Origin of the sequence: Pseudomonas sp. ICMP 8385 (genome assembly GCF_002699915.1) — a bacterium.
Taxonomy (GTDB): domain Bacteria; phylum Pseudomonadota; class Gammaproteobacteria; order Pseudomonadales; family Pseudomonadaceae; genus Aquipseudomonas; species Aquipseudomonas gessardii.
Map to the genome: position 1 here is coordinate 1 of NZ_LKBY01000109.1, position 56506 is coordinate 56506.

Here is a 56506-nt window from a genome sequence, read left to right on the forward strand (position 1 = left end):
AGTTCAAACATCTTTGGGTTTTTAAGAAACCCTAAACTTGGCTCAGCAATCGTTGGTTACATCTTTGATTTCTCGCGGAGTAACTTGTGACGCTGATAATCTTGTTGACTATCAGTCTGACTCCACAAGCACCCACACGAATTGCTTGATTCAGTTGTTAAAGAGCGGTTGGTTAAGATCTTTCGTCTCAACCGAGGCGCGCATTCTACAGCAGCCTCATTTGCTGTCAAGTGATTATTTTCAGAAGCTTTCGAGGTTTTCCTCAACAACTTCAACCACTTGCGCTTCCGATCTCTCGTTAGCGGGAGGCGAATTCTACAGCGTTACACGCTGCTGTCAACACCTCTTTTTCTCCGCTTTCGACCGAGAGGATCGAAACGCTAATAGAGCCAAACAACATTGCTCTACCAACTCCTTCTGGGCTTCGATGAACTGAAGCAACTCGCTGTCGAATTCTGTGTAACTCTTTGTTTACCAAGGAGTTTTCCGTTTCGACTGCGCCGGAAGTGGGGCGAATTATAGACTTCCAGGATCTGCCGTCAACCCTTAATTTTGCTTTTCTATCAATTACTTACGATCGATTAAAAAACAACCAGCTCTTCTATATAAAAACCCCTTCTATATAGAAGAAACACCTCAAATGACCCCCGCCTCCTTTAAAGCGGCTACATGGCCCGCCCCCAGCCCCAGCACCTGGCTAAGAACCTGGGCCGTATGCTCGCCCAGGAGAGGAGGCGCACTGCGATACTCCACCGGCGTCTTGGACAACCGCATAGGGCTCCCCACCTGAGGCACCTTACCCGCCAGCGGGTGAGGCAACTCTATCGCCAGACCACGCGCCTGCACCTGAGGATCGGCAAACACCTGCGCCAGGTCATTGATCGGCCCACAGGGCACACCCACCTGCTCCAGCTGGGCCACCCACTCAGCAGTGGTCTTGAACACCGTGGCCTGGCGAATCAATGGAATAAGCACCGCCCGATTGGCCACCCGCAGCTTATTAGTGGCAAACCGCGGATCATCGGCCCACTGCGGCTGCCCAGCGACCTGGGCAAACTTGCGAAACTGACTGTCATTGCCCACGGTCAGGATGAAATCGCCGTCAGCCGTAGGAAAGTCCTGATAGGGCACGATATTCGGATGCGCATTACCCAACCGCTTGGGGGATACCCCAGTCGTCAGGTAATTCATCGCCTGATTGGCCAGACAGGCCACCTGGACATCCAGCAACGCCATATCGATATGCTGGCCACCACCATCATGATCGCGGTGCGCCATAGCCGCCAGAATCGCCACCGTGGAGTAAAGCCCGGTCAAAATATCGGTCAGCGCTACACCCACCTTGACCGGACCTTCACCCTCATCCCCCTCGGGGCGCCCCGTCAGGCTCATCAACCCGCCCAATCCCTGGATCATGAAGTCATAGCCAGCCCGCGCCGCATACGGCCCCGTCTGGCCAAACCCGGTGATAGAGCAATAAATCAGCTCTGGGTTGATCTCCCTGAGCGATTCATAGTCCAGGCCATACGCGGCCAAGCCGCCGACCTTGAAGTTCTCGATCAAGATATCCGACTTCGCCGCCAGGTCGCGGACCAGCTTCTGCCCCTCCGGCCGGGTGAAGTCGATAGTCACCGACTCTTTATTACGATTGGCCGATAAGTAGTAGGACGCTTCACTGGTGTTCTGACCATAAGCATCCTTAAGGAAGGGCGGCCCCCAGGCGCGAGTATCGTCGCCACTGCAAGGCCGCTCGACCTTGATCACCTCAGCGCCGAGGTCGGCAAGAATCTGTCCGGCCCAGGGCCCCGCCAGCACCCGTGACAAATCCAGTACCCGCAGATGCGATAGCGCGCCCATGGTCACACTCCTATTAATAGAACGCCTGGATACCGGTCTGAGCGCGCCCAAGGATGAGCGCATGGACGTCATGCGTGCCTTCGTAGGTATTCACCACTTCCAGGTTGACCAGGTGCCGGGCAATCCCGAACTCGTCGGAGATACCATTGCCACCGAGCATGTCGCGGGCCATGCGCGCGATATCCAGGGACTTGCCGCAGGAATTGCGCTTCATGATCGACGTGATCTCCACCGCCGCCGTCCCTTCATCTTTCATCCGGCCCAGGCGCAGGCAACCTTGTAGGGCGAGGGTGATTTCGGTCTGCATATCGGCGAGCTTTTTCTGGATCAACTGTGTGGCAGCCAGTGGGCGCCCGAACTGCTGGCGATCGAGGGTGTACTGGCGCGCCGTGTGCCAGCAGAACTCCGCGGCCCCCAAGGCGCCCCAGGAGATACCGTAGCGGGCCGAGTTCAGGCAGGTGAACGGGCCTTTCAAGCCGCGCACATCGGGGAAGATGTTCTCTTCGGGAACGAACACGTTATCCATGACGATTTCGCCGGTAATCGAAGCACGCAAGCCGACCTTGCCGTGAATCGCCGGTGCACTCAGGCCTTTCCAGCCCTTCTCCAGGACAAAACCACGGATGTCGCCCGCATCGTCCTTGCCCCAGACCACAAACACATCGGCAATCGGGCTGTTGGTGATCCACATTTTGCTGCCGGTCAGGCTATAGCCGCCATCCACCTTGCGCGCACGGGTAATCATCGCGCCCGGGTCCGAACCGTGGTTGGGCTCGGTCAGACCGAAACAACCAATCCACTCACCCGAGGCCAGCTTGGGCAGGTACTTCTGTTTTTGCGCTTCGGTGCCGAACTCATTGATCGGCACCATCACCAGGGAAGACTGCACGCTCATCATCGAGCGGTAGCCGGAGTCGACACGCTCCACTTCACGGGCAATCAAGCCGTAGCTGACATAGTTCAAGCCACTGCCACCGTACTGCTCAGGGATCATGGCGCCCAGCAGGCCGGTCTCGCCCATTTCACGGAAAATCGCAGGATCGGTCTTTTCATGACGGAAGGCTTCAAGCACACGCGGCGCCAACTTGTCCTGGGCAAATTGCTCGGCACTGTCGCGCACCATGCGCTCTTCTTCAGTGAGCTGTTGATCCAGCAGCAGTGGATCGATCCAGTTGAAGCTTGCCTTACCGCCCATGAGTGAGTCCTCGCGAAGTAAATCAAAAGTCGTGCATGCAGCCTAGGCCGGGTCAGCGAAGAGGGCAAACGAGGTTTTTGCATAGCCTTGTGCTAATTTCTCACTCCGTGATGATCAAGAAGGGCAAAACCGCCTTTTATTAGTGAGGGTACGGTACATGCGTAGGAAAATCCCCAGCACCACGGCCCTGGTCAGTTTTGAAGCTGCCGCCCGCCACGAGAGCTTTACCAAGGCCGCGCAAGAACTTTCTATCACCCAGGGCGCGATCTGCCGACAGATCGCCAGCCTTGAGGAGTTTTTAAGTGTCGAGCTGTTTCGGCGCTCGCGACGCGGGGTAAAGCTCACGGAGGCCGGGCTTTCCTATAGCCGGCGGGTCGCGATGCAATTGGATGCCGTGGAACGCGACACCCTGTCAGTGATGGGCCAGCAGGGCGCCAATGTGATCGAACTGGCGGTAGTGCCCACATTCGGTACGCAGTGGCTGATCCCGCGCCTCAAGGACTTCCAGCAGCAACACCCCGAAGTCACGGTGAACCTGACCAACCGTACCCGCCCGTTCCTGTTTGCCGATACCGAGTTCGATGCCGCGGTGTATTTCGGCGATGCCGACTGGTCCGGCACCGAATCCCACCGGCTGATGGGCGAAAACCCGGTCCCCGTCTGCAGCCCGCGCCTGCTGGGGAACCATACGCACTTCAGCGCAGGGCAAATCGCCGAGCTGCCACTGCTGCAGCAAACCACGCGGCCCTACGCCTGGCGCCAATGGTTCGACGCCCAACAGCTGAATATCCCCCGGGACATGACAGGCCCGCGCTACGAGCTATTCTCCATGTTGTCCCAAGCGGCCATGCATGACATGGGGATTGCGCTGATCCCACCGTTCCTTATTCAGCGGGAACTGGGCGAGAAACAGCTGGTGATTGCCAACCAGCAGGCGCTGACCAGCAGCAAGGCCTATTACCTGATGATTCCCGAGCGAAAGGTCGAATCTGCTTCACTGCACGCCTTTCGAGACTGGTTGATTGATCAGGCACAGCGCTACAGCCAATGATTCCTGGCGGGCCGGCGAATTACTGACCCTGTAGTCAAATAATTAATAACACTACAGATATAAATATATGTCGCCTTTAGACAGACTGTACCGATCAACTGAAAAATGGCCTGAAAGCCAATGACTGCAAGCTCTACAGCGCTTATTAACGACCAATGACCGGCGACTCATGTCGAAATTTACGCAAATCGTATTTTCCCGCTAGAAGCCTTTAAACACCTGTATTTAAAGAGGTTATTCCAGCGTATTGCGACAATCAGTCACAGGGTGACTTGTAGTTAATTTTTCGTCACCCGTCATAATCCCTTGAAGGCCGTAAAGTTCGCCTGCAAAATGCCGCGCCCTGCTGTCATTTCAGCGGGGTCGTGCTGATCGGCCGCCCCAGTTGCGCCACTCGCGGTGCACTGGCCTTTTTACAAAAATCAAAAGCAAAAAGATCATGCAGGAGATTTGACGTGCACATTGGTGTTCCTCTCGAAACCCAGACCGGTGAAACGCGGGTTGCTGCAACCCCGGAAACCATCAAGAAGCTGATCGGCCAGGGCCATAAGGTCACTGTACAAAGCGGTGCTGGCATCAAAGCCAGCGTCGTCGACAGTGCCTATGAAACGGCAGGCGCAACCATTGGCAGTGCCGGCGACGCGTTTGGCGCTGAGCTGATTCTCAAGGTGGTCGCCCCCAGCGACAGCGAACTGACGCTGATTAAAAGCGGCACCGTGTTGGTGGGCATGCTCAATCCGTTCAGTAACGAAACCATCACCCGGCTGGCCGAACATGGCATCACGGCCTTCGCCCTGGAGGCCGCGCCGCGCACCTCCCGTGCGCAGAGCCTGGATGTGCTGTCGTCCCAAGCCAACATTGCCGGCTACAAGGCGGTGTTGCTGGCGGCTCATCACTACCCGCGCTTCATGCCAATGCTGATGACGGCCGCAGGTACCGTGAAAGCCGCTCGCGTGCTGATCCTCGGTGCTGGCGTGGCCGGCCTGCAGGCCATTGCCACGGCGAAACGCCTGGGTGCGGTCATCGAAGCGTCCGACGTACGCCCGGCCGTGAAGGAGCAGATCGAATCCCTCGGCGCCAAGTTTGTCGACGTGCCCTACGAGACCGATGAAGAGCGCGAATGCGCCGTCGGTGTCGGCGGCTATGCACGCCCGATGCCCACCAGTTGGATGCAGCGCCAGGCCCTGGCCGTGCATGAGCGCGCCAAGCAAGCCGATATCGTCATCACCACCGCCCTGATCCCGGGCCGCAAGGCCCCGACGTTGCTGAGCGCCGAAACCGTCGCCCAGATGAAGCCAGGCTCCGTGGTGATCGACCTGGCCGCCGCCCAGGGGGGCAACTGCCCTCTGACCGTCGCCGACCAGGTGGTGGTAGAAAACGGCGTGACCATTTGCGGCCCGACCAACCTTGCCGGCGCGGTCGCTGCCGATGCTTCGGCCCTGTATGCGCGCAACCTGCTGGACTTCCTGAAGCTGGTCTTCACCAAGGAAGGGCAGTTTGAAATCAACCTCGAAGACGACATCGTCGCCGCGTGCCTGATGTGCCGCGACGGCCAAGTCATCCGCAAAAACGCCTAAGCAGGGATTCAGACGATGGAAGAGCTTATCTCCCCCGGTATCTACAACCTGATCATCTTCGTGCTGGCGATTTATGTCGGTTACCACGTGGTCTGGAACGTCACCCCCGCGCTGCATACGCCGCTGATGGCCGTGACCAACGCGATCTCGGCGATTGTGATCGTTGGCGCCATGCTCGCGGCCGCACTCACCGTCACGCCGCTGGGCAAGACCATGGGCACCCTGGCCGTGGCCCTGGCCGCCGTGAACGTGTTCGGCGGTTTCCTGGTTACCCGTAGGATGCTTGAGATGTTCAAGAAGAAAGCGCCCAAGGCTAAAGAAGAGGTGCAGAAGTAATGAGCATGAACCTCGTGACGACGCTCTACCTGATCGCGTCGATCTGCTTCATCCAGGCCCTCAAAGGCCTGTCGCACCCAACCACGTCCCGACGCGGCAACCTGTTCGGCATGCTCGGCATGGCGCTGGCGGTGCTCACCACCGTGGGCCTCATCTATAAGCTGGGCGCGGAGCTGGCCACTGCCGGCATCGGCTACGTGATTGTCGGCCTGCTGATCGGCGGCACCGCCGGCTCGATCATGGCCAAGCGCGTAGAAATGACCAAGATGCCGGAGCTGGTCGCCTTCATGCACAGCATGATCGGCCTGGCGGCGGTGTTTATCGCCATCGCGGCGGTGGTCGAGCCGCAATCCCTGGGGATCGTCAAGCAACTGGGTGACGCGATTCCTGCGGGTAACCGCCTGGAGCTGTTCCTCGGTGCAGCCATTGGTGCCATTACCTTCTCCGGTTCGGTCATCGCCTTCGGCAAGCTGTCGGGCAAGTACAAGTTCCGCCTGTTCCAGGGCGCACCGGTACAGTTTGGCGGCCAGCACAAGTTGAACCTGGTGCTGGGCCTGGCCACCCTGGGCCTGGGCCTGGTGTTTATGTTCACCGGCAACCTCAGTGCCTTCGCCCTGATGCTGGCCCTGGCCTTCGTGCTGGGCGTGCTGATCATCATCCCGATTGGCGGCGCCGACATGCCGGTGGTCGTCTCGATGCTCAACAGCTATTCCGGCTGGGCGGCGGCGGGTATCGGCTTCTCGCTGAACAACTCGATGCTGATCATTGCCGGCTCCCTGGTAGGTTCGAGCGGTGCGATCCTCTCGTACATCATGTGCAAGGCGATGAATCGCTCGTTCTTTAATGTGCTGCTCGGCGGCTTCGGCAATACCCCGGATGCCGCAGGGCCGGCTGGCTCCAAAGAAGCGCGCCCGGTGAAATCCGGCTCGGCCGACGATGCCACCTTCCTGCTGACCAACGCCGACACCGTGATCATCGTGCCGGGCTATGGCCTGGCGGTCGCGCGGGCACAGCATGCACTCAAGGAGCTGACCGAGAAGCTGACCCATCGCGGCGTTACCGTGAAGTATGCGATCCACCCGGTCGCCGGGCGCATGCCTGGCCACATGAACGTGCTACTGGCCGAGGCCGAAGTGCCTTACGACCAGGTGTTCGAGATGGAAGACATCAACTCCGAGTTCGGCCAGGCCGACGTGGTGCTGGTGCTCGGCGCCAACGACGTGGTCAACCCGGCCGCCAAGAACGATCCAAAGTCGCCGATTGCCGGCATGCCGATTCTCGAAGCCTTCAAGGCCAAGACGATCATCGTCAACAAGCGCTCGATGGCCAGTGGTTATGCCGGCCTGGATAACGAACTGTTCTACCTGGACAAGACCATGATGGTCTTCGGCGATGCCAAGAAGGTCATCGAAGACATGGTCAAGGCCGTCGAATAAACACTGCTCCAGCGCAATACCCAAAACCCCGGCCTCCCGTAGGCTGGGGTTTTTTATTAGCGGGAAAAACCCGACCAAAGGCTCTAAATCGCGACCTGGCATTCGACCATGGTAGCGGGACGAACGCCTTTGAAATCACTAGACTGCCCACCTTGCCTCCGTTGCCCGAGATAACAATCCATGTACCGTGATCGTATCCGCTTGCCTTCGCTGTTGAACAAGGTCATGAGCGCCGCCGATGCTGCCGCCCTGATCGAGGACGGCATGACCGTCGGCATGAGCGGCTTTACCCGCGCCGGTGAAGCCAAGGCCGTGCCCCACGCCCTGGCCGAACGTGCCAAGACCTCGCCCCTGAAAATCACCCTGATGACCGGCGCCAGCCTGGGCAACGACCTGGACAAGCAACTGACCGAAGCCGGCGTGCTGTCGCGCCGCATGCCATTCCAGGTCGATAGCACCCTGCGCAAGGCGATCAATGCTGGCGAAGTGATGTTTATCGACCAGCACCTGTCGGAAACCGTCGAACAGTTGCGTAACAACCAGCTCAAGCTGCCGGATATCGCGGTCATCGAAGCCGTGGCCATCACCGAGCAAGGCCATATCGTGCCCACCACCTCCGTGGGCAACTCGGCCAGCTTCGCGATTTTTGCCAAGCAAGTGATCATCGAGATCAACCTGGCCCACAACCCGAACCTCGAAGGCCTGCACGACATCTATATCCCGACCTACCGCCCGACCCGCACCCCGATCCCGCTGGTCAAGGTGGATGATCGTATCGGCAGCACCGCGATCCCAATCCCGCCGGAAAAAATCGTCGCCATCGTCATCACCAACCAGGCCGACTCCGCTTCCACGGTCACGCCGCCCGACAGCGACACCCAGTGGATCGCCAATCACCTGATCAACTTCCTCAAGCAGGAAGTCGATGCAGGGCGCATGACCAACAAGCTCGGCCCGCTGCAAGCCGGTATCGGTAACATTGCCAACGCGGTGATGTGCGGCCTGATCGAGTCGCCGTTTGAAGACCTGACCATGTACTCCGAAGTCCTCCAGGACTCGACCTTCGACCTGATCGACGCCGGCAAGCTAAGCTTTGCCTCCGGCAGCTCGATCACCTTGTCAGAGCGGCGCAATGCCGATGTGTTCGGCAACCTGGCGCACTACAAGGACAAACTGGTGCTGCGTCCGCAGGAAATCTCCAACCACCCGGAAGTCGTGCGGCGCCTGGGCATCATCGGCATCAATACCGCGCTGGAGTTCGACATCTACGGCAACGTCAACTCCACCCACATCTGCGGCACGCGGATGATGAACGGCATTGGCGGCTCGGGGGATTTCGCCCGCAACGCGCACCTGGCGATCTTTGTCACCAAGTCCATTGCCAAGGGCGGGGCGATTTCCAGCGTGGTGCCGATGGTCAGCCATGTCGACCATACCGAGCATGACGTCGACATCCTCGTGACCGAGATCGGCCTGGCCGACCTGCGTGGCCTGGCGCCACGGGAGCGCGCCCGGGTGATCATCGACAACTGCGTACACCCGGACTATCGCGACGCGCTCAATAACTACTTCACCGCCGCCTGCGCCATCGGCGGGCACACGCCGCACATCCTGCGTGAAGCCCTGAGCTGGCACATCAACCTGGAAGAAACCGGGCACATGCTTAAAGGCTGACAGATACAGATCCGGGCGGATGCAAACACAGCTGCATGCGCCTGAATCTGAACACAGCACAATCACAAAAAACTGTACTACTGTACCGGTCATTTCCTACCGTAAACCCCTACAAATGCTTGCGCAAATGCCTGAAACGCACCAAATAAGTGCTTACAGGTACAGTTGCCCCGTTTTAGTACAGTACAGCCGCTATAAACAGTTAACTGGCCCCTCACAATACAGGTGAACTGTATCTAGAGAGTCTTGCGTCGGAGGAGGATCATTGGCATCAGTTAAACCACTACCTAATCCCGCCACAAGCGGAAGGATGTCATCATGGAACGTACACTCAGTTCCGAACTGTTCTACGAAGATAAAGCTGTCAACACCCAGGCTTCCCTGCCTCTGCGCGTTATCGCCAACCTGATGTTGTGGCAGCGCCGCATCTCCAGCCGCCATCAACTGGCTCGTCTGGACTCGCGTCTGCTGGCCGATGCCGGGATCAGCGAAGCTCAACGCTACGAAGAGCTGAGCAAGCCGTTCTGGCGCTGATTTAGCGCCCGCTGGCCCTGACCTGCCGGGTCCACCGCCAGCACCCCGAATTGTTGTAGCAGAACCCGCCCCGGGTAATCGGAGGCGGGTTTTGTGGTTTTTGGGAGGTCGGAAATCAGCGCCAATCTATCGATAGGTACAATTATAAAAATATGAAAATTGACCAGTACAATTTTAGATCGGTTGATTTTTCCCCGCCAAATAGTCTTTTCAAACAACGACTTCCCATTGCGCACTACCCGAACAGATAGGCGCCAGCTACTATCTCGTCATTAGTTCGTCTCATATACAGGAGTCACCCCATGTCCCGTCTTCGTTTGCTGAGCGCTGCCGCCCTGCTTGCCGTCGCTGCCAATGCCAGCGCTACCAGCCTGATCGTGACCACCGACTCGATTGTTGGCGCGCTCAAAGCCACGTCCGATGCCAGCTCCGATGCCACATCGTCCCTGCGCGACAACAAAGTCGTACGCGCCGCCCGTGACGATGCCGCCAGCTTCGTCGCCAGCGAAGGCGCCATCCGCGGCGTGAAGCTGGAAAGCGCCCTGGCGCAGATCCGCCAACAGGCACCACAACTCAATAGCGCCACTGATGTGCAGCTGGCCCAGGCGATCCTGGCCATCTGAGTCGACCCTGCCTAGGGGTGCCCGCGCTGGCTCTCGCCCGGGCATTGCGCTAGCCTTGGCGCTCGTTTTCAGTTGTCGAGTCCCATGGCTTTTTCATACCGTTTGTTGATTGCTCCCACAGTGCTTGCCATCGGCGGGGCCAGTCCGGCCCAGGCCTTTGACCTGTCCACGCAAGGCCTCGTCGCCAGCGCTTATGCCACCAGCAAAGTGACCTCGGCGCCGTTCGATCGTAAAGTGCTACTGGCCGCCCAGGATGACGCTGCCACGTTTATTGCCACTGACGGCCAATGGCGGGGCGCCCGGCTGGAAAGCGCACTGGATTACCTGCGTCGCACCCAGCCAAAACTTAAGTCCGGTGACCTTGAACTGGCCCAGGCAATTCTCGTCCAATAATCATCTTTACCTTTTGGAGTCTTTCCATGCGTCGCCCGTTGATCGCAGCTGCTCTCGGCCTGTTCCTGCTGGCCGATATCGCCCAGGCACAAACCCTCGTGGCCACCAGTAACATCATTGTTCGTGCCTTCGGCCGCACCATTGATTTCACCTCGGACACCACCACCTCCATCCGCGACTCGAAAGTCGTGCGCGCAGCCCACGATGACGCTGCCAGCTTTGTCGCCAGCCATGGCGAGATCCGCGGCGTGCAACTGGAAGCGGCCTTCGACACCCTGCGCACCCGCGTGCCAGAAGCCCGCGACGCCAGCGACCAGGTTCTCGCCGAAGCCATCCTCGCATTGTGAGGCGCTTCACCGCCTGGCTATTGGCTGCGACGCTGCTGCTGGCTGGCAGCGCCGCCCAGGCCAGCCTGCAACTACGGCTCAAGACCGACGGCTTGAGCCCAGCCCAACAGCAGGCCAGCCAGGCATTGCTCGATGAAGCCATGCAGGCGCTGCCGCCGCGCTTCATCGAGCAGTTGGACCGGCGCATCGACGTCGGCTGGACCGACGACATGCCCGCCAATGCCTATGGCCAGGCGTCGCTGGTGTCCGAACTGGACCTCAACCGCAGGCTACTGGCCAGCCTTACCGACGGCACCGCCGCCACCCAGCAGACCCAGCGCCCCCACGGCACTGTGCGCCGGGAGCTGCTGGCCACCGTTCTGCATGAACTGACCCACATCTACGACCGTGCGCGCCTGTGGCCCAAGGACCAGCGCGGGTTGATCCAGCGCTGTAGCCGCCAGAACAACATCACCGGTCTGGTGGGCCTGCCCGATCAATGCCGTGGCCAGAATGACCGGCGCTTCACCCTCAGCGACGACCCGCGCTTGCTCGACCTGGCCGGCTGGCCGCAATACGTCGGCCGCCGTGGCGAGCGCGAGCAACACAACCGGCAAGTGGCCCGCAGCCCGGACCTGTACGAGATCACCAACCCCAAGGAGTTCGTCGCGGTCAACATGGAGTACTTCCTTCTCGACCCGAGCTACGCCTGCCGCCGTCCTGCGCTGTATCGCTACTACCAGCAACACTTCGACTGGGCCCCGCCGGCCAAGGACGCTTGCGCCAACACCTTCGCCTTCCTCAATGCCGGTAACGATTTTGCCAAGACTCCCTTGGGCCAGGTCGATCCCGAGCGTGTGTACGCCATCGACTACCTGCTGGCCGAAGCCAACCAGAACCTGGTAAGCCGCTGGGGTCACAGTATGCTGCGCCTGGTGATCTGTGCCCCGGGCCGGCCCCGTGGCCCGGATTGCCGCCTGGACCTGGACCAGCACCTGGTGTTGTCCTACCGCGCGTTCGTCGGCGACGTACAGCTATCGAGCTGGGACGGGCTGGTAGGCAAGTACCCATCACGCCTGTTCGTATTGCCCCTGGCCCAGGTGATCGACGAATACACCAAGACCGAACTGCGCGGCCTGGCATCGGTGCCCTTGATCCTCTCGCGCCAGGAAATCAACGACACCGTCGAGCACGCCGCCGAAATGCACTGGAGCTACGACGGCAATTACTACTTCCTTTCCAACAACTGCGCGGTCGAAGGCCTGAAACTGCTGCGCAGTGGCAGCGCCAACCCGCAACTGACCACCCTGGACAACATCACCCCCAACGGTTTGCTCGAAGTGCTCAAGGCCCGCGGGCTGGCCGACACCAGTGTGCTGGATGACCGCCGCGAAGCCTTGCGCCTGGGCTATCACTTCGACTCCTTCCGCGAGCGCTACCAGGCGATGTTCGAGGTGCTGAAGAAACATTTGCCGATCCCCCAGACCCAGGTCGAAGACTGGCTGAGCTTGAGCGCCGAGCAACGCAGGCAGTGGTTCGACCAGGCTGACCTGCGCACCAGCGCCGCCTTGCTGCTGCTGGAACAGGCCAGCTTTCGCAAACAGCTGATGCTCGCCCAGGACGAGGTCAAGCAGCGCTACCTCGGTGCCCGCGAGCTGAAGAACGGCGGCATGGCCAAGGCCGATGCGACGTTGCAGCAGATCCTCGCCAACAGCGGTTTCCTCAGTCGCCCGGCGGAACTGCTCGGCAGCGGCGGCTATGGATTGCCCCAACCCAAGGAGTGGCAGCGCCTGGAGTCAGAAAGCGCATCGCGCCAGAAACAGCTGCAATCGTTGACCGGCGACCTGGATAAAGAGGTGAGGGCGCTGCTGGAGCCTTCGCGGGCGGCGGAAATTGCCGCCTGCGAGGCCAATCTCAAACAAGTTGGCGAACACCTGCGGGCCTTGCACAAGGCGGCTGGTGGGTTGCAACTGCCTTAAGATCAACAGCATCGCGGGCAAGTCGAGTCGTCGCACCGCCGCTCCCACACTTGAAATGCGATCAAATGTGGGAGCCGGGCTGCCCGCGATAGCGCCCTCACGCCTAACCACTTGTTTCAGACATCAAAAACAGACCAATCCTACGAAACATCTGTTCATCACCTGTTTACCCAGCGAAAGCTGGCTGAAAGCTTTCGCGATTAGGATCGCCCTCACTACCGGCAATAGACCGGTTGGCCAACCTGAGCGTTTTTATGCCCGGGGGCCCAATTAACAACAACAATGGTGATTCTGATGTCCGTTCGTACCCGCCTGTTTCCCCCCACTCCCCCCGTACGCCTCGCGCTTTTCGTTCTGCGCTGACCCCACCCGGTTCGCCATTCCCTAGCCGCGCTACGCCTGGAGTATTCCTATGCTGACTTTCCTTGGCTTTGCCATGGTCATCACGTTCATGTTCCTGATCATGACCAAGCGCCTGTCGGCGCTGATCGCCCTGATCATCGTGCCGATCCTGTTCGCACTGTTCGGTGGCTTTGCGCCGAAGATCGGCCCGATGATGCTCGAAGGCATCACCAAGCTGGCGCCCACCGGCGTGATGCTGATGTTTGCCATCCTCTACTTTGCCTTGATGATCGACTCCGGCCTGTTCGACCCGGCCGTGCGCAAGATCCTCAAGCTGGTCAAGGGCGACCCGCTGAAAGTCTCGGTCGGTACGGCCGTGCTGGCGCTGGTGGTGTCCCTGGACGGTGACGGCGCCACCACCTACATGATCTGCGTGGCCGCCATGCTGCCGCTGTACAACCGCATTGGCATGAGCCCACGGATCATGGCCGGCCTGATCATCCTCGCCGGTGGCGTAATGAACATGACGCCCTGGGGCGGCCCGACCGCCCGTGCCGCCAGTGCGCTGCACGTGGACCCCTCGGACATTTTCGTACCGATGATCCCGGCCATGGCCGCCGGCGTGGTGGCGATCCTGGTGATTGCCTATATGTACGGCCTGCGCGAGCGTGCTCGTCTGGGCGTGCTGCACCTGCAAGGCGATGAAATCGACCATAGCGAAATCAGCGTCTCGCAGTTCCCGGATGCCCGTCGCCCGAAACTGATCTGGTTCAACGGCGCCCTGACCCTGACCCTGATGTGCACCCTGATCGCCGGCCTGCTGCCACTGCCCGTGCTGTTCATGGTGGCCTTCAGTATCGCGATGATCGTCAACTACCCATGCCTGCAGCAGCAAAAAGACCGCATTGCCGCCCACTCGGGCAGCGTGCTGGCCGTGGTCGGCCTGATTTTTGCCGCCGGCATCTTCACCGGCATCCTGTCGGGTACCGGCATGGTCGACGCCATGTCCAAGAGCCTGCTGGCAGTCATCCCCGAGGCCCTGGGCCCTTACCTGGCGGTGATCACCGCGCTGGTGAGCATGCCGTTCACCTTCTTCATGTCCAACGATGCGTTCTACTACGGCGTACTGCCAGTATTGGCCGAAGCCGCCAGCCACTACGGCATCACCGCCGCAGAAATGGGCCGGGCCTCGATTGTTGGCCAGCCGGTACACTTGCTCAGCCCGCTGGTGCCATCGACTTACCTGCTGGTAGCCCTGGCCGGTATCGAATTTGGCGACCACCAACGCTTCACCCTGAAGTGGGCAGTCTTGGTGTGCCTGTGCATAATGGTTGCCGCATTGCTGTTGGGCACATTCCCGCTGTTCAGCACTCTATAATCGTAACAACTCACTGCGCCGGCCTCCCCCCCCCGGCGCGGTCTAACACTCGCACAAAGGAACACATATGGAATGGCTGACCAATCCAGAGATCTGGATTGCCTTCTTCACCTTGACGGCTCTCGAGATCGTCCTGGGCATCGATAACATCATCATGATTTCGATCCTGGTCAGCCGCATGCCCAAGCATATGCAGGCGCGCACCCGGATCTTCGGCCTGGCCCTGGCCATGATCACCCGGATCCTGTTGCTGCTGTCGATCACCTGGGTCATGCAACTGACCGCCGATTTGTTCACCGTTGCCGGCCAAGGTATTTCCGGTCGCGACCTGATCCTGTTCTTCGGTGGCCTGTTCCTGCTGTGGAAAAGCTCCCAGGAGATGTACCACGCTCTGGAAGGTGAAGACGAAACCCACGACGAGCCGACAGGCAAGGGTGGCAAGTTCATCTACACCATCATCCAGATCGCCATCATCGACATCGTGTTCTCCCTGGACTCGGTGATTACCGCCGTGGGTATGGTGTCCCACGTACCGGTCATGGTCGCCGCGATCATCGTTGCGGTACTGGTGATGATGCTGGCTGCCGGCACCATCAGCGAGTTCATCGACAAACACCCGTCGCTGAAAATGCTCGCGCTGTCGTTCCTGCTGGTCGTAGGTACCGTGCTGATCGCCGAATCCTTCGATGTGCATGTGCCAAAAGGCTACGTGTACTTCGCCATGGCGTTCTCCCTGGCGGTAGAAGCGTTCAACATCAAGATGCGTACCGCCGTCGCGAAGAAGAAAAAGCAGCAGGATCCAGTCAAACTGCGCAAGGACATTCCGGGTCAATAAACCCGAAGTGACCGAATGGGGGCTCTTATGAGCCCCCTTTTTTTCGCCCGCAAAAAGCTGATTTCATGACAGTTTTGTTTCAAAGCCGACTTTAGCTATGCGATGCTGGCGCACAGGCCGTTCGCCAACTACAGCTTAAGTACACAACACAAAACGGCACGCGGCACTTTTTGCTCTACATCGAGCACGACTCAATACAGGGGGCCGAGCATGCTGACCCTGCTCAATCTTCTTTCTGCGGTGACCCTGCTGATCTGGGGCACGCACATCGTCCGTACCGGCATCCTGCGGGTCTACGGTTCCAACCTGCGCCAAGTCATCGGGCAGAACATGGCCAGGAGCTGGCTGGCGTTCATTGCCGGGATCCTGGTGACCGCCATGGTGCAAAGCAGCAACGCCACGGCGATGCTGGTGACCTCGTTTGTCGGCCAGGGCCTGATGGGGCTCATGCCCGCCCTGGCGACCATGCTCGGCGCCGACGTCGGTACGGCGCTGATGGCGCGGGTACTGACCCTGGATCTTTCGTGGCTGTCGCCGCTGCTGATCTTTCTCGGGGTGATCTTCTTTCTGTCGCGCAAACAGACACGCGCCGGGCAGATGGGCCGGGTCGGCATCGGCCTGGGGCTGATCATTCTTGCGCTGCAACTGATCGTCGAAGCCGCCGGGCCGATTACCCATGCCCAGGGCGTCAAAGTCCTGTTTGCCTCGCTGACCGGCGACATCCTGCTCGATGCCCTGGTGGGCGCGCTGTTTGCGATGATCTCCTACTCCAGCCTGGCCGCCGTGCTGCTGACCGCGACCCTGGCCGGTGCCGGGGTGATTGGCCTGCATGTGGCCATCGGCCTGGTGATCGGGGCCAATATCGGCAGCGGCGTGCTGGCCTTCCTCAGCACCAGCATGCAAAACGCCGCCGGCCGCCAGGTGGCCCTGGGCAGCCTGCTGTACAAGCTGATCGGCCTGTTGCTGATCATCCCTGTTCTTGACCCACTGGTGCAGTGGATGGACACCCTGGACTACAGCGCCCAGGGCATGGTCATCACCTTTCACCTGCTCTACAACGTCACCCGCTGCCTGATCCTGCTGCCCACCATCGGGCCCATGGCACGCCTGTGCGCCTGGCTGCTGCCGGAACGCCCGGAGGCTAATGGCCTGGCCAAGCCCCGCCATCTCGACCCCACGGCGCTGACCACCCCGAGTCTGGCCCTGGCCAACGCCGCGCGGGAGACCCTGCGCCTGGGCGACCTGATCGACAATATGCTGAGCGCCATGCTGGAAGTGCTGCGCGGCAAACAGACCGCCATCACCCAGCAAATGCGCAGCCTCAGCGATGATGTCGAAGCGCTGTACAGCGCGATCAAGCTGTACCTGGCGCAAATGCCCCGGGAAGACCTCAGTGAGCACGACAGCCGGCGCTGGGCCGAAATCATCGAGCTGTCGATCAACCTGAAGCTGGCCGGCGACTTGATCGAGCGCATGCTGCGCAAGGTCCAGCAGCAGAAAACCTCCCAGCGTCGCTCGTTTTCCGAAGTCGGGCTGGAAGAACTGGTCGACCTGCACAGCCAACTGATCGCCAACCTGCGCCTGGGCCTGTCGGTATTCCTCAGCGCCGACCCGGAAAGCGCCCGCCAACTCCTGCGCGAGAAGCGCCGCTTCCGTGCCCAGGAACGGCGCCTGGCCCACGCCCACGTCAGCCGCCTGCAACGCAAGATCGTGCAAAGCATCGAGACCAGTTCCCTGCACCTGGAATTGATTGCCGACATGAAACGCCTGAACTCGTTGTTTTGCAGCAGTGCTTATGTCGTGTTGGAAACCTGCGAAACCGGCGCGCTGGCCACGGACAATATTGCCGACATCACCCATTCGCCCTGAACGAACCGCCCACCTGGGGAGTCAGTTAAAAACACCGCCCAACCAAAGTGGGAGCGGGCTTGCCCGCGATTGCGGTGGGTCAGTTGATAAAACAGTTGACTGACACTCCCCCATCGCGGGCAAGCCCGCTCCCACAAAAAGCCAGTTTCAGCCGTTATTACTCGCCAGGAACCCCGTTATGCGTCGCCTGTTACTCGCCTGCCTGCTCCTGGGCTCGTCCCACGCCTTTGCCTTTGATCGCCTGCAGGTCGAAGGCTATATGCTGCCCAACGGCCTGCAGGTGCTGCTCAAGCCGGGCACCGAACGCGGGCATGTGGCGATCCGCCTGGTGGTGGGCGTGGGCCTGGATGACTTCAGCTGCGCCGACAAGGAACTGCCGCACCTGCTCGAACACCTGCTGTTCAGCGGCATCGACGGCGGCGGCGAAGGCGCGCTGGAAGAACAGATGCAGGCCCTGGGCGGGGAGTGGAACGCCTACACCAGCAATGCCGACACCACCTTCGTCATCGAGGCCCCGGCGCGCAACCAGCGCAAGGTGCTGGACCTGCTCAAGGCGATCCTGACCCGTACCGAACTGAGCGATGCCGCGATCAACGCCGCCAAGCAAGTGGTCGAACGCGAAGACGGCGGTCACTATTCGCACCTGCAACGCCTGTTGGATCGCCAAGACCTGGGCCATAACGCCAGCCACCAACTGGCGGTGGAACTGGGTCTCAAATGCGCCGAGCGCGCCGAAGCCGGCTACCTGACCCGTGCCCAACTGGAGAAAGTGCGCCAGGACTGGTACGCCCCCAACAACATGACCCTGATCATCGTCGGCGATCTCGACAAACTGCTACCGGCCTATCTGGAACGTACCTATGGCCAGCTCGAGCCGGTAGACCCCAGCGAGCATCGCCTCTTACCGCAAATCCAGGGCACCGCCGCCAGCCATCGCGACCTGATCCGTGGCTGGGTCGGCGACGGCGCCAAACTGCACTGGCTGTTCCCCGAGCCGATGCTGGACGACCAGCACGACGCCACCTACGACCTGCTCAAGGATTATCTGGATTGGGCGCTGTATCGCCAGTTACGCCTGCAGCATGGCCTGTCCTACGGCCCGTGGAGCGAGCGCGAAGTGCTGGGCGGCGTGGGTTTCATGAGCCTCAACGCCGACCTGGACCGCGACCGCCTGCCCGAAGCCGAACACGTCCTCGAAAGCCTCAAGGCCACGTTACTTGAAGATGGCCTTGACCGGGCCACCTTTAACCGCCTGCAACACGCCGCCATCGACCGCCAGGCCTGGGCCGTGCAGGGCAATAGCGCCCTGGCCGACTACTATTGGGGCGCCTTGGCCGACTACACCGATGGCCGTTTCAGCGACCCGGCCAAACGCATCAAGGCCGTGAGCCTGGCGCAGGCCAACCAGGCCATGCGCCAACTGTTCAACCAGCCCGGCTACTGGCGCATCGAAAAACCGCTGCTCAGTTACGATGCCCTGAGCTGGATCAGCGCGGGCGCGCTGGGGCTAATCATCATTGGCTGGCTTGGCGTGCGCCGTTATCGCAAAGCAATTGCGTAATCACACGCCACTCAAAGCGCTAAGACGTTATTCTGTCTGGGATTTTTTCCTACAAAGACTGCGAACCGTCGAATGCCAAACCTGACCCTTTTCATACAGCGCATCCTCGAACTGATGAAGCGCTACCCAGGGGTGATCGCACTCGGCGGTTTTATCTCGGGCGTGGGCAGCTTTATCCTGGTGGACCGCCAACAAGGCATGGCCAGCTGGATCGCCATCGTCCTGCTGGTGAGCTGGTTGTGGCTGATGCTGGAAAACAGCTTCACCCAGTTGTTCAGCAAGGTCTTCAAGCGGGAAATCCCCGAACCGTTGCTGCGCTACGCCACACAGATGATCCACCAGGAAAGCCTGTTCTTTGTCCTGCCGTTCTTTTTTGTCACCACCACCTGGAACAGCAGCCAGTCGATTTTCACCGGCCTGCTGGGCGCCGCCGCGCTCATCTCAATCACCGACCCGCTGTACTACAAATGGCTCGCGCCCAAGCGCTGGCTGTTCCTCGCCCTGCACACCCTGACCCTGTTTGCCGCCTTGCTCACCGCGCTGCCGATCATCCTGCACCTGACCACCGCCCAGAGCTACAAGCTGGCGCTGGGCGTGGCGATGCTGTTGTCGATCCCCAGCCTGGCCGTGAGCCTGCCGCTGCGCAGCCTCAAGGGTTGGCTGATGCTACTGGGCGTGACGGTGACGATTGGTTGCGCGGGCTGGTTCCTGCGCAGCTGGGTGCCGCCGGCCACGCTGTGGATGACCGAAGTGGCGATCAGCACTCAAATGCAGGACCGCACCCCCGGCGATGACCTCAAGGAAGTCAGCGCCAGCCAACTGCGCAGCAGCGGCCTGTACGCCTACACCGCGATCAACGCACCGCGCGGGCTGGACGAACGCATCTACCATGTGTGGCAGTTCAACGGCAAAGAGGTCGACCGCATCGCCCTGGATATCCATGGCGGGCGCAAGGAAGGCTACCGGGCCTGGACCCACAAGCAGAACTTCCCGGCGAATGCCGTGGGCCGCTGGCAGGTGCGGGTGCTGACCGAAGACGGCCAGGTGATCGGCGTGTTGCGCTTTAAAGTCACTGACACAGCGCAAACGGACACGCCAAAGTAGGACAGATCGTGCTATTACATAGCAATTGTGGAATAGCCAAACAAGCTCGGAGCTTATGACCAGTAGCACAACGGCAGGCAATGCCCATCTGGACGCGTCCACCCAGCCGCCCCAACTGCGGGTCACCGGGGACTGGACGCTGGCCCACTACAGCACCCTCCAGCGGTTGTCCGCGAGCCTCGACGGCCAGTACGACGCCAACACCCGCGTCGACCTCAATGGCCTCGGCGCACTGGACACCGCCGGCGCCTCGCTGCTGGTCGAACTGCTCGGCCCCGAGCGCATCGAGCACAGCGCCGAACAAACCGACTGTACTCTGCCCGCCGCCGACCGGGCGCTGCTCAAGACCGTCTACCGCGCCCTGAATGATTTTTGTGTGCCGGTCAAAGAACCGCAGGAAAGCGCCGGCATCCAACTGCTGGCGCGCATCGGCGGCGCGGTGGATACCGTCTGGCAAGATGCCATGCAGCTGCTGGGCTTTATCGGCCTGATCCTCGAAACCCTCGCCCGCGGCATGTTCCGGCCCAAGCGCTGGCGCCTGACGCCGATGGTGGCGCATATCGAACAGACCGGGCTCGATGCCGCGCCCATCGTCGCCTTGCTGACCTTTCTGGTGGGCGCCGTGGTCGCGTTTCTCGGCGCCACGGTGCTGGAAAGTTTCGGCGCGAGTATTTTTACCGTGGACCTGGTGGCGTTTTCCTTCCTACGGGAGTTTGGCGTCCTGCTCACCGCGATCCTGATGGCCGGCCGCACCGCCAGTGCCTTCACCGCACAGATCGGCTCGATGAAGGCCAACGAAGAAATCGACGCCATCCGCACCCTGGGCCTGGACCCCATGGAGTTGCTGGTGTTGCCCCGTGTCCTTGCGTTGCTGGTGGCGTTGCCGATGCTGACCTTCCTCGCCATGATCTCGGGGATTATCGGCGGCGGTGTGGTGTGCGCCGTGGCCCTGGATATTTCGCCGGCGATGTTCCTCTCGCTGTTGCAGTCGGATATCGGCGTCGAGCATTTGCTGGTGGGCCTGGTCAAGGCGCCGATCTTCGCGTTCCTGATCGCCGCCATTGGCTGCCTGGAAGGCTTCAAGGTCAGCGGCAGCGCCGAATCGGTCGGTGCCCACACCACCTCCGCGGTGGTGCAATCGATTTTCGTGGTGATCGTGCTCGACGCGGTGGCCGCACTGTTCTTTATGGAGATGGGCTGGTGAGCCGTTTACAGCGAGCGCCCAGCGCGGCGGTGATTGAGGTGCGTGGCCTGTGCAACCGCTTTGGCCCGCAGAGCGTGCATGAAAACCTCGACCTGGATCTGTACAAGGGCGAAATTCTCGCCGTGGTGGGCGGTTCGGGCAGCGGCAAGTCGGTGCTGCTGCGCAGCATCATCGGCCTGCGCCGGCCCAGTGAAGGCCAGGTGCGGGTGTTCGGGCAGAACCTGCCGAGCCTGTCGGAGCACGAACGCTCCCTGGTGGAACGCCGCTTCGGCGTGCTGTTCCAGAAGGGCGCGCTGTTTTCCTCGCTAACGGTCACGGAAAACGTCGCCCTGCCACTGATCGAACATGCCGGCCTGAGCCGCGCCGATGCCGAGCACCTGGCGGCGGTGAAGCTGGCCCTGGCCGGGCTGCCGTTGTCGGCGGCCGACAAATACCCGTCGTCACTGTCGGGCGGGATGATCAAGCGTGCGGCCCTGGCCCGCGCCCTGGCCCTGGACCCGGACATTCTGTTTCTCGATGAACCGACCGCCGGCCTCGATCCCATCGGGGCGGCGGCGTTCGACCAACTGATCCTGACCCTGCGCGATGCCTTGGGCCTGAGTGTGCTGCTGATCACCCATGACCTCGACACGCTCTACACCATCACCGACCGCGTGGCGGTGCTGGCGCAGAAAAAGGTACTGGTGGCGGGTGCCATCGATGTTGTCTCGCAAACGAACGACGCCTGGATTCACGAATACTTTCATGGCCCCCGGGGCCGCGCGGCATTGGATGCCGCTCAACAGCTCAACGAGGTATGACATGGAAACCCGAGCCCATCATGTGATGATCGGTCTGTTCAGCGTGCTCGTCGTGGTCGGCGCCATGCTGTTTGGCCTGTGGCTGGCCAAGTCCAGCGTCGACAGCGCGTTCCAGGATTACGAAGTGATCTTCAACGAAGCGGTCAGCGGCCTGTCCCAGGGCAGCGCGGTGCAGTACAGCGGGATCAAGGTGGGCGATGTCACCAGCCTGCGCCTGGACCCGAAAGACCCGCGCCGCGTACTGGCGCGTATCCGCCTGGCCGGGCAGACACCGATCAAGGAAGACACCCAGGCCAAGCTGGCGCTGACCGGCATCACCGGCACCTCGATCATCCAGCTCAGCGGCGGCACCCCACAAAGCCCCGAGCTCAAGGGCAAGAACGGCGAACTGCCGCAGATCACCGCCTCACCATCGCCCATTGCCCGCTTGCTGAACAACAGCAACGACTTGATGACCAGCATCAATCTGCTGCTGCACAACGCCAATCGCATGTTCTCGCCCGATAACGTCGACCGCCTGAGCAGCACCCTGGCCCACCTGGAACAAACCACCGGGGCCATCGCCGAGCAACGAGGCGATATCAAAGTGGTGATGCAGCAACTGGCCCAGGTCAGCAAACAGGCCGGTGCTACCCTGGAGCAGACCACCGCACTGATGCGCAACGCCAACGGCCTGCTCAACGACCAGGGCAAGCAGATGTTCGGCAGTGCGCAAGGGGCCATGCACGCCCTGGAGCAAAGTACCGCGACCATCAACAACCTGTTGAGCGACAACAAAGACTCACTCAACAGCGGCATGCAGGGCCTTAATGAACTGGCGCCGGCCGTGCGCGAACTGCGCGATACCCTCGGCTCCTTGCGGGCCATTTCCCGTCGTCTGGAAGCCAACCCCAGCGGGTATCTGCTGGGCAGTGACAAGAACAAGGAGTTCACGCCATGAAGCGTGCTTACCAAATGATCCTGCCGGTGGCCCTGGCCCTGGTCAGCGCCTGCTCGATCCTGCCCAAGGCCGACCCGTCCAACGTCTATCGGCTGCCGGCAGCCCAGGCCACAACCCATGGCAGCCCGGGCACCTGGTCATTGCGCCTGGCCAAGCCACAGGCCAGTGAATTCCTCGACAGCCCGCGCATTGCCGTAGTGCCCCAGGGCGACTTGATCAGCAGCTATGCCCAGTCGCGCTGGAGCGATCCGGCGCCGGTGCTGCTGCGCAACCGTCTGCTGGACGGCTTCCAGCGTGATGGCCGGGTGGCGTTCCTGAGCACCGATGACACCAACCTGCAGGCGGATTTCGAGCTGGGCGGGCAGTTGCAGGCCTTCCAGAGCGAGTACCGGGGCGGGGCAGTGGAGGTGGTGATACGCCTGGACGCGCGACTGGTGCGCGGCAGTGACCAGCGGATCGTGGCGGCCAAGCGCTTTGAAGTGCGCCAGCCGGTGAGTGATACCCAGGTGCCGGCGGTGGTGGCCGGGTTTGGGTTGGCGGGGGATCAGTTGAACAAGCAGGTGGTGGATTGGGTGGTGGCGCAGGGCAATGCAGCGCCGAAACGCTGAGGGCCCTATCGCGAGCAAGCCCGCTCCCACATTTGACGGTGTTCACACATCAAAATGTGGGAGCTGGCTTGCCTGCGATAGCGGTCTGAAGCTTAGCCAAAGAACCAGTAGCAAACCGCAATCGCCGCCACCACACCCGCCAGCTCCGCCAGCAACGCACACCCCACCGCATGCCGCGCCCGCTGGATGCCCACCGAGCCAAAGTACACCGCCAGCACATAGAAGGTGGTCTCGGTACTGCCCTGGATCGTCGCCGCCACCAGCGCCGCGAAGCTGTCCACGCCTTGGGTCTGCATGGTCTCGATCAGCATCGCCCGCGCCGCGCTGCCGGAGAAGGGCTTGACCATCGCCGTGGGCAAGGCGTCGACAAAGCGCGTGTCCAGGCCGGTCCAGGCCACCAGGTGGCGAATCCCTTCGAGGCCAAACTCCAGCGCCCCGGAGGCGCGCAGTACGCCAACTGCACACAGCATCGCCACCAGGTACGGCAGCAGGTTCTTGGCGACGTCGAAGCCCTCTTTGGCGCCTTCGACAAACGCTTCGTAGACCTTGACCTTGCGCAACGCGCCGATCAGCAAGAACAGCATGATCAGGCCAAACAGCGTGAGGTTGCCGAGGATCGAGGACAAGCCCGCCAGGGCCGTGGCCGACAGAGTGGCCAGCAAAGCCATGAAGCCGCCCAGCACCAGTGCACCGGGGATCAGGTACGCCAGCACCACCGGGTCCCACAGGCGCAGGCGCTGCATCAGCGCCACCGACAGCAGGCCCACCAGGGTCGAGGCGCTGGTGGCCAGCAGGATCGGCAGGAACACCAGGGTCGGGTCAGGCGCGCCTTGCTGGGCGCGGTACATAAAGATCGTCACCGGCAGCAGGGTCAGGGAGGACGCGTTGAGCACCAGGAACAGGATCTGCGCGTTGGTCGCGGTGTTGGGGATTGGGTTGAGCTCTTGCAGCGCCTTCATGGCCTTGAGGCCGATCGGCGTCGCCGCGTTATCCAGGCCCAGGCCGTTGGCGGCAAAGTTGAGGGTGATCAGGCCGATGGCCGGGTGACCGGCCGGCACTTCCGGCATCAGCCGCAGGAACAGCGGGCCCAGGGCCTTGGCCAACCACTCGACAATCCCGGCCTTCTCGGCGATACGCAAAAAGCCCAGCCACAGGGTCAAGGTGCCGAACAGCAGCACCATCACTTCCACCGACAGTTTGGCCATGGCGAAGATACTCTCCACCATCGCCGCAAAGATCCCGGCATTGCCCCCCACCAGCCATTGCGCCAGCGCCGAGACCATTGCCACGACAAAGAAGCCAAGCCACAGGCCATTGAGCATCAGTCACACCCCTTTAAATATGTGGCGAATGATAGCGGGGCTGGCAGAAACGACAAACCCCGGATTTACCGGGGTTTGTGCGTATCAAGCAGGGATCAGCCCTGGCTGGTCTCGCCAGCCGGCAGCGCGGTCTTGGTCCGCCAGTGCGGCAGGGAGTTCCAGTAGCGCTCGCCCTTGGCATCGTCGTACATGCCTTCCCAACGCGCGATGACCAACACGGCCAGGGCGTTGCCGATCACGTTCAGGGCGGTACGCGCCATGTCCATGATGCGGTCGACACCGGCGATGAAGGCCAGGCCTTCCAATGGGATGCCCACACTGCCCAGGGTCGCCAGCAGGACCACGAAGGACACGCCCGGCACGCCGGCGATACCTTTGGAGGTGACCATCAGGGTCAGTACCAGCATCAGTTGCTGGCCAACCGACAGGTCGATGCCATACAGCTGGGCAATAAAGATCGCCGCAATGCTCTGGTACAGGGTCGAACCGTCAAGGTTGAACGAGTAACCGGTCGGCACCACAAAGCTGCAGATGGCTTTCGGCGCACCGTAGGCTTCCATCTTCTCGATCACCCGTGGCAGCACGGTCTCGGAGCTGGCGGTGGAGTAGGCCAGTACCAGCTCATCCTTGAAGATGCGCATCAGCTTGATCACCGAGAAGCCAAACAGGCGGGCGATCAGGCCAAGAATCACAAAGGCGAAGAACAGGATGGCGACGTAGACCAGGATCACCAGCTTGGCCAACGGCAGCAGCGAGGCGAAGCCGAAGTTGGCCACGGTCACGGCGATCAGGGCGAATACGCCGATAGGGGCGTACTTCATGATCATGTGGGTGACTTTGAACATGCTCTCGGACACGCCCTGGAACATCGTTACCAGGGGCTCGCGCAGGTCTGGCTTGAGGCTCGACAAGCCCAGGCCGAACAGCACGGAGAAGAAGATGATCGGCAGCATCTCGCCACGGGCCACGGCGGCAAAGATGTTCGACGGGATCAGGTTGAGGATGGTCTCGATGAACGCATGTTCATGCTGCACCTCGGCGGCGGTCGCCTGGTACTTGGAGATATCCACGGTGCCCAGGGTGCTCATGTCGATCCCGGCACCGGGGTGGAACAGGTTAGCCAGCAGCAGACCGACCACAATCGCAATGGTCGTGACCACTTCAAAGTAGACAATGGTCTTTACACCGATCCGACCGAGCTTTTTCGCATCCCCCACACCAGCGATTCCGACAATCAGCGACGAAATCACGATCGGGATCACGATCATCTTGATCAGGCGGATAAAGATATCGCCCGCCGGCTGCAATACGTTGCTGATCCACCAGGCCTTTTCGGCACTGAAGTGGTTGAGTACAGCACCGATTGCAATCCCTAGTACCAGACCGATGAGGATCTGCCAGGCGAGGCTTAATTTTGCCTTCTTCATGTCATTACCCTTGTTTCAAGTGGACTCAGGCAGATGCGCCAGCTGGAACGCCCGGGAGCGAAAAAGTGTGAGCATCAGCCTCCATTGAAGGTCACCGCAGATGGCCGATATGGCTTACTGGCAAGCGAAAAAAGGCGCAACTATTCCGATGCGTGGGGGCATAGTCTAATGCCGTAAACGCCTACCCTATGCCGAATCGGCATGGGTTTTTGCAAAGAAAATTGTCTGTTTGGTCAGTTTGAATGCGACATTTTGTCAGGCATACATGCCGTGAACCGGCCATTTCAGGCTCGCTCAGGGATTTTCGGTTTTTTTGCCGGGCGGGAAAAACTCGTGATAATTCCTAGGCATACCCTTAAAAAACCAGTCTGGCCGAGGGCAAACTTTCTCGATAGATGGTCGTGCAGTAACACTGTGAAACGGTTGGGATGAGGCAGAAGGGAATTTTTCAGCTATGTGCGGCATAAGCGCCGATCGGTCATGCACCGCCGTTACCCGGCGGTGCACACAGGCCTAGTACCAATTCGGGTCTTTCTTGAGTTGTTCCATCAGCAGCTTCTGCATGCCTTCATCCGGCTTGCCGATGAAGCGGTAACTGGCGTGCCGGGTCGGCGACTTATCGGCGGGCAGCCCGGCAGGTACTTCGACCAACATTGCGTAGGCGTCCTCCTTATCCAGGCTGAAAGCAACGATCAGGCGTTTATTCAGGCAGGTATCAGCCGTTTCACACAGCGGGCCTACCAAATACCCGTCACTGTCTTCCGTCACGGCATTCATTTGTTCAGACGTGCCCGAAAGGTTGATCACCCATTCAGGCAAGCGCTCTTCCTTCTTGACCACACCTTGCCAGGTTTCCCGATACTGCGGGTCGGCATTGAGCAGCTCATTGGCCCGCGCCTGGCCGTCATTGGCGGCCATGGCCAAGCCACTACCGCCCAACAGCAGGGCGGCAGCAAGGGTTTTGAGAGACAAGTTGGACATGTTCAGCCTCGACCACGACGGCCAAAGAAGAAAGAAGCGATGAACATCACCAGGAAGACGACAAAGAGAATCTTGGCGATACCCGTGGCGGTGCCCGCGATACCACCGAAGCCCAGGACTGCAGCCACAATGGCAATGATCAGAAATGTGATTGCCCAACTCAACATGGTGATTCTCCTTTTACGTCTCTAAGAGGACTGCTATGTCGCCCCCCAGGGGCGGCAGGTTCGTGCCTAGAACACCCAGCGTTCCTGGACCGGTTCGTCATACAGGGCAATGTCCTGTTCGACCGCCATCATGCGTGGGGCTGTCACGTCAGCGCTGTGGCTGCCAACGGAACGGAAATGGGTCTGCGTCATGTGGGCGCGCTCGAACTGCGGGGCCGACTGCTGGCTCTGCTGCCAAACCTGTAATTGCTGACCACCGATCAAGGTCACCATCAAGGCGAGGCTGGCAAACAGCCCCTGTTGAAGGCGCAGTGGCGATACACGCAATGGCTTGAGGCTTTGGCGAGTCATCCTGAATCTCTCCCGCATGTTGTTTTGTTCGTTGATCACGCTTGTAGGAGAGGTATTGCAGAGTGCATGCCAGTTTTTTAATCAAATAAAAATCAATAAAATCAGTGCGTTATAAGATCAAAGAGTTTCTTCCCAACAGCATCCTGCACGATGCGCCTATCCTCACCGTGCGAAATGCACGATGGTCAGGGCTCGGCTTATGGAATCAGAAGGGGCTGTAGGACTGGCGAAGCATCAAGAAAGGTCGAAAACGCACTGCACACGCGCATAAGTAGGAAGGGTCGTAGATAGCTGCGCGATAAGGCTTTCAATCAATCAGAATAAACCATGCAACTTGCCCGATTATTCCGGGACTAACCAAGATCAATCATTTTTAGGAGCGCGGGACAGATGGAATCAGCCAAGGAACTTCAAGGCCGCATTCTTTTAGTGGACGACGAGTCCGCAATCCTGCGCACCTTCCGCTACTGCCTGGAAGATGAAGGCTATACCGTAGCCACCGCCAACAGCGCGGCCCAGGCCGATGCCCTGTTGCAACGCCAGGTGTTCGACCTGTGCTTCCTGGACCTGCGCCTGGGCGAGGACAACGGCCTGGATGTGCTGGCGCAGATGCGTATCCAGGCGCCGTGGATGCGCGTGGTGATCGTCACCGCCCACTCGGCGGTCGATACGGCCGTGGATGCGATCCAGGCCGGCGCGGCCGATTACCTGGTCAAGCCCTGCAGCCCGGACCAACTGCGCCTGGCCACCGCCAAGCAACTGGAAGTGCGCCAGCTGTCGGCCCGCCTGGAAGCGCTGGAAGGCGCAGTGCGCCAGCCCAAGGATGGCCTCGACTCCCATAGCCCCTCGATGATGGTGGTGCTGGAGACGGCCCGCCAAGTGGCCGGCACCGATGCCAATATCCTGATCCTCGGCGAATCCGGCACAGGTAAAGGTGAATTGGCCCGGGCGATTCACGGCTGGAGCAAAAGGGCGAAAAAATCCTGCGTCACCATCAACTGCCCGTCCCTGACCGCCGAACTGATGGAAAGCGAGTTGTTCGGCCACAGCCGCGGGGCCTTTACCGGCGCCAGCGAAAGCACCCTCGGTCGGGTCAACCAGGCGGACGGCGGCACCTTGTTTCTTGACGAGATCGGCGATTTTCCCCTGACATTGCAACCCAAGTTGCTGCGTTTTATCCAGGATAAGGAATATGAACGTGTCGGCGACCCGGTCACCCGGCGCGCCGATGTACGCATCCTGGCGGCGACCAACCTGAACCTGGAAGACATGGTGCGCGACGGGCGTTTTCGCGAAGACTTACTGTATCGACTGAACGTCATCACCTTGCACCTGCCGCCCTTGCGCGAGCGCAGCGAGGATATCCTGACCCTCGCCGACCGCTTCCTGGCGCGCTTCGTCAAAGAATACGCGCGACCGGCACGCGGCTTCAGCGATGACGCCCGCGAAGCGCTGCTCAACTACCGCTGGCCCGGCAATATCCGCGAACTGCGCAACGTGGTGGAACGCGCCAGCATCATCTGCGCCCAGGAAAAGGTCGAAATCAGTCACCTGGGGATGGCCGAGCAACCGGCCAACAACTCACCGCGCATTGGTGCGGCGTTGAGCCTGGATGAGCTGGAAAAGGCCCATATTGGCGCCGTACTGGCCACCAGCGACACCCTGGACCAAGCGGCCAAGACCCTGGGCATCGACGCGTCGACGCTGTATCGCAAACGCAAGCAATACAACCTGTGAGCTGCACCTTATGAAGCTGGCGATGAAACTGCGCACGCGGCTGTTCCTGAGCATTTCTGCGCTGATCACCGTGGCCCTGCTCGGGTTGCTGCTGGGGCTGGTGAGTGTCATGCAAATGGCCAAGACCCAGGAATCCTTGATCCGCAGCAACTTCATTACCCTGGACCTGGGGCTCAAGCTGCGCCAGACCCTGGGCGACCAGTTGATCATGATGCTCAACGACACACCGGACCCGCTCGCGCTGGAGGCGTCCAAGCAACAGTATTTCAAGCTGTTGGACCAAGGCATCAGCCATGAAATGAGTGTCGCCAAGATCGGAGGTTTCACTCAGGCCAAGGCTAATTACCTGACGTTCCTGGAAGCATTTGAAGAAAACGAACACACGCCTGCGTCCCTGCGCAATAACGAAAAAATCACGGCCAGTTTCAACGTCTTGCGCAACGGGCTGATCAGCGAACACAAGGGCGCACTGGAAAACATCAATGACACCGAACGCCAGTCTCGCGAACGTGCCCTGTGGATCGCCGGCCTGCTCGGCCTGGTGGGCCTGGCGGTACTGATTATCGGCTTCATCACCGCCCATGGTATCGCCCGGCGTTTTGGCGGGCCGATCGAAGCCCTGGCCAAGGCGGCCGACAAAATCGGCCAAGGCAACTTTGATGTCACCCTGCCGATTTCCTCGGCAGCAGAAATGAATCAGTTGACCCGGCGCTTTGGCATCATGGCCGAAGCCTTGCGCCAGCATCAGGCGACCAATGTCGACGAACTGCTCGCCGGCCAGCAACGCTTGCAGGCAGTGCTCGACAGTATCGACGACGGCTTGCTGATGATCGACCGCCAAGGGCGCCTGGAACACTTCAACCCGGTCGCCCAGCGCCAGTTGGGCTGGAACGAGACCCGCCTGGGGCAGGGCCTGGGTGAAGCACTGCAACGCCCCGAGATGGATGAGCAACTGCATCTGGTACTGCGCGGCGGCAACCTGGAACGTGCACCGGACGATCTGGAAGTAGAGGTCGAAGGCGAATCGCGCCTGTTGACCTACAGCATGACGCCCGTCAGCCACCATCAGGGGCATATTCTCGGCGCCGTGATGGTGCTGCATGACGTGACCGAGCAACGCGCCTTCGAGCGGGTGCGTAGTGAGTTCGTGCTGCGTGCCTCCCATGAACTGCGTACGCCGGTCACTGGCATGCACATGGCATTCGGTCTGTTCCAGGAACGGGCGAAATTCCCCCCAGAGTCCCGCGAAGCCGACCTGTTGAACACGGTCAACGAAGAAATGCAGCGCTTGATGCAACTGATCAATGACCTGCTGAACTTTTCCCGCTACCAGAACGGCCTGCAAAAGCTCACCCTGGCGCCGTGCGACATCAACAACCTGCTTGAACATGCCCGCTCCCGTTTTGCCGAGCTGGCGAATGCGCAAAACATCGACCTGGTGATAGAAGCACAAGCGCAACTGCCCAGGCTGCATGCCGACCAGGCGCAATTGGAACGGGTCCTCGACAATCTACTCGGCAATGCCCTGCGCCATACCAGCGACGGCGGGCAGATTCGCCTACAGGCGCGGCGCCATGGCGAACGGCTGATCATCAGCGTCGAGGACAACGGCGAAGGCATCGCCTACGGCCAGCAGGGCAGGATTTTCGAGCCTTTTGTGCAGGTGGGCCGCAAGAAAGGCGGCGCCGGCCTGGGGCTGGCGCTGTGCAAGGAGATCGTACAGTTGCACGGTGGCCGCATGGGGGTCTATTCCCGGCCGGGGCAGGGCACGCAGTTCTATATGGCGTTGCCGTTATAGATGCAGCTGCAAGTAGCCTAGCGCTTGCGCTCGTTCAGTGCCTGCAATATGGCTGCGCTTTGCGCATCCGGCGTGCCATCGAACAGCGCCGGCCGGAAGCGCATCTGGAAGGCGGCAAGCACACGCCGCGTTGCCACATCCAGCTCGCCGGTCTGCGGCGTGGCATACCCCAAGCGTGTCAATGCTTCCTGGAACCAGGTGATGCTCGGTAGCTGAGCAGCGTACTGCGCCTGATACCGCGCGACCGCCTGGGCCTCGGGCCAGATCCCCAGGCCTTCATCCGCCAGGCGCTTCCACGGGAACAGTGGACCCGGATCAAGTTTGCGACCGGGGGCAATATCGCTATGACCGATAATGAACTTTGGGTTGATCCGGTTGCGCTGGCTGATGTCCTTGAGCAAGGCCACCAGGGAGCGGACCTGCGCTTCGGAGTACGGATACCAGACACGCCCGGTGGGTGTATCGCGGTAGCCCGGGTTGACGATCTCGATACCAATGGAGCTGGAGTTGAGCCAGGTACGCCCCATCCATTCACTTTCCCCGGCATGCCAGGCGCGCTTGCCTTCATCCACCAGCTTATAGATGGTCGCACTGGCGTCATCGCCAATCAGGTAGTGGCTGCTGACCTGGCCTTTGGTCAATAGCGCCAGCGACCCTTGAAGGTTGGTAGCGGTGTAGTGCAGGACGACAAACTGCACGCGATTGTCGAAGTTCGCCGACGGGTGGCTGGTATCCAGCCGCGGCCCACTCGCACAGCCGCCGAGCGTGAGCAACACAAGAGCAATAACTAGAAATTTCATGGCAACAGACAGTACGCTAAAGACAATAATGCAACAGTGTAACGTACCATTTGCCGGTCAGCGGCCAGCTTACAAAATGGAACAACTTTTCAGGCCGCCTGTACCTGGTTGCGTCCTGCCGCCTTGGCCCGGTACAAGGCTTCGTCGGCGCGCTTGAGTGCCAGGTCGCTGCGCTCGCCGGGCTGGAACTGCGCCATGCCGATGGACATGGTGATGGTCACCCGCTCCCCCTTGAAGTGAAACGGGCACGCTTCAATGGCCGTCCGCAGGTGCTCGCCAAGCTCCAGCGCATCGCCCAGCGCCGAATCCGGCATCAGCAGCACAAATTCCTCCCCCCCGAAGCGCGCGATGAAATCCGTCGGCCGCAGGTGCTTGCTCAACACATTGGCAATGATCTTCAGCACCTTGTCGCCCGCCAGATGGCCGTAGCTGTCATTGATGCGCTTGAAATGATCGAGGTCCAGCATCGCCAGTGACAAGCTGTTGCCCTGTTGGTGCCAGGTATTGACCTCATACTCCAGGCGCTCGCTCCAGGCCGCACGATTGGGCAAGCCGGTAAGCGGGTCGATCAGCGCTTTTTGGCGCTGGACCTCAAGGTGGTCACGATAACCCTGGGCCTCCTGCTCCATGCTCACGACCCGCTCGGCCAGCCCCTGCAACCGCGCAGCGACTTCATGTTCACGCTGGTCACGCTGCTTTTGATGCTCATCCATGGCGCCCAACAGCCCCTCAAGATGACTTTCCAGCACTTGCTTGAGGTCATCGAGATCGGATGCTTCCTGGACACTGCTTTGCAGGCCATCCATCTGTTCACGGATTTGCGTATCCATCTCGCGCGCGGCGCTGCGGCTGTCGGCGTGCCCGTCGCTGGCCGCCTGCAGATTGCTCTGGAAGGCCTCCAGCCGCTCGTTGAGACGCTTGAGATAGGCTTCAAACTCGTGCTGGCCGCTATCGGTGATGGCCAGCATCAATACCGCCAGGTCATCGAGGATCGGTAGCAATTCGTACCAGTTCAGCCCGTGGGCCAGGCGTTCGCGCATGGCTTCAGCCTGGGGCCGGTGATGCTCGGGCAGGTCGAGGTCGCTCAGCAGGCCGAGCAGGGTGCCTTCAATGTGCTTGGCAACTGAGCTGTAGGAAGGCTCTGGGGAATCAGGCAGGGCGTACAGCGCCTCGGGATCGACTTCAGCCGCCTCGTCATCCAGCACAGGCGGCAACGATAGGCTGCCGATTGCGGTCGGTTGCGGCACCTGCGGCAAAGCCTGAGGCACAACCTCCGCCACTGCGACCGCGCTTTCACGCAGCGGCGTAGCGCTCACCACGACCGGCTCGGGCAGTTCCGGGGGCTGGGCTGCAACCGTGGGCATTTCGACCGTCGATAAGCGGGGAGCAGCAACCTGGGGCAGTGCTACCACGCGATCATCCACATCCGCCCGGGGTGCAACGGGCACCGGCGCAGGTGCGGCCTCAGGCACCGCCGGCGGCGGGGCCTGGACTTGCGGTGCAAAGGCACGCAGGGCCTGGGCCAGCTCGGGCGTTTCCTCCGGCGCCTGCGGCACTGGCTGCGGCGCAGGAGCGGCTGCCAGCGCAGGACCCTCCCGGGCAGTCGGCGAAACGGCGGGCTCAACCGGCGCGACGTCAGCCTCCGCCTCCTTGGCACCAAACAGGCGCTGCAACAAACCTGGGCGCGGCTCGTCATTCGACTCAAGATTGCTCAGGGCCTGCCCTTGCAGGCCGCTCAACTCGCTGAGCAGCAGGGGAATTTCCCGCGCCTGGCCGACGCGGCTGTCCAACTGCTTGGCAAAGCTCTTGAGCGGGCGACTGACTTCCCGCGGCAAGGGCAGCGCCTGCAGTTGCGCCACCAGGGCGGTCAGCGCGGTGCTGATCTGATCAACCCGTGTCTCACGGCGTTGTTCGGAGTCCAGCACGGCCTTTTCCAGGCGTGGCAACAAGGCGGCGAGCGCGGCGTCCATGTCATCGGTGCGCACCACATCGCGCATCTCTTTCATGCACTGGTCCACAGCCCGGTCCGTGCCTTCGGCCGCCAGCGTGCTGCGCACCAGCCCACGGCGCAGCAAGTCGAGGCGCGCAGCCCAACGGCGTTCGAGCTTGTCTTGTTGCTCGATGCTTAACAGGTATTTTTCTTTCCAGCGCTGGGCGTCGTCGCTCATGCAAGGGGTCCGCGGGGGCCAGGGCTCAACGCGGGTAATGCATCCACCGTGAGCGAACCCGGCAGACGAATCTCTACCGCGACCGGCAGGTGATCGGAAATGGGTTGGGCCAGCACCTGCACACTTTCCAGCGTCAGGGTCGGGCTTAACAGAATGTGATCCAGGCAGCGTTGCGGACGCCAACTGGGGAACGTAGCCTCGACCTGCGGCGCCAGCAGCCCCAAGTCGCGCAACGGAGAGTTCTGCAGCAGGTCGCTGGCATGGGTGTTCATATCCCCCATCAGCACCTGGTGTTTGTAATCGCCGATCAGCTCACGGATGTAGGCCAATTGCAGGGTCCGGGTACGCGCGCCCAGCGCCAGGTGCATCATGACCACCACCAGCGCCTCCGGGCCCTCGCCAAACCGCACGAGAATCGCCCCGCGCCCTTTCGGGCCCGGCAGTGGATGGTCTTCGATCACCCAGGGCTTCAAGCGGCTGAGCACGCCATTGCTGTGCTGGCCCAAGCGCCCGAGGTTGCGATTGAGTTGTTGATACCAGTAGGGAAAGGCACCGAGCTGGGCCAGGTGTTCGACCTGGTTGACGTAGCCCGAACGCAGGCTGCCACCATCGGCCTCCTGCAGGGCCACCAGGTCGAAGTCACCCAGCAGGTCGCCAATCTTCTGCAGATTGTCGGCCCGACCATTGTGGGGCAGCAGGTGCTGCCAGCCACGGGTCAGGTAATGCCGATATTTCTCGGTGCTGATGCCAACCTGGATATTGAAGCTCAACAAGCGCAGCCGGCTGTCCGCCGGCAGGCCGGTGGACGCGAGGTGGTGTTCATTGACCTGTGGATCGTGCCGGCCAACCACCCGTTCAGTACCCCAGCGACGCATGGCGAGCCCCTTACTTGGCTGCGCGCTCTTTGGCGATCAACTGGTCAGCAACGTTGAGGGTCGCTTCAGGACCGCCGGTGGAGCCGAGGTCAAAGCGGTACTTGCCGTTGACGATCAGGGTTGGCACGCCTTGCACGCCGTACTTCTGCGCAAGGTCCTTAGCCTGTTTGACCTGGCCCTTGATGGCAAAGGAGTTGAAGGTGGTGAGGAACTTGTCCTTGTCCACGCCCTGGGTGGCGAGGAAGTCAGCCATTTCTTCAGGCTTGGTCAGGCGCTTGCCTTGTTTTTGGATCGCATCGAACACCGCGCCGTGAACCTTATGCTCCACACCCATGGCTTCCAAGGTCAGGAACATCTGGCCGTGGGCATCCCAAGGGCCGCCGAACATGGCCGGGATGCGCTTGAAGTTCACGTCCGATGGCAGCTTCTCGGCCCAAGGGTTGATGGTGGGTTCAAAAGAGTAGCAATGCGGGCAGCCATACCAGAACAGCTCTACGACTTCGATCTTGCCCGGCACGGAAACCGGCACTGGATTGGTCAATTCAACATAGGTTTTACCCGCTTCAAGCGGCACATCGGCAGCTTGGGCGGTCATGCCGAACAGGCTGGCAGTGACGAGAGCGGCGCTGAGGATCAATTTACGCATGCTTTACTCCTGGACAAATAAAGTCGCCTCGCGCGACCTTTTTTATGACAGGCCGGCACGGGCATGAGTTCGTTAGTGTAACGGTAGCAGCCACAAAAAAGGGCAGCCGCAGCTACCCTTTTTATGCTTGCATCAACGGATTAATCGAGCGTTAACGTTACACGGCATGTCGGCCCTTGCAACGCAGGTTTATCCAGGCCTTACTTGTGCAAGCCTTGGATGTAGCTGGCTACCGCTGCAATGTCTTCGTCACTCATCTTACGCGCGATGGTACGCATGGTCATGGCATCGCCATCGTTGGCCCGACCGGCGTCTTCCTTGCGGAAATCAGTCAATTGCTTGGCGATGTACTGGGCGTGCTGGCCACCCAGGTGCGGGAAGCCTGCTGCGGCGTTACCCGAACCGTCCGGGGAGTGGCAACCGGTACAAGCCGGCAGGCCTTTGTCCAGGTTGCCGCCACGGAACAATTGTTCACCACGGGCGACCAGTTTCGGATCTGCCGCGCCCACACTGCCGGCCTGGCTGGCGTAGTACGCCGCGATATCCGCCAGGTCCTGATCGCTGAGGTTGGTCAGCAAGCCGGTCATTTCCAGGACCGTGCGCTTGCCGTCCTTGATGTCGTGCATCTGCTTGGTCAGGTATTTCTCACCCTGGCCCGCCAGTTTTGGAAAGTTGGGTGCCGGGCTGTTGCCATCCGGTCCATGGCAGGCACCACATACGGCGGCCTTTGTCTGGCCAGCAGTAGCGTCACCTGCAGCATGGGCAACACCAGTGATGCCCAAGGTCAACAGCAGACTCACGATCAATTTGTTCATCAGCTAATCCAATTACGGCTAAAGGTTATAGAGTTATGGACCGGGTCTACTCGCTCATCAAAAGGATGATGGCCTGGTAATCCTCGGCACGGCATTCCATGCACAAACCACGCGGCGGCATCGCCTTGAAACCCTGGGTCACACGCTGCACCAGCGTATCCATGCCTTGCGCCAGTCTCGGCGCCCAGGCTGCCTGGTCACCCCGCTTGGGGGCCATTGGCAACTGCCCGGCATGACAAGCCGCACAAACGCGGTTGTACACAGCTTCCGGATCCTGTGTAGCCTGCGCACTGTAAAGTGGTAACAGGACACCGACAGCTAGCAGCCACTGGGTCATACGTCGACCTTTTCAGGGTTTGGAAGCGTTTTGCGTTCTAATGCGCAATAAAGGTCTATCGCTCCCGTGAACTTCATCCTTCGCTGGGACAAAGCACACACAAAATCTGCGGCATTATATACTGGCGCCACTGAAACGGGAACGACACTACTTGCCGCACCCATTCCCGGCACCGCCCACATCGGAAATCCCATGCAACTCAAGAACCCCATCCTCGGTCTGTGCCAACAGTCCACGTTCATGCTCAGCGCCGCCAAAGTCGACCAATGCCCCGACGACGAAGGCTTTGAAGTGGCCTTCGCCGGGCGCTCCAACGCCGGCAAGTCCAGCGCGCTCAACACCCTGACCCATGCCAGCCTGGCTCGCACCTCGAAAACCCCGGGCCGCACACAGTTGCTCAACTTCTTCAAGCTAGACGATGATCGGCGTCTGGTCGACCTGCCGGGCTACGGTTACGCAAAAGTCCCTATCCCATTGAAGTTGCACTGGCAGCGTCACCTGGAAGCCTACCTGGGTGGCCGCGAAAGCCTGAAAGGGCTGATCCTGATGATGGATATCCGTCATCCCATGACCGACTTCGACCTGTTGATGCTCGATTGGGCAGTCGCCAGCGGCATGCCGATGCACATTTTGCTGACCAAGGCCGACAAGCTGACCTACGGCGCCGCCAAGGGCACCTTGCTCAAAGTGCAGGCGCAAATCCGTAAAGGTTGGGGTGATGCAATCACCATCCAGCTGTTCTCGGCGCCCAAGCGCATGGGCCTGGAAGATGCCTATACCGTGCTGGCCGGCTGGATGGAGCTGGCGGACAAGGGCGCAGAACTGGCCGAGTAACTTTTCTGCGGGCAAAAAAAACCCCGGACTTCGTATGGGGAGGGGAAGTTCGGGGTCCAAGTTCCGGACCGCTAGGGCGGGGTCCAGATATCTGCCAACACTTAACACAACATAGGAGCATTGAAGGGCTTCACCACCCATTCAGTAACTCTGAGTGACTTTTCATGGGTTAAGTTCCGGCACAGCGCAAAACTATTGGAAATAACCCTCGGAGCTTTCCGATCTAACAGGCACAGCTGCGACGTCATGCCGCAGCCGTGCCAGCCGATCAGTGCGCCTCGTCCCAGTTATCCCCCACCCCGACTTCCACCAGCAGCGGCACATCCAGTTGCGCGGCACTGCTCATGTGCTCGCGAATCTTCTCGCTGACCTCGGCCACCAGGTCTTCGCGGACCTCCAGTACCAATTCATCGTGCACCTGCAGGATGACCTTAGCGTCGAGCCCCGACTCCGTCAGCCAGTTGTCGACCTTGACCATGGCCTTCTTGATGATATCGGCGGCAGTGCCCTGCATCGGCGCGTTGATCGCGGTGCGTTCGGCGCCCGCGCGCTCCTGCGGCTTGTTGGAGTGGATATCCGGCAAGTACAGGCGACGTCCGAACAGGGTTTCCACATAGCCTTGGTCGGATGCCTGGGCGCGGGTGCGTTCCATGTACTCGCGCACCCCCGGGTAGCGGGCGAAGTACACATCGATGTAGGCCTTGGCCGTCTTGGTATCGACGCCAATGTCCTTGCCCAGCTTCTGCGCACCCATGCCGTAGATCAGGCCGAAGTTGATCGCCTTGGCGCTGCGGCGCTGGTCGGACGTGACCTCGCCCAACTCGACCTTGAACACCTCGGCCGCCGTGGCCGTGTGCACATCCAGGTTATCGCGGAAGGCGTTGAGCAAGCCCTCGTCCTTGGACAGGTGCGCCATGATCCGCAGTTCGATCTGCGAATAGTCCGCCGCCAGCAGTTTGTAGCCCTTGGGCGCAACGAATGCCTGGCGGATCCGCCGGCCTTCGGCGGTGCGCACCGGGATGTTCTGCAGGTTCGGATCACTGGACGACAAGCGCCCGGTGGCGGCCACGGCCTGGTGATAAGAGGTGTGGATACGCCCGGTGCGCGGGTTGATCTGCTCGGGCAAACGGTCGGTGTAGGTGCTTTTGAGTTTGCTCATGCTGCGGTACTGCATCAGCACCTTGGGCAATGGATAGTCATCTTCGGCCAGTTTGGCCAGCACTTCCTCGGCGGTAGAGGCCTGGCCCTTGCCAGTCTTCTTCAATACCGGCAGCCCGAGTTTTTCGTAGAGGATCGCCCCCAATTGCTTGGGTGAACCGAGGTTGAACTCTTCGCCGGCGATCTCATACGCCTGGCGCTCCAGTTCCACCATCTTGTTGCCCAGCTCGATGCTCTGCACGCCAAGCAACGCGGCATCCACCAGGGCTCCCTGGCGCTCGATCCGCGCCAGTACCGGCACCAATGGCATCTCGATATCTGTCAGCACGCTGGCCAGGCTCGGCAAGGCGCTGAGTTGCTCATACAGCGCCAGGTGCAGGCGCAGGGTCACATCGGCATCTTCGGCGGCGTAGGGGCCGGCCTGTTCCAAGGCAATCTGGTCGAAGGTCAGCTGCTTGGCGCCTTTACCAGCGATGTCCTGGAAACTGACGGTGTCATGCTCCAGGTACTTCTTCGCCAGGCTGTCCATGTCGTGGCGGGTCGCCGTGGAGTTCAGCACGTAGGATTCGAGCATGGTGTCGAAGGCGATGCCGCGCACGGTGATGCCGTGCGCCGGGTCGCCGCCGATGGCGCAATTGGCCAGGATGTTCATGTCGAATTTGGCGTGCTGGCCGACCTTGAGCTTGTTCGGGTCCTCCAGCAACGGCTTGAGCGCCAACAACACCGTATCGCGATCCAGTTGCTCAGGCACGCCGATGTAGGAATGGGTCAGCGGGATGTAGGCCGCTTCATTGGCCTGCACGGCAAACGAAACCCCCACCAGTTGCGCCTGCTGGGCATCGATACCGGTGGTTTCGGTATCGAAGGCAAACAATTTCGCGTCATTGAGTTTTTTCAGCCAGACGTCAAAACGGGCCTGGTCGAGGATGGTCTCGTACTGCGCCTGGACCGGGGCCACAGGCGCTTGGGCCTCAACTGCAACCTGGGCCGGCGCAACGTCAGCGGCGGCCTTGAGCTCGACCCGCTTGGCGTCGCGCTGAATCTCATCGATCCAGCTCTTGAACTCCAGCAGGGTGTACAGCTCAAGCAGCTTCTCGCGATCCGGCTCGATCAGGTGCAAATCGTCCAGGCCGACAGCCAATGGCACATCGACCTTGATCGTCGCCAACTGGTAGGACAGGAACGCCATCTCCTTGTGCTCTTCCAGCTTGGCCGGCAGGGTCTTGGCCCCACGGATCGGCAGGGTCGGGACAATATCGAGCTGCTCGTAGAGCTCTTTCAAACCGCCGTTCACACCGACCAGCAGTCCCGAAGCGGTCTTAGGACCGATACCAGGAACACCCGGGATGTTGTCGGAGGAATCGCCCATCAGTGCCAGATAGTCGATGATCTGCTCGGGAGCGACCCCAAATTTCTCCTTTACGCCGTCGATGTCCATGGCGCTACCGGTCATGGTGTTGACCAGGGTAATGTGCCCGTCGACCAGCTGTGCCATGTCCTTGTCACCTGTGGAGATCACCACCGGGCGGTCGGCAGCCGCGCTGCTGCGGGCCAGGGTGCCGATCACGTCGTCGGCTTCAACGCCTTCGACGCACAGCAGCGGGAAGCCCAGGGCAATTACGCTCTGGTGCAGCGGCTCGATCTGCACGCGCATGTCATCGGGCATGCTCGGGCGGTTGGCCTTGTATTCGGCGTACATGTCATCGCGAAATGTCCCACCCTTGGCATCGAACACCACCGCGAACGGGCTGTCCGGGTACTGCTTGCGCAGGCTTTTGAGCATGTTCAACACGCCCTTGACCGCACCGGTCGGCAGGCCTTGGGAGGTGGTCAGCGGCGGCAGCGCGTGGAAGGCGCGGTACAGATATGAAGAACCGTCCACCAGGACGAGGGGGGCTTGGCTCATGAGCAGGATCAACCTTTTCGGCGGGTCAGGCGCTAGAATAGCCGGACCAATGACAACAAAGGGACAAGGTTATCATGCGTACATTCAATCGCCTGCTGTTGACCAGCTTGATTGCACTCGCTCCGATGGCTGCCATGGCGGCAGACGATGCTCCTTCGGGCGACCCGCAAGTTACCATTCGCACGGAAGGCGACAAGACCATCCAGGAATACCGCCAAAACGGCTTTCTGTATGCCATCAAGGTAACGCCCAAAGGCGCGCCCCCGTATTTCCTGGTGCGCGCGGACGGAACCGATGCGAACTTCATCCGCTCGGACCAGCCGGATATGCTGATCCCGTCATGGAAGATCTTTGAATGGAAATGATTTCTTAATTTTAATCGGCGCTGCGGCCTGTGGCGCCCGTACTGGCAGTTTTAACCATGTCTGTGTTCACCCCCCTGGCTCGGCCCGAGCTGGAAACCTTTCTCGCCCCTTATGGGCTCGGCCGCCTGCTCGATTTCCAGGGGATTGCCGCTGGTAGCGAAAACACCAACTTCTTTATCAGCCTGGAACAGGGCGAATTCGTCCTGACCCTGGTTGAGCGCGGCCCTGTGCAGGAAATGCCGTTCTTCATCGAACTGCTCGATGTGCTCCACGACGCCGACCTGCCTGTGCCTTACGCCCTGCGCACCACCGATGGCGTGGCCCTACGCGAATTGGCGGGCAAGCCGGCGCTGCTGCAACCGCGCCTGGCGGGCAAGCATATCCAGGACGCCAACGCCCAGCATTGTGTACAAGTGGGCGAGTTGCTCGGCCACTTGCACCTGGCCACCCAAGGCGACAAGGTGCTGGAGCGCAAGACCGATCGCGGGCTGGACTGGATGCTCGACGAGGGCGCACAGCTGATTTCGCACCTCGACGCCCACCAACAGCAGTTGTTGCAACTGGCACTGGATGAAATCCGGCAGCACAAAGGGCAGATCCTCACGCTGCCACAGGCCAATATCCACGCCGACCTGTTCCGCGACAACGCCATGTTTGAAGGCACCCACCTGACCGGGTTGATCGACTTCTACAACGCGTGTTCCGGGCCGATGCTGTACGACGTAGCGATTGCCCTGAATGACTGGTGCTCGGACGCCGCCGGGGTGATCGACGGCCACCGCGCCCGCGCACTGCTGGGCGCCTACGCGGCACTGCGCCCGTTCAGCACCAAGGAAGCCGAGCTGTGGCCGACGATGTTGCGCGTGGCGTGTGTGCGGTTCTGGCTGTCACGGCTGATTGCGGCGCAGACGTTTGCGGGGCAGGACGTGTTGATCCACGATCCGGTAGAGCTTCAACAGCTGCTGGAGCAGCGCCAGCAGGTCACTCTGCAACTGCCGCTCGCCCTCTGACGCTGTGGGAGCGGGCTTGTGTGGGAGCGGGCTTGCCCGCGATGAGGGTGTGTCAGTCACCTTAATGAGCGCCTGATACACCGCTATCGCGGGCAAGCCCGCTCCCACACAAGCCCGCTCCTACAGGGGTTCTATGTCGCCTGTTACAGTGACTCCAGGCACCCTGCCAAATCATTGCCCAGCTTCTCCAGCAACTGCTCATACCCCTGGCCCGTGGCCGGGGTGTAGCCGCCCAGGGCATCCAGTTCCGCCAGTTTCACCGGCAGGCCGGCCACCAGGGTCTCGGCCAGGCGCGGGCGCAAGGGGGGTTCGCTGAACACACAGGTCTTGCCCACTTCCTGCAGGCGCGTGCGCATCGCGGCCACATGCTGGGCCCCCGGTTGCACCTCGGCAGCCACGCTGAACACACCGGTGTGCTTGAGGCCGTAAGCCTGTTCAAAGTAGTCGAAGGCTTCATGGAACACGAAGTAAGGCTTGCCGGCGATCCCCGCCAGGCGCGCCTTCAAACGCAGGTCCAAGGCATCCAGGCGCGCCTCGAAGGCTTGCAGGTTGCTCTGGTAGCGCGCCGCGTTGGCGGGGTCTGCGGCGCTCAAGTCCGCCGCCATTTTGCTGGCGATCACCCGCGCATTCAGCGGCGACAACCACAGGTGGGCATCCAGGCTGCCGGGGCGATGGTCGTGATCATGGTCGTCGGCTTCTTCGCCATGGGCGTGCTTATCTTCGGCGAAATACCGCAGTTTCAGGCCCGGCAGCTCCTGCACCGCCACCGTCGGCAAGCCGCGCCCCTTGAGGACCCGTGGCAGGAAGCCTTCCATGTCCGGGCCGATCCAATACAGCAGGTCCACCGATTGCACACGCCGTACGTCGGATGGGCGCAATGCGTAGTTATGCGGCGAGGCGCCCGGTGGCAACAGCACCTCTGGAATCGCCACGCCGTCCTGCACCGCAGCGGCAATCAGCTGTAACGGTTTGATGCTGGTGAGCACCCGAACCTCGGCCTGGGCAGCCCCGGCCATCAATAAACTGGTGACAAATACGACAAAAACGGCAAAAAGTCGGGACACGATGAGCACTCAAGTCAGCAGGAACGGGTAACATAATAACGTCTCTCACAAATATCTGTCGCCGCTCATGCCTAAAACACCGCTTGCCAGCCGCCCCCATGACCACTCTCACTGCGTGCACAACGCACTGTCAGAGGCCGACGCCCTGTGCGCACGCCAAGGCCTGCGCCTGACTGCCCTGCGCCGGCGGGTGCTGGAACTGGTGTGGCAGAGCCACAAGCCGCTGGGCGCCTACGACATTCTCGGCGTGCTCAGCGAGCAGGACGGCCGCCGCGCCGCGCCGCCCACGGTGTACCGTGCGCTGGACTTCCTGCTGGAAAACGGCCTGGTGCACCGCATCGCCTCACTCAACGCCTTTGTCGGCTGCAACCACCCGGAACATGCGCACCAGGGCCAGTTCCTGATCTGCCGCGAATGCCACGCCGCCATCGAGCTTGAACAAAAAAGCATCAGCGACGCGATTATCAAGAGTGCCAGCGATGTCGGCTTCCAGGTCGAAGGGCAGACCGTCGAAGTGGTCGGCATCTGCTCGGGCTGCCAGGGGGCTTGATGAGCACTGCGCTAATCCGCCTGGAACAGGTCGGCGTCACGTTCGCCGGCCAGAACGTGCTGGACAACATTGACCTGAGCGTCGAGCCGGGGCAGATCGTCACCCTGATCGGCCCCAACGGCGCGGGCAAGACCACCCTGGTGCGTGCCGTACTCGGCCTGCTCAAGCCCGACAGCGGCAGTGTCTGGCGCAAGCCCAGGCTGCGCATCGGCTACATGCCGCAAAAACTGCACGTCGATCCGACCTTGCCACTGTCGGTGCTGCGCTTCCTGCGCCTGGTGCCTGGCGTGGACCGCGCCCGCGCCCTGGCCGCGCTCAAGGAAGTCGGCGCCGAGCAGGTGATCGACAGCCCGGTACAAAGCATCTCCGGCGGCGAAATGCAGCGCGTGCTGCTGGCCCGCGCCCTGCTGCGCGAACCCGAGTTGCTGGTGCTCGATGAGCCGGTGCAAGGCGTCGACGTGGCCGGCCAGGCCGAGCTCTACAGCCTGATCACCCGCCTGCGCGACCGGCATGGCTGCGGCGTGCTGATGGTGTCCCACGACTTGCATCTGGTAATGAGCACCACCGACCAGGTGGTATGCCTCAATCGCCACGTCTGCTGTTCCGGCCACCCGGAGCAGGTCAGCGGCGACCCGGCCTTTGTCGAGCTGTTCGGCAAGAATGCCCAGAGCCTGGCGATCTACCACCACCATCACGACCACGCCCATGACCTACATGGCGCGGTAGTCGCCGATCCGGTCGCCCCTCATACCCACGTCCACGGAGATGGCTGCAAGCATGGCTGACTTTCTGCTCTACGCCCTGCTTGCAGGCTTGGCTTTGGCGCTGGTGGCGGGCCCGTTGGGTTCGTTCGTGGTCTGGCGGCGCATGGCCTACTTTGGCGATACCTTGTCCCACGCGGCCCTGCTCGGCGTGGCCCTGGGCTTTTTGCTGGACGTCAGCCCGACCATCGCGGTAACCGTCGGCTGCCTGCTGCTGGCGGTGCTGCTGGTGACCCTGCAACAGCGCCAGCCCCTGGCCTCGGACACCCTGCTGGGGATCCTTGCACCGAGCACCCTGTCCCTGGGCCTGGTGGTGCTGAGCTTTATGCATGAAGTGCGCATCGACCTGATGGCCTATCTGTTCGGCGACCTGCTGGCGATCAGCCCTACGGACCTGGCCTGGATTCTCGGCGGCAGCGCGGCGGTATTGATCCTGCTGGTGGCCCTGTGGCGCCCGCTGCTGGCCATTACCGTCCACGAACAACTGGCCACCGTCGAAGGCTTGCCCGTACCCGCACTGCGCATGACCCTGATGTTGCTGATCGCGGTGGTGATTGCTGTCGCAATGAAGATTGTCGGCGTATTGTTGATCACGTCGCTATTGATCATCCCCGCTGCCGCCGCCCAGCGTCATGCACGCTCGCCGGAACAGATGGCGATTGGCGCCAGTTTGCTGGGGATGCTCGCCGTGTGTGGTGGCCTGGCGCTGTCCTGGTTCAAGGACACCCCGGCCGGGCCGTCGATTGTGGTCACGGCCGCCGCACTGTTTCTGCTGAGTTTTGTCCTGCCCCGTCGAGGGGTGTAGACTTGCTCGCTTTTTGCGCAATTAGAGAGTCGCAGGAATGAAGCCGTTCACCTCCCGTTATCTGCTCCTTGCCGCATTTTCCCTGCTGCTGGGCGCCTGCCAAAGCACCCCGCCCGCTGCCCCCGAGGCGCCGGACGCGCGCGCTGCGGCCATTGCACAGCTGGAACAAAACCTGGCCAGCAGTGAGCTGGCCACCGCCGAAGACCAACTCGCTGCGTTGCAGGCCCAGTCGCCTGACGATGCAACGCTGGAGTCTTACCAGCGCCAACTGGCCGAAGCCTATCTGCAGCGTAGCCAGATCGTCCTGCAAAAAGGTGATGTCAACGCCGCCGCCACAGCCCTGAGCCGCGCCCGGGCCTTGATGCCCAAGGCTCCGGCGCTGACTGGCGGGGTCAACAGCGCCATCGCCCACGCCCGCAAGGCTGAGCTGGATAAAGCCGAGGCCGCCCTCAAAGCCGCCGAAGCCAAGCCACCGGCCAAGGTCATCGACCCCGCCGCCGAAAGCACCACGGTTGCGCTGAACCTCACGGATATCCAGCAATTGCGCCATCAACTGGATGCCATCGCCACCGATGTGGTGAATTACCAGTGTGATGTGAGCCTCCAGGTGCCGCGCACCGAGGATTACCCGTGGCTGAACACGCTGCTGAGCAAACGAGTGAAGCGGATAGATTCAGGGTATGACCTGAAGATTCACCGGCAGATCCTCAAGCATATTCCGGCGCAGGTTGTGCTGATTCCGCGTAAAGCCGACTGACGCCAATCGCGGGCAAGCCCGCTCCCACATTGGAATACATTTCAAATGTGGGAGCGGGCTTGCCCGCGATGGCGCCCTATCAAGCAACCAATGACTTAAGCCGGAACCGCCTTGGCCCTAGGCTCCCGTTCCCAGACCCGATGCAGGGCAATCGCCGCAATAAACGCCTTCAACGCCTTGGCATCCCCGCCCACAATCAAGCCCGCATCAGCCTCCAGCTTCAACACCGCCAACAACTGCTTCGCCTCACCGGCCAAGGCAATCGCCTTCAAATGCTTGTAGGCCTCCAACAGGTAATGCAACGCCACGCCATCGCTACTCAAGGCCTGGATCGACTTCGCCCCACCCGGCACAAACACCGCGTCGAACGCCACCGACGGCAAGCCTTCCATCGAGGCATCCACCGCCAGGTGCTTGCCATCGGCCGTGGTTACTGGCGCCGAGGTCGGCCCCAGCAGCTTGGCATGGGCGCCTTCCTTGGCCAGCGCCTTTTGCAACGCGGCGATGGCTGCCCCATCCACACCATTGGCCGCCAGGATCACCACCTTGCGCGTCTTGATATCCCCCGACAGCAGATTGGCCTGGCTCAAGGCCGGCGAGCGTTCTGGCGCGGTCTTGCGCACTGCCACGGTGCCTTTTTTCGGCGCCGGCAGGCCGAGGTTCTGCGCCACGCGCTTGGCCAGCCCCAGATCGATATTGGCCAGGATCTCATTGACCTGGCGCGCCCGGATAAACTCACGCTCGACCTTGCCCAGCTCAAAGCTGTAGGCCGCGATGATGTGCTCCTGCTCGTGCGGGCTCATGCTGTTGAAGAACAGGCGCGCCTGGGAAAAGTGATCGCCGAACGACTCGCTGCGCTGGCGGACCTTGTGCGCATCGACGCGCTCTGGATAGCTTTCAAAACCGCCATCCTGCGCTGCCGGCGGGGTTTCCTTGGGCCAGCCGCCATCAATCGAGTTGGGCTCATAGGACGCACGCCCCTTGTCGATGGTCGAGCGGTGCATCGCATCACGCTGGCCGTTATGGAACGGCACTACTGGCCGATTGATCGGCAACTCATGAAAGTTCGGGCCACCTAGACGGCTGATCTGCGTGTCGGTGTAGGAAAACAGGCGACCTTGCAGCAGCGGATCATTGGAAAAGTCGATACCCGGCACGATATGCCCTGGGCAGAAGGCTACTTGCTCGGTCTCGGCAAAGTAGTTGTCCGGGTTGCGATTGAGCACCATCTTGCCCAGCGGCATGATCGGCACCAGCTCTTCAGGGATCAGCTTGGTCGGGTCAAGGAGGTCGAAGTCGAACTTATGCTCGTTTTCTTCGGGAATGACCTGCACCCCCAACTCCCATTCGGGATAGTCACCACCCTCGATGGCCTCCCACAGGTCACGCCGGTGGAAGTCGGTATCCTTGCCTGCCAGTTTTTGCGCCTCATCCCACACCAGCGAACAGGTGCCCACCGTAGGGCGCCAATGAAACTTGACGAAGTTGGACACCCCTTTGGCATTGATCAAACGAAAGGTGTGCACACCAAACCCCTGCATGCTGCGCAGGCTTTTCGGGATCGCCCGATCGGACATGGCCCAGATCACCATATGCGCCGACTCCGGCACCAGCGACACAAAGTCCCAGAACGTATCGTGGGCCGAACCGCCCGTGGGCATTTCGTTATGGGGCTCGGGTTTTACCGCGTGCACGAAGTCCGGGAACTTGATGGCGTCCTGGATAAAAAACACCGGCATATTGTTGCCAACCAGGTCGAAGTTGCCCTCTTCGGTGTAGAACTTCACCGCAAAGCCGCGTACATCGCGCACGGTATCACCTGAGCCGCGTGGCCCTTGTACCGTGGAAAATCGCACGAATACCGGGGTTTTATGCCCGGGATCCCGTAGGAAGCCAGCCTTGGTCAGTGCTGAATGGTTCTCGTAGGACTGAAAGTAACCATGGGCCCCCACACCGCGGGCATGCACGATGCGCTCCGGGATACGCTCATGGTCAAAGTGCGTGATCTTTTCACGCATGATGAAATCTTCCAGCAGCGAAGGGCCGCGAGCGCCGACCTTCAAGCTGTTCTGGTTATCGGAGACTTTCACCCCCTGGTTGGTGCGCAGCGCCTGGCCAGTGGCGTCGGAACGGAATTTTTCCAGGCTGTGCAGCTTGGCATTGGTGTTGCCACGGTCCAGGGTGTCGGTGCCTGCAAGCGCGCTCTTGGGTGGCGCGACGGGTTTCTTGGTGCTCATCAGTCAAAACTCCTCGTTTGCGTAGTCCAGGGCGATCCCTGGCCCGTTTGAGCAAAACCCCGGGCACGGCACCCGGGAAGTCGAGTTGCTTATGTAGTGACTGATGGGGGTTTTTACCGTTCCTTTTTTATGACCTTTGATCGCGTTATTGCCAAATCGCTGGTTGAATACGAAATAAATGCTAAGAAACACTATACGGACAGGCTAAAATGCGCGCCCGGCTAACCGCTGATCCCTTTTCAATGCGCCCCACAAGGTTCGCTACGTGATCGAGTTTCATAACGTCCATAAAACCTACCGGGTCGCCGGCAAGGATATCCCCGCACTGCACCCCACCAGCCTGCGTGTCGAGAACGGCCAGGTGTTTGGCCTGATCGGCCACTCCGGTGCAGGAAAAAGTACCCTGCTGCGCCTGATCAATCGCCTGGAAGAGCCTTCGGGCGGCCAGATCAAGGTCGATGACGAAGACGTCACCGCCCTGGATGCCAACGGCCTGCGCCGTTTCCGGCAGCAGGTCGGGATGATCTTCCAGCACTTCAACCTGCTGGCCTCCAAGACCGTCGCCGACAACGTGGCGCTGCCACTGACCCTGGCGGGCGAACTGTCGCGCCGCGAGATCGATGCGCGTGTGGCCGAACTGCTGGACCGGGTCGGCCTGGCCGACCACGCCAAGAAGTACCCGGCGCAGTTGTCCGGCGGCCAGAAACAGCGCGTCGGCATCGCCCGCGCCCTGGCCACCAAGCCGAAAATCCTGCTGTGCGACGAAGCCACCAGTGCCCTCGACCCACAGACCACCGCCTCGGTCCTGCAATTGCTGGCCGAGATCAACCGCGAGCTGAAGCTGACCATCGTGTTGATCACCCATGAAATGGACGTGATCCGCCGTGTCTGCGACCAGGTCGCGGTGATGGATGCCGGGGTGATTGTCGAGCAGGGCCCGGTGGCCCAGGTGTTCCTGCACCCCACGCACCCGACCACCAAGCGTTTTGTGCAGGAAGCCGAGCAGGTTGATGAAGGCGAGCAGCGCGATGTATTCGCCCATGTACCAGGCCGCATCGTGCGCCTGACGTTCCAGGGCGAAGCGACCTACGCGCCCCTGCTGGGCACCGTCGCCCGCGAAACGGGTGTGGACTACAGCATCCTCGCCGGTCGCATCGACCACATCAAAGATACCCCTTACGGGCAACTGACCCTGGCCATCACCGGCGGTGACATGGAAGCGGCGTTCGCGCGCTTTACCGCCGCCGATGTGCACATGGAGGTCCTGCGTTAATGGACGTGCTACTGCATTATTTCGACAACGTCGACTGGGCCGATATCTGGGTGGCCACCAACGACACCCTGCTGATGCTCGGCACCTCGCTGTTTTTCACCGTGTTGGTGGGCCTGCCATTGGGCATCCTGCTGTTTCTGTTCAGCCCACGCCAGTTGCTGGAGCAAAAAGCCACCTATGCCGCCCTGGCCTTCGTGGTCAACGCCATCCGTTCTCTGCCGTTTATCATTCTGCTGATTGTGATGATCCCGACGACCGTGTTTCTCACGGGCACTTCGCTGGGCGTGGCCGGCGCGATTCCACCGCTGGTGGTCGGCGCTTCGACGTTCTTCGCACGGCTGGTGGAAACCGCCCTGCGCGAGGTCGATCGCGGCATTATCGAGGCGACCCAGGCCATGGGCGCGACCACGCGGCAGATCATCACCAAGGCGCTGCTGCCCGAGGCCAAACCCGGCATCATTGCGGCAATCACCGTGACCGCCATTGCCCTGGTGGGCTACACCGCCATGGCGGGTGTGGTGGGTGCTGGTGGCCTGGGTGACCTGGCGATCCGTTATGGGTACCAGCGCTTCCAGGATGACGTGATGATCGTCACCGTGGTGATGTTGATTGTGCTGGTGCAGATTCTGCAAACCATCGGCGATAAGCTGGTGACCCACTATTCTCGAAAATAACGGCCATGGCCGGCCACCGCCGGCAAATGCCCGAACAAGGAGCTTGTTGGATGAAAAAACTACTGGTTGCTTTCGCCGCGGTTGCCGCGTTTTCCGCCCATGCCGCCGAGACCCTGACGGTCGCCGCCACACCGGTGCCGCACGCTGAGATCCTTGAGTTCGTGAAGCCGGCCCTGGCCGCGCAAGGCGTGGACTTGAAGGTCAAGGTGTTCACCGACTACGTGCAGCCGAACGTACAAGTGGCCGAGAAGCGCCTGGACGCCAACTTCTTCCAGCACCAGCCGTACCTGGATGAGTTCAACAAGGCCAAGGGCACCCACCTGGTGAGCGTGGCCGGCGTGCACCTGGAGCCACTGGGCGCCTACTCCAGCAAGTACAAGACCCTGGCCGAGCTGCCGAACGGCGCCAACGTGGTGATCCCCAACGACGCCACCAACGGCGGCCGTGCGTTGCTGCTGCTGGCCAACAAGGGCCTGATCAGCTTGAAGAAACCGACCGATATCCTGTCGACCATCAAGGACATCACCGGCAACGAAAAAGGCCTGAAATTCCGCGAACTGGAAGCCGCCACCCTGCCGCGCGTGCTGACCCAGGTCGACCTGGCGCTGATCAACACCAACTACGCCCTGGAAGCCAAACTGGACCCGTCCAAGGATGCCCTGGCGATCGAAGGCAACGACTCGCCTTACGTCAACATCCTGGTAACCCGCGAGGACAACAAGGATTCGGATGCGGTGCAGAAGCTGGTCAAGGCCCTGCACACTCCAGAAGTGAAGAAGTTCATCAACGAGAAGTACAAAGGCGCGATCCTGCCGGCGTTCTGATCTGAAATACGCTCTCTGAAGCCGAGCAAAGCAAAGTGTGGGAGCTGGCTTTCCTGCGATAACGGTGGGTCAGCACCCAAGGGGCTGGCTGCCCTGCCGCTATCGCAGGAAAGCCTGCTCCCACACTTGATCGGTGTTGTCAGCTAGTTGCGCTGCAACAACCCCGGCAACTGCGCCACCAGCTTCTGGTTATTCAACGGCGCACGGATAAACCCACGCTGGGCACCATCCGGCCCGATCAACGCCAGATTGCCGCTGTGGTCGACGGTGTAGTTCGGCTTGCTGGTATCCGCCGGGATAAACGGAATGCTCACCGCATTCGAGACCTTCTGCACATCCTCCACATTCGCCCCGGTCAACCCTGCAAATTGCGGATCGAAGTAGCTCAGGTACTGCTTGAGCTGGGTCGGGGTATCGCGGTGCGGGTCAACGCTGACCAGGATCACCTGCAGCTTATCCACCACGTCCTTGGGCAACTCGCTCTTGATCTGCCGCAGCTGGGCGAGGGTGGTCGGGCAGATGTCCGGGCAGAAGGTGTAGCCAAAGAACAGCACGCTCCACTTGCCCTTCAACTCATTGACCAGCACCGGCTGGCCGTCCTGGTTGGTCATGGTCACAGGCGGCAGCTGGCGGCTTTGCGGCAGCAGGATAATCCCTGCGTCGACCAACGCCGTAGGGTCGCCCTGGCCTTTGCCAGACAGGACTTTGTTGACGGTCAGGCCCATGATCAACGCCACCAGGGCCACCAGGATAAAGACAGTTTTTTGAGTTCGAGTCATAGGTTCAACAATAAGTAGTGGTCTACGAGCAGGGCGATAAATAGCAAAAACAGGTACCAGATAGAGTACTTGAAGGTATTGATCGCCGCGTGCGGCCGACTGCCACGGTACAGCACCCAGGCCCATTGCAGAAAGCGTGCGCCCAAAACCAGCGCACAACCCAGGTACAACAGCCCGCTCATGTGGATCACATAGGGCATCAGGCTCACCGCCAGCAGCGCGAAGGTATAGAGCAGGATATGCACCTTGGTGTAGTGCTCGCCGTGGGTTACCGGCAGCATCGGGATATCGGCCTTGGCGTATTCCTCCTTGCGATGGATGGCCAGGGCCCAGAAGTGTGGTGGGGTCCAGGCAAAGATAATCAGCACCAGCAGCAACGGTTCGGCACTCACATGCCCGGTGACCGCCACCCAGCCGAGCAACGGTGGCGCCGCGCCGGCCAGGCCGCCGATCACGATGTTCTGCGGCGTCGCCCGCTTGAGAAAGCCGGTGTAGATCACCGCATAGCCCAGCAGCGAGGCCAGGGTCAGCCAGGCCGCCAAGGGGTTGGTAAACGCCAGCAACAGGCCCAGCCCGGCCACTGCCAGCGCCAGGGCAAATATCAGCGCGGCGGCCGGGGAAACCCGGCCTTCAGCCAGCGGCCGCTTGTGGGTGCGCGCCATCAGTGCGTCGATGCGCCGGTCCACCACATGGTTGACCGCCGCCGCGCCGCCGGCACACAGGGCAATCCCCAGGTTGCCGAAGATCAGCACCGGCCACGGCACCCCGGCGCGGGTGGCGAGAAACATGCCCACCAGCGAGGTGATCAGCATCAGCACTACCACCTTGGGCTTGGTCAGCTCCAGGTAGTCGCGCCAGATCGCCTGGCTGTGACGTGCGCCAATCAAGGTCGCCATGGCATCTCTCCTTTAAGAGTAATCAGGCCCGAGACGTGTTTGCGCGGGCTGAAGCGCCAACCGAACGGCACCTGATGACGGACCCGCACCAGGCTGGTACGGGCGTGGTAATTGACCAGCACCAGGGTCAGCAACAAGGCTGCACCGCCGGCGTTATGGGCGACCGCCACCGGCAGCGGCAAATGAAAGTACACATTGCTCAAGCCCAGGCCGATCTGCACGGCCAGGGCGGCCAGCAGCAGGCCCGCCAGGCGGGTCATGCCCACCGCCTTGAGCTGCCAGGCCAGGCCCAGCAGCGCCACAGTCACCACCAGCGCGCCCAGGCGATGGGTCAGGTGAATCGCCGTGCGTGCATCACTGTCCAGTTGCCCGCCCAGGTAGTTGGGGCCGATATGCTGGGTCAGGTGGAAGCCATTGGCAAAGTCCGCCGCCGGCCACCACTCGCCATGGCAGGTCGGCAAGTCGATACAGGCCACCGCCGCATAGTTGGAACTGACCCAGCCACCCAGGGCAATCTGCCCGATCACCAGCACCAGGCCGGCCGTGGCCCAATACTGCAAGCGCCGGGGTACGATCAGCGCCGGCAAGACCCCGGACAGGCGCAGGGTCAGCAGAAACAACAGGCTCAAGGTGGCGAAGCCCCCCAGCAAATGCCCGGTGACCACCTGCGGCCACAGCTTGAGGGTCACGGTCCACATGCCAAAGGCCGCCTGGGCGAAGACCACCGCCAGCAGGAACAACGGCAGCTTCAAGGGTTGCCCCGGATGCCGCCGATGGGTCCAGGCACGGGTGGCCAACAGCGCGATCAACAGCCCCAGGGTGCCCGCCGCATAACGATGGATCATCTCGTTCCAGCCCTTGTCGGCCTCCACCGGCGCGTCGGGAAAGTGCAGCTCGGCATGGGCCAGTTGGGCCTCGCTTTTCGGCACGCTGATAAAGCCATAGCAACCCGGCCAGTCCGGGCAACCGAGGCCGGCATGGGTCAGGCGCGTGTAGGCGCCCAAAAGCACCACAATCAGCGCCAGCAGGGTGGCAAACAGCGCGAGGCGAAATCCAGGTTTGGCCATGACGATGCCCTTATCCGATATTCGACAGTTTCAGCAGGTGGCGCAGGTCGTTGAGCAGGTCCTTGCCCTTGACCCGGGCGTCGTAGCGCAGCACCAGGTTGCCGTGGGGGTCGACGATCCACAGTTGCGCATCACCCGGTGCGGCAGCGTTCTGCTTGAAAGTCGGCAGGTCCAGGGGCAAACGCTGCAACTGCGGATACTCGGCCTGCAACTTGGCCTCATACTCGGCGCCGACCGGCTGCGCACTGGCCAGGGCATGGCTGGCGCGGGACGCATCACGCCCCAGGCCGATCTGCAGTTGGCGCGCAAGGTAGACCAACTGCCGGCAATCGGCGGCGCAGGCCGCAGGCGCGGTGACCAGCAGTTGCCAGCGCTGCTCGTCGGCCTGCACGCCGATATCGGCGCGGGTCTGGCCATTACCGATCATCTCGCCATGATCGCTGCGGTTGTCCGGCACCCAGAACTGCAACTTGTACATCAGGGTCGCCAGCACCATCGGGCCGATCACCATCAGCAGGATCAGGATCAGTTGCCAGCGCCCCTTGCTGCGATTGGGCGCCGCCGGCGTGTCAGACATGTTGAGTGGATTCATGGCCGCTCCCATGGTGCTTCTCCCTTGCGTTGTGCCAGCCGAGGTAGAGGTAAAGGCCCAGCAGCGCCAGCGCCATGGCGAACCACTGCACGGCATACCCCAGGTGTTTTTCCGGCCCCATGGCCACTACCGGCCACTGGGTTTCATAGGTCGCGGGGCCCGCTTCGGCCCGCAGCTCAAAGGCAAACCCGCTACGCTCCAGCTCGGCCCACAACACCTGCGGGTGCAACGCCGTCAACAGGCGCGGCCATTGCGCGGCTGCCGGGTCGGCATGCAACTGGAACGTCTCGCCGGGGGCGACATACACCCAGGCGTTGATATTCAAAGGCTGGTCCGGGGTGGTGAAGGCTGGCGGCGTGCGCCGATCCGGCCACGGTAGCCAGCCGCGATTGAGCAGCAGCCACTGGCCGCTGGCCTGGTCATGAAAGGGTTGCAACAACTCGACGCCCGCCTTGCCGTCGCGCATGCGGTTATCCAGCAGCACGCTGTGCCCGGCGTCGAACTGCCCGCGCAACTGCACCCGGCGAAAGGCCGGATCCGCCACTGTCTCCAGTTGCACAACGCTGATGGGCTGCGCCGCCCGACGCTCGGCGTAGCTCTGGAGCAGCGCCTGTTTTTCCTGGCCACGGGACACTTGCCAAAAACCCAGGAACACCATCAGCGGCAGCAACACCAGCACCACCAACGTCGGCGCAATCCCGGGGCGAAAGCGTTTCATGGCGTTACCACGAAGGTCGATGCTGCGCTGGCTATACTGAATCTCATTGCCCGCCCCTCAAAATAAGAGCCCTGGAGCCTGACCATGCTCAAAGCCGCCATTGCCCTGATGCTGATCGCTACCGTTGTGAGCCTGTTCAGTGGCTTGTTCTTCCTGGTCAAGGACGAGGGCCACTCCAATCGCCTCGTCACCGCCTTGACCGTGCGTGTGGTGCTGGCCGTGATCACCCTGGCGCTGATCACCTGGGGGTTCTTCAGCGGCCAACTGGTGTCCCACGCCCCCTGGTAAGGCGCTACAGCACGTAGACGAAGAAAAACAACCCGATCCACACCACGTCGACAAAGTGCCAATACCAACTGGCCGCCTCGAAACCGAACTGATGCTCGGCATTGAAATGCCCCTTGAGGATGCGCATCAGCATCACGAACAAAATGATCGTGCCGATGGTCACGTGGGCGCCGTGAAAGCCCGTGAGCATGAAGAATGTCGCGCCATACACCCCGGAGCCCAGGGTCAGGCCCAGCTCTTTATAGGCGTGGATATATTCCTCGGCCTGGAACCCCAGGAACGCAACCCCCAGCAACACGGTGAGCGCCAGCCAGATCTTCAGCGCGCCGCGATGGCCCTTGCGCAGGGCGTGGTGGGCGATGGTGATGGTCACGCTGGAGCTCACCAGCAAGATGGTGTTGACCAGCGGCAGGCCCCACGGGCTGATGGTGCCTTCCGGCGCCGGGAACAGCTTGGGGTCCGGGTTGTTGAGCAACGGCCAGGCGAACTCGAAATTGGGCCACAGCATATGGGCAATGCCCTTGGACCCTTCGCCGGCCAGCCATGGCGCCGACATGTGCCGCACATAGAACAGCGCGCCAAAGAACGCGATAAAAAACATCACCTCGGAAAAGATGAACCAGGTCATGCCCCAGCGGAACGAGCGGTCCATCTGCGCGCTGTACAACCCGGCGCGGCTTTCCTTGATTACCGCGCCAAACCAGCCAAACATCATGTAGGCCAGCAGCAGGCTGCCGACGAAAAAGATCAGCGGGCCGTGGGATTCCGGGCGGGCCGCCTTGAGGTCGTTGAACCATACACCCAGGCCATACACGGTGATCAACAGCCCAAACGTGGCAATTATTGGCCACTTGCTTTGCGCTGGTACGTAGTACGTATCATGAGTCGACATGTATCCGTTC

General features: G+C 61.2%; 53 protein-coding genes and 1 pseudogene. 32 read left to right on the top strand and 22 right to left on the bottom strand.

All coding sequences use genetic code 11. The annotated features are described in order from the left end of the window. Positions 1 to 636: 636 nt before the first annotated feature. Both AO268_RS19240 and AO268_RS19245 read right to left on the bottom strand, forming a co-directional pair. Positions 637 to 1857, bottom strand: coding sequence for a CaiB/BaiF CoA transferase family protein (locus AO268_RS19240; RefSeq protein ID WP_099169540.1), 1221 nt, complete (start codon positions 1855 to 1857; stop codon positions 637 to 639). Positions 1858 to 1870: 13 nt separating this feature from the next. After that, positions 1871 to 3052, bottom strand: a complete 1182-nt coding sequence (locus tag AO268_RS19245; RefSeq protein ID WP_029290432.1) for an acyl-CoA dehydrogenase — start codon at positions 3050 to 3052, stop codon at positions 1871 to 1873. 157 nt (positions 3053 to 3209) lie between these two features. Here AO268_RS19245 and AO268_RS19250 point away from each other — a divergent pair, with 157 nt between their 5' ends. The 19 genes from AO268_RS19250 to AO268_RS19345 all read left to right on the top strand — a co-directional run bounded on the left by AO268_RS19250 (position 3210) and on the right by AO268_RS19345 (position 23622). Then, positions 3210 to 4103: a LysR family transcriptional regulator gene (locus AO268_RS19250; RefSeq protein WP_176561394.1), complete on the top strand. Its 894-nt coding sequence runs from the start codon at positions 3210 to 3212 to the stop codon at positions 4101 to 4103. A 455-nt stretch (positions 4104 to 4558) separates the two neighbouring features. Beyond that, complete coding sequence (locus AO268_RS19255; RefSeq protein ID WP_076963400.1) at positions 4559 to 5680, top strand: Re/Si-specific NAD(P)(+) transhydrogenase subunit alpha; 1122 nt, start codon at positions 4559 to 4561, stop codon at positions 5678 to 5680. Positions 5681 to 5695: 15 nt separating this feature from the next. Further along, positions 5696 to 6016, top strand: a complete 321-nt coding sequence (locus tag AO268_RS19260; protein ID WP_003233786.1) for an NAD(P) transhydrogenase subunit alpha — start codon at positions 5696 to 5698, stop codon at positions 6014 to 6016. Beyond that, on the top strand, positions 6016 to 7452 hold the full coding sequence (locus AO268_RS19265) for an NAD(P)(+) transhydrogenase (Re/Si-specific) subunit beta (RefSeq protein WP_038444899.1): 1437 nt from the start codon (positions 6016 to 6018) through the stop codon (positions 7450 to 7452). The genes AO268_RS19260 and AO268_RS19265 overlap by 1 nt, the downstream gene beginning before the upstream one ends. 180 nt (positions 7453 to 7632) lie before the next feature. After that, entirely contained in the window at positions 7633 to 9126 is a 1494-nt protein-coding gene (locus AO268_RS19270; protein WP_076963399.1) for an acetyl-CoA hydrolase/transferase family protein, read from the top strand. Positions 9127 to 9444: 318 nt separating this feature from the next. Next, positions 9445 to 9660, top strand: a complete 216-nt coding sequence (locus AO268_RS19275; protein WP_076963398.1) for a DUF1127 domain-containing protein — start codon at positions 9445 to 9447, stop codon at positions 9658 to 9660. Positions 9661 to 9962: 302 nt separating this feature from the next. Further along, complete coding sequence (locus AO268_RS19280) at positions 9963 to 10283, top strand: DUF2388 domain-containing protein (protein ID WP_099169542.1); 321 nt, start codon at positions 9963 to 9965, stop codon at positions 10281 to 10283. 84 nt (positions 10284 to 10367) lie between these two features. Then, positions 10368 to 10676: a DUF2388 domain-containing protein gene (locus AO268_RS19285; protein ID WP_099169543.1), complete on the top strand. Its 309-nt coding sequence runs from the start codon at positions 10368 to 10370 to the stop codon at positions 10674 to 10676. 26 nt (positions 10677 to 10702) lie between these two features. Continuing rightward, entirely contained in the window at positions 10703 to 11023 is a 321-nt protein-coding gene (locus AO268_RS19290; protein WP_099169544.1) for a DUF2388 domain-containing protein, read from the top strand. Further along, positions 11020 to 12981, top strand: a complete 1962-nt coding sequence (locus AO268_RS19295; RefSeq protein WP_076963394.1) for a DUF7844 domain-containing protein — start codon at positions 11020 to 11022, stop codon at positions 12979 to 12981. The genes AO268_RS19290 and AO268_RS19295 overlap by 4 nt, the downstream gene beginning before the upstream one ends. Before the next feature lie 412 nt (positions 12982 to 13393). Continuing rightward, positions 13394 to 14701 (top strand): CitMHS family transporter, encoded by a 1308-nt coding sequence (locus AO268_RS19300; protein WP_076963393.1) that lies wholly within the window; start codon positions 13394 to 13396, stop codon positions 14699 to 14701. A 67-nt stretch (positions 14702 to 14768) separates the two neighbouring features. Continuing rightward, positions 14769 to 15536 carry a TerC family protein gene (locus AO268_RS19305; protein WP_076963392.1) on the top strand — a complete coding sequence of 256 codons (768 nt, stop codon included), beginning with the start codon at positions 14769 to 14771 and terminating at the stop codon, positions 15534 to 15536. Between the two features lie 210 nt (positions 15537 to 15746). Next, positions 15747 to 17405, top strand: a complete 1659-nt coding sequence (locus AO268_RS19310; RefSeq protein ID WP_099169545.1) for a Na/Pi cotransporter family protein — start codon at positions 15747 to 15749, stop codon at positions 17403 to 17405. Between the two features lie 178 nt (positions 17406 to 17583). Further along, positions 17584 to 18966: a M16 family metallopeptidase gene (locus AO268_RS19320; RefSeq protein ID WP_076963390.1), complete on the top strand. Its 1383-nt coding sequence runs from the start codon at positions 17584 to 17586 to the stop codon at positions 18964 to 18966. A gap of 72 nt (positions 18967 to 19038) precedes the next feature. Further along, positions 19039 to 20070: a DUF5924 family protein gene (locus AO268_RS19325; RefSeq protein WP_076963389.1), complete on the top strand. Its 1032-nt coding sequence runs from the start codon at positions 19039 to 19041 to the stop codon at positions 20068 to 20070. A 55-nt stretch (positions 20071 to 20125) separates the two neighbouring features. Further along, positions 20126 to 21274: an MlaE family ABC transporter permease gene (locus AO268_RS19330; protein WP_076963388.1), complete on the top strand. Its 1149-nt coding sequence runs from the start codon at positions 20126 to 20128 to the stop codon at positions 21272 to 21274. Next, a complete protein-coding gene (locus tag AO268_RS19335) occupies positions 21271 to 22074 on the top strand; it encodes an ABC transporter ATP-binding protein (protein WP_076963387.1) in 804 nt (267 codons plus the stop codon). Before AO268_RS19330 ends, AO268_RS19335 begins: the two co-directional genes overlap by 4 nt. A gap of 1 nt (position 22075) precedes the next feature. Further along, entirely contained in the window at positions 22076 to 23014 is a 939-nt protein-coding gene (locus AO268_RS19340) for an MlaD family protein (RefSeq protein WP_076963386.1), read from the top strand. Beyond that, a complete protein-coding gene (locus AO268_RS19345) occupies positions 23011 to 23622 on the top strand; it encodes an ABC-type transport auxiliary lipoprotein family protein (RefSeq protein ID WP_099169547.1) in 612 nt (203 codons plus the stop codon). Before AO268_RS19340 ends, AO268_RS19345 begins: the two co-directional genes overlap by 4 nt. A gap of 92 nt (positions 23623 to 23714) precedes the next feature. On the opposite strand, the gene AO268_RS19350 is transcribed toward AO268_RS19345, so the two are convergent. The 5 genes from AO268_RS19350 to AO268_RS19370 form a co-directional block, all read right to left on the bottom strand. Next, positions 23715 to 24944 (bottom strand): nucleoside recognition domain-containing protein, encoded by a 1230-nt coding sequence (locus AO268_RS19350; protein WP_076963384.1) that lies wholly within the window; start codon positions 24942 to 24944, stop codon positions 23715 to 23717. Between the two features lie 95 nt (positions 24945 to 25039). Further along, the gene (gene gltP / locus AO268_RS19355) at positions 25040 to 26371 is read right to left on the bottom strand and encodes a glutamate/aspartate:proton symporter GltP (RefSeq protein ID WP_057444842.1); all 1332 of its coding nucleotides are present in this window, start codon (positions 26369 to 26371) and stop codon (positions 25040 to 25042) included. A 513-nt stretch (positions 26372 to 26884) separates the two neighbouring features. After that, positions 26885 to 27352, bottom strand: a complete 468-nt coding sequence (locus AO268_RS19360) for an inhibitor of vertebrate lysozyme family protein (protein WP_076963383.1) — start codon at positions 27350 to 27352, stop codon at positions 26885 to 26887. Positions 27353 to 27354: 2 nt separating this feature from the next. Then, positions 27355 to 27519: a DUF1328 domain-containing protein gene (locus tag AO268_RS19365; RefSeq protein ID WP_003170804.1), complete on the bottom strand. Its 165-nt coding sequence runs from the start codon at positions 27517 to 27519 to the stop codon at positions 27355 to 27357. Positions 27520 to 27585: 66 nt separating this feature from the next. Next, positions 27586 to 27870, bottom strand: coding sequence for a hypothetical protein (locus AO268_RS19370; protein ID WP_076963382.1), 285 nt, complete (start codon positions 27868 to 27870; stop codon positions 27586 to 27588). Positions 27871 to 28260: 390 nt separating this feature from the next. Between AO268_RS19370 and algB the strand changes: the two genes are divergently transcribed. Continuing rightward, the gene (gene algB, locus AO268_RS19375; protein WP_076963381.1) at positions 28261 to 29607 is read left to right on the top strand and encodes a sigma-54-dependent response regulator transcription factor AlgB; all 1347 of its coding nucleotides are present in this window, start codon (positions 28261 to 28263) and stop codon (positions 29605 to 29607) included. Positions 29608 to 29617: 10 nt separating this feature from the next. Then, a complete protein-coding gene (locus AO268_RS19380; protein ID WP_099169548.1) occupies positions 29618 to 31405 on the top strand; it encodes a KinB sensor domain-containing domain in 1788 nt (595 codons plus the stop codon). A 17-nt stretch (positions 31406 to 31422) separates the two neighbouring features. Here AO268_RS19380 and AO268_RS19385 read toward each other — a convergent pair whose 3' ends face one another. The 6 genes from AO268_RS19385 to AO268_RS19410 form a co-directional block, all read right to left on the bottom strand. After that, on the bottom strand, positions 31423 to 32205 hold the full coding sequence (locus AO268_RS19385; RefSeq protein WP_099169549.1) for an N-acetylmuramoyl-L-alanine amidase: 783 nt from the start codon (positions 32203 to 32205) through the stop codon (positions 31423 to 31425). Between the two features lie 89 nt (positions 32206 to 32294). Further along, entirely contained in the window at positions 32295 to 34373 is a 2079-nt protein-coding gene (locus tag AO268_RS19390) for a GGDEF domain-containing protein (RefSeq protein ID WP_099169550.1), read from the bottom strand. Next, positions 34370 to 35248: an endonuclease/exonuclease/phosphatase family protein gene (locus AO268_RS19395; RefSeq protein WP_076963377.1), complete on the bottom strand. Its 879-nt coding sequence runs from the start codon at positions 35246 to 35248 to the stop codon at positions 34370 to 34372. Before AO268_RS19395 ends, AO268_RS19390 begins: the two co-directional genes overlap by 4 nt. A 10-nt stretch (positions 35249 to 35258) precedes the next feature. Beyond that, the gene (gene dsbA / locus AO268_RS19400; protein ID WP_076963376.1) at positions 35259 to 35894 is read right to left on the bottom strand and encodes a thiol:disulfide interchange protein DsbA; all 636 of its coding nucleotides are present in this window, start codon (positions 35892 to 35894) and stop codon (positions 35259 to 35261) included. 200 nt (positions 35895 to 36094) lie between these two features. Continuing rightward, positions 36095 to 36709 (bottom strand): c-type cytochrome, encoded by a 615-nt coding sequence (locus tag AO268_RS19405; protein ID WP_076963375.1) that lies wholly within the window; start codon positions 36707 to 36709, stop codon positions 36095 to 36097. A gap of 46 nt (positions 36710 to 36755) precedes the next feature. Next, positions 36756 to 37046, bottom strand: a complete 291-nt coding sequence (locus AO268_RS19410) for a c-type cytochrome (protein WP_076963374.1) — start codon at positions 37044 to 37046, stop codon at positions 36756 to 36758. A gap of 192 nt (positions 37047 to 37238) precedes the next feature. On the opposite strand from AO268_RS19410, the gene yihA reads away from it, so the two are divergent. Then, positions 37239 to 37880 (top strand): ribosome biogenesis GTP-binding protein YihA/YsxC, encoded by a 642-nt coding sequence (gene yihA, locus AO268_RS19415; RefSeq protein WP_076963373.1) that lies wholly within the window; start codon positions 37239 to 37241, stop codon positions 37878 to 37880. 268 nt (positions 37881 to 38148) lie between these two features. Here the strand turns inward: yihA and polA are convergent, their stop codons facing one another. Next, a complete protein-coding gene (polA, locus tag AO268_RS19420; protein WP_076963372.1) occupies positions 38149 to 40944 on the bottom strand; it encodes a DNA polymerase I in 2796 nt (931 codons plus the stop codon). A gap of 74 nt (positions 40945 to 41018) precedes the next feature. Between polA and AO268_RS19425 the strand changes: the two genes are divergently transcribed. Then, positions 41019 to 41309 carry a DUF2782 domain-containing protein gene (locus tag AO268_RS19425; RefSeq protein ID WP_076963371.1) on the top strand — a complete coding sequence of 97 codons (291 nt, stop codon included), beginning with the start codon at positions 41019 to 41021 and terminating at the stop codon, positions 41307 to 41309. A gap of 56 nt (positions 41310 to 41365) precedes the next feature. Continuing rightward, positions 41366 to 42319, top strand: coding sequence for a homoserine kinase (locus AO268_RS19430; RefSeq protein ID WP_076963370.1), 954 nt, complete (start codon positions 41366 to 41368; stop codon positions 42317 to 42319). A gap of 143 nt (positions 42320 to 42462) precedes the next feature. Here the strand turns inward: AO268_RS19430 and AO268_RS19435 are convergent, their stop codons facing one another. After that, positions 42463 to 43383: a zinc ABC transporter substrate-binding protein gene (locus AO268_RS19435; RefSeq protein ID WP_169897650.1), complete on the bottom strand. Its 921-nt coding sequence runs from the start codon at positions 43381 to 43383 to the stop codon at positions 42463 to 42465. Positions 43384 to 43450: 67 nt separating this feature from the next. Between AO268_RS19435 and zur the strand changes: the two genes are divergently transcribed. The 4 genes from zur to AO268_RS19455 are packed head-to-tail and all read left to right on the top strand — an operon-like array spanning position 43451 to position 46256. Beyond that, the gene (zur, locus tag AO268_RS19440; protein WP_076963368.1) at positions 43451 to 43933 is read left to right on the top strand and encodes a zinc uptake transcriptional repressor Zur; all 483 of its coding nucleotides are present in this window, start codon (positions 43451 to 43453) and stop codon (positions 43931 to 43933) included. Then, on the top strand, positions 43933 to 44718 hold the full coding sequence (gene znuC, locus AO268_RS19445) for a zinc ABC transporter ATP-binding protein ZnuC (RefSeq protein ID WP_099169551.1): 786 nt from the start codon (positions 43933 to 43935) through the stop codon (positions 44716 to 44718). The genes zur and znuC overlap by 1 nt, the downstream gene beginning before the upstream one ends. Next, complete coding sequence (gene znuB, locus AO268_RS19450) at positions 44711 to 45499, top strand: zinc ABC transporter permease subunit ZnuB (protein ID WP_076963366.1); 789 nt, start codon at positions 44711 to 44713, stop codon at positions 45497 to 45499. Before znuC ends, znuB begins: the two co-directional genes overlap by 8 nt. Before the next feature lie 37 nt (positions 45500 to 45536). Next, a complete protein-coding gene (locus AO268_RS19455; RefSeq protein WP_099169552.1) occupies positions 45537 to 46256 on the top strand; it encodes a PA5502 family lipoprotein in 720 nt (239 codons plus the stop codon). Positions 46257 to 46351: 95 nt separating this feature from the next. On the opposite strand, the gene katE is transcribed toward AO268_RS19455, so the two are convergent. Then, positions 46352 to 48493, bottom strand: a complete 2142-nt coding sequence (katE, locus tag AO268_RS19460) for a catalase HPII (protein WP_099169553.1) — start codon at positions 48491 to 48493, stop codon at positions 46352 to 46354. Between the two features lie 265 nt (positions 48494 to 48758). Between katE and AO268_RS19465 the strand changes: the two genes are divergently transcribed. Genes AO268_RS19465 through AO268_RS19475 form a run of 3 tightly spaced genes read left to right on the top strand, consistent with a single transcriptional unit; the run spans position 48759 to position 51264 of the window. Beyond that, a complete protein-coding gene (locus tag AO268_RS19465; RefSeq protein ID WP_099169554.1) occupies positions 48759 to 49766 on the top strand; it encodes a methionine ABC transporter ATP-binding protein in 1008 nt (335 codons plus the stop codon). After that, positions 49766 to 50440: a methionine ABC transporter permease gene (locus AO268_RS19470; protein ID WP_099169555.1), complete on the top strand. Its 675-nt coding sequence runs from the start codon at positions 49766 to 49768 to the stop codon at positions 50438 to 50440. The genes AO268_RS19465 and AO268_RS19470 overlap by 1 nt, the downstream gene beginning before the upstream one ends. A gap of 50 nt (positions 50441 to 50490) precedes the next feature. Next, complete coding sequence (locus tag AO268_RS19475) at positions 50491 to 51264, top strand: MetQ/NlpA family ABC transporter substrate-binding protein (RefSeq protein WP_099169556.1); 774 nt, start codon at positions 50491 to 50493, stop codon at positions 51262 to 51264. A gap of 143 nt (positions 51265 to 51407) precedes the next feature. On the opposite strand, the gene AO268_RS19480 is transcribed toward AO268_RS19475, so the two are convergent. From AO268_RS19480 to AO268_RS19500, 5 genes and pseudogenes are all read right to left on the bottom strand, one after another. Further along, positions 51408 to 52043: an SCO family protein gene (locus AO268_RS19480; RefSeq protein ID WP_099169557.1), complete on the bottom strand. Its 636-nt coding sequence runs from the start codon at positions 52041 to 52043 to the stop codon at positions 51408 to 51410. Continuing rightward, positions 52040 to 52939 (bottom strand): heme o synthase, encoded by a 900-nt coding sequence (cyoE, locus tag AO268_RS19485; protein ID WP_076963359.1) that lies wholly within the window; start codon positions 52937 to 52939, stop codon positions 52040 to 52042. The genes AO268_RS19480 and cyoE overlap by 4 nt, the downstream gene beginning before the upstream one ends. Before the next feature lie 12 nt (positions 52940 to 52951). Further along, positions 52952 to 54006 (bottom strand): annotated as a pseudogene (locus AO268_RS19490) (COX15/CtaA family protein). A gap of 10 nt (positions 54007 to 54016) precedes the next feature. Beyond that, complete coding sequence (locus AO268_RS19495) at positions 54017 to 54610, bottom strand: hypothetical protein (protein WP_076963406.1); 594 nt, start codon at positions 54608 to 54610, stop codon at positions 54017 to 54019. After that, positions 54576 to 55316, bottom strand: a complete 741-nt coding sequence (locus AO268_RS19500; protein WP_099169559.1) for an SURF1 family protein — start codon at positions 55314 to 55316, stop codon at positions 54576 to 54578. The genes AO268_RS19495 and AO268_RS19500 overlap by 35 nt, the downstream gene beginning before the upstream one ends. An 84-nt stretch (positions 55317 to 55400) precedes the next feature. Here AO268_RS19500 and AO268_RS19505 point away from each other — a divergent pair, with 84 nt between their 5' ends. After that, a complete protein-coding gene (locus AO268_RS19505) occupies positions 55401 to 55604 on the top strand; it encodes a twin transmembrane helix small protein (RefSeq protein ID WP_017528731.1) in 204 nt (67 codons plus the stop codon). A 4-nt stretch (positions 55605 to 55608) separates the two neighbouring features. Here the strand turns inward: AO268_RS19505 and AO268_RS19510 are convergent, their stop codons facing one another. After that, the gene (locus AO268_RS19510) at positions 55609 to 56496 is read right to left on the bottom strand and encodes a cytochrome c oxidase subunit 3 (protein ID WP_029290317.1); all 888 of its coding nucleotides are present in this window, start codon (positions 56494 to 56496) and stop codon (positions 55609 to 55611) included. Between the last annotated feature and the right edge of the window lie 10 nt (positions 56497 to 56506).

Excerpts from the sequence above, each read along its gene's own strand:
- AO268_RS19240 (WP_099169540.1), bottom strand. The coding sequence starts at position 1,857 with ATGGGCGCGCTATCGCATCTGCGGGTACTGGATTTGTCACGGGTGCTG.
- AO268_RS19245 (WP_029290432.1), bottom strand. The coding sequence starts at position 3,052 with ATGGGCGGTAAGGCAAGCTTCAACTGGATCGATCCACTGCTGCTGGAT.
- AO268_RS19250 (WP_176561394.1), top strand. The coding sequence starts at position 3,210 with ATGCGTAGGAAAATCCCCAGCACCACGGCCCTGGTCAGTTTTGAAGCT.
- AO268_RS19260 (WP_003233786.1), top strand. The coding sequence starts at position 5,696 with ATGGAAGAGCTTATCTCCCCCGGTATCTACAACCTGATCATCTTCGTG.
- AO268_RS19265 (WP_038444899.1), top strand. The coding sequence starts at position 6,016 with ATGAGCATGAACCTCGTGACGACGCTCTACCTGATCGCGTCGATCTGC.
- AO268_RS19270 (WP_076963399.1), top strand. The coding sequence starts at position 7,633 with ATGTACCGTGATCGTATCCGCTTGCCTTCGCTGTTGAACAAGGTCATG.
- AO268_RS19275 (WP_076963398.1), top strand. The coding sequence starts at position 9,445 with ATGGAACGTACACTCAGTTCCGAACTGTTCTACGAAGATAAAGCTGTC.
- AO268_RS19280 (WP_099169542.1), top strand. The coding sequence starts at position 9,963 with ATGTCCCGTCTTCGTTTGCTGAGCGCTGCCGCCCTGCTTGCCGTCGCT.
- AO268_RS19285 (WP_099169543.1), top strand. The coding sequence starts at position 10,368 with ATGGCTTTTTCATACCGTTTGTTGATTGCTCCCACAGTGCTTGCCATC.
- AO268_RS19290 (WP_099169544.1), top strand. The coding sequence starts at position 10,703 with ATGCGTCGCCCGTTGATCGCAGCTGCTCTCGGCCTGTTCCTGCTGGCC.
- AO268_RS19300 (WP_076963393.1), top strand. The coding sequence starts at position 13,394 with ATGCTGACTTTCCTTGGCTTTGCCATGGTCATCACGTTCATGTTCCTG.
- AO268_RS19305 (WP_076963392.1), top strand. The coding sequence starts at position 14,769 with ATGGAATGGCTGACCAATCCAGAGATCTGGATTGCCTTCTTCACCTTG.
- AO268_RS19310 (WP_099169545.1), top strand. The coding sequence starts at position 15,747 with ATGCTGACCCTGCTCAATCTTCTTTCTGCGGTGACCCTGCTGATCTGG.
- AO268_RS19320 (WP_076963390.1), top strand. The coding sequence starts at position 17,584 with ATGCGTCGCCTGTTACTCGCCTGCCTGCTCCTGGGCTCGTCCCACGCC.
- AO268_RS19325 (WP_076963389.1), top strand. The coding sequence starts at position 19,039 with ATGCCAAACCTGACCCTTTTCATACAGCGCATCCTCGAACTGATGAAG.
- AO268_RS19330 (WP_076963388.1), top strand. The coding sequence starts at position 20,126 with ATGACCAGTAGCACAACGGCAGGCAATGCCCATCTGGACGCGTCCACC.
- AO268_RS19340 (WP_076963386.1), top strand. The coding sequence starts at position 22,076 with ATGGAAACCCGAGCCCATCATGTGATGATCGGTCTGTTCAGCGTGCTC.
- AO268_RS19345 (WP_099169547.1), top strand. The coding sequence starts at position 23,011 with ATGAAGCGTGCTTACCAAATGATCCTGCCGGTGGCCCTGGCCCTGGTC.
- AO268_RS19350 (WP_076963384.1), bottom strand. The coding sequence starts at position 24,944 with ATGCTCAATGGCCTGTGGCTTGGCTTCTTTGTCGTGGCAATGGTCTCG.
- gltP (WP_057444842.1), bottom strand. The coding sequence starts at position 26,371 with ATGAAGAAGGCAAAATTAAGCCTCGCCTGGCAGATCCTCATCGGTCTG.
- AO268_RS19360 (WP_076963383.1), bottom strand. The coding sequence starts at position 27,352 with ATGTCCAACTTGTCTCTCAAAACCCTTGCTGCCGCCCTGCTGTTGGGC.
- AO268_RS19365 (WP_003170804.1), bottom strand. The coding sequence starts at position 27,519 with ATGTTGAGTTGGGCAATCACATTTCTGATCATTGCCATTGTGGCTGCA.
- AO268_RS19370 (WP_076963382.1), bottom strand. The coding sequence starts at position 27,870 with ATGACTCGCCAAAGCCTCAAGCCATTGCGTGTATCGCCACTGCGCCTT.
- algB (WP_076963381.1), top strand. The coding sequence starts at position 28,261 with ATGGAATCAGCCAAGGAACTTCAAGGCCGCATTCTTTTAGTGGACGAC.
- AO268_RS19380 (WP_099169548.1), top strand. The coding sequence starts at position 29,618 with ATGAAGCTGGCGATGAAACTGCGCACGCGGCTGTTCCTGAGCATTTCT.
- AO268_RS19385 (WP_099169549.1), bottom strand. The coding sequence starts at position 32,205 with ATGAAATTTCTAGTTATTGCTCTTGTGTTGCTCACGCTCGGCGGCTGT.
- AO268_RS19390 (WP_099169550.1), bottom strand. The coding sequence starts at position 34,373 with ATGAGCGACGACGCCCAGCGCTGGAAAGAAAAATACCTGTTAAGCATC.
- AO268_RS19395 (WP_076963377.1), bottom strand. The coding sequence starts at position 35,248 with ATGCGTCGCTGGGGTACTGAACGGGTGGTTGGCCGGCACGATCCACAG.
- dsbA (WP_076963376.1), bottom strand. The coding sequence starts at position 35,894 with ATGCGTAAATTGATCCTCAGCGCCGCTCTCGTCACTGCCAGCCTGTTC.
- AO268_RS19405 (WP_076963375.1), bottom strand. The coding sequence starts at position 36,709 with ATGAACAAATTGATCGTGAGTCTGCTGTTGACCTTGGGCATCACTGGT.
- AO268_RS19410 (WP_076963374.1), bottom strand. The coding sequence starts at position 37,046 with ATGACCCAGTGGCTGCTAGCTGTCGGTGTCCTGTTACCACTTTACAGT.
- yihA (WP_076963373.1), top strand. The coding sequence starts at position 37,239 with ATGCAACTCAAGAACCCCATCCTCGGTCTGTGCCAACAGTCCACGTTC.
- polA (WP_076963372.1), bottom strand. The coding sequence starts at position 40,944 with ATGAGCCAAGCCCCCCTCGTCCTGGTGGACGGTTCTTCATATCTGTAC.
- AO268_RS19425 (WP_076963371.1), top strand. The coding sequence starts at position 41,019 with ATGCGTACATTCAATCGCCTGCTGTTGACCAGCTTGATTGCACTCGCT.
- AO268_RS19430 (WP_076963370.1), top strand. The coding sequence starts at position 41,366 with ATGTCTGTGTTCACCCCCCTGGCTCGGCCCGAGCTGGAAACCTTTCTC.
- zur (WP_076963368.1), top strand. The coding sequence starts at position 43,451 with ATGCCTAAAACACCGCTTGCCAGCCGCCCCCATGACCACTCTCACTGC.
- znuC (WP_099169551.1), top strand. The coding sequence starts at position 43,933 with ATGAGCACTGCGCTAATCCGCCTGGAACAGGTCGGCGTCACGTTCGCC.
- znuB (WP_076963366.1), top strand. The coding sequence starts at position 44,711 with ATGGCTGACTTTCTGCTCTACGCCCTGCTTGCAGGCTTGGCTTTGGCG.
- AO268_RS19455 (WP_099169552.1), top strand. The coding sequence starts at position 45,537 with ATGAAGCCGTTCACCTCCCGTTATCTGCTCCTTGCCGCATTTTCCCTG.
- katE (WP_099169553.1), bottom strand. The coding sequence starts at position 48,493 with ATGAGCACCAAGAAACCCGTCGCGCCACCCAAGAGCGCGCTTGCAGGC.
- AO268_RS19470 (WP_099169555.1), top strand. The coding sequence starts at position 49,766 with ATGGACGTGCTACTGCATTATTTCGACAACGTCGACTGGGCCGATATC.
- AO268_RS19475 (WP_099169556.1), top strand. The coding sequence starts at position 50,491 with ATGAAAAAACTACTGGTTGCTTTCGCCGCGGTTGCCGCGTTTTCCGCC.
- AO268_RS19480 (WP_099169557.1), bottom strand. The coding sequence starts at position 52,043 with ATGACTCGAACTCAAAAAACTGTCTTTATCCTGGTGGCCCTGGTGGCG.
- cyoE (WP_076963359.1), bottom strand. The coding sequence starts at position 52,939 with ATGGCGACCTTGATTGGCGCACGTCACAGCCAGGCGATCTGGCGCGAC.
- AO268_RS19495 (WP_076963406.1), bottom strand. The coding sequence starts at position 54,610 with ATGGGAGCGGCCATGAATCCACTCAACATGTCTGACACGCCGGCGGCG.
- AO268_RS19500 (WP_099169559.1), bottom strand. The coding sequence starts at position 55,316 with ATGAAACGCTTTCGCCCCGGGATTGCGCCGACGTTGGTGGTGCTGGTG.
- AO268_RS19505 (WP_017528731.1), top strand. The coding sequence starts at position 55,401 with ATGCTCAAAGCCGCCATTGCCCTGATGCTGATCGCTACCGTTGTGAGC.
- AO268_RS19510 (WP_029290317.1), bottom strand. The coding sequence starts at position 56,496 with ATGTCGACTCATGATACGTACTACGTACCAGCGCAAAGCAAGTGGCCA.